The sequence below is a fragment of the Pseudomonas sp. P135 genome (assembly GCF_020312125.1).
GTDB classification, from domain to species: Bacteria; Pseudomonadota; Gammaproteobacteria; order Pseudomonadales; family Pseudomonadaceae; genus Aquipseudomonas; species Aquipseudomonas fragariae.
Map to the genome: position 1 here is coordinate 115,343 of NZ_JAGPYR010000013.1, position 47,862 is coordinate 163,204.

Here is a 47,862-nt window from a genome sequence, read left to right on the forward strand (position 1 = left end):
TGATATCGACCATGGCGCTCGCCTTGCGCGGCCTGGGCGTCGATCGCGACGAGGCCTTCGCCCAGGCGCAGGTATTCTGGGATCGCCGCAACATCAATCTGTGACCCTTCGGCCTTTCGACAATGAAAGGCCGTAATCCAGTCGAACCGATGCACCCGCGCTGACCTCCAAGCTCTATCACCTGGAAATGGGAGTCAGACATGGGCCTTCTGGTCGAAGGACACTGGCAAGACCAGTGGTACGAAAGCAGCAAAGATGGCGCATTTCAGCGCGAAAATGCTCAGCGACGCAGTTGGGTCACGCCCGATGGACAGCCGGGACCGTCCGGTGCAGGCGGTTTTGCTGCGCAGGCGGGCCGCTATCACCTGTACGTGTCTCTGGCGTGCCCGTGGGCACACCGCACGCTTATCTTGCGCAAGCTCAAGGGCCTGGAAAGCCTGATCGATGTTTCGGTAGTCAGTTGGCTGATGCTGGAAAACGGCTGGACCTTCGACCAGCAGAAAGGCTCCAGCGGCGATGCACTGGATGACCTGCAGTTCCTTCACCAACGCTACACCGCCGACGACCCTCGGTACACCGGCCGTGTCACCGTTCCGGTGCTGTGGGACAAGCAGCAGCAATGCATCGTCAGCAACGAATCTGCGGAAATCATTCGCATGTTCAATTCTGCATTCGACGAGTTGACCGGCAATACGCTGGATTTCTACCCGCAAGCGCTACGCGCGAGCATTGACGAGCTTAACGAGCAGATCTACCCGAAGGTCAACAACGGCGTATACCGGGCTGGTTTCGCCACCTCGCAGGGTGCGTATGAGGAGGCGTTCGATGATGTGTTCGCTGAACTGGATGTGCTGGAAACCCTGCTCGGCGAAAAGCGCTACCTGACAGGCAAACACCTCACTGAAGCCGACATACGCCTGTTCACCACCATCGTGCGCTTCGATGCGGTGTATTACAGCCACTTCAAATGCAACCTGCGGCGTATCGCGGACTACCCCAATCTCAGCAACTGGCTACGCGAGCTGTATCAGTGGCCGGGGATCGCAGAGACGGTGAGTTTCGAGCACATCAAAGGGCATTACTACGGGAGCCATCGCACCATCAACCCGACCGGCATCATACCGAAGGGGCCCGCACTCGATCTGCAGGCCGATCACGACCGTGAGCGACTGTCCGGTGAAGGTGTCTGGAACAACTGACGTATGGGAAGAAGGGGTGGATAGCCCGGACGGGCTGCCCACCATTGGCATCAGAGAGTCGCCTGAGCGCCCTCGAACCACGCCAGCTTTTCACGCAATTTGACCACCTCACCAATAATCACCAGCGTCGGCGCATGAACATCATGCTCGGCGACCAGTTGCGGCAGGTTTGCAAGGGTACCCGTGAACACACGCTGATTGACGGTGGTGCCCTGCTCGACCAGTGCAGCAGGCGTGTCGGCAGAGCGACCGTGCCGGATCAACTGCTCACAGATGACTGGCAAACCGATTAGCCCCATGTAAAACACCAGTGTTTGCGCAGGCGCTACCAGGTCTGACCAAGGCAGATCGGTCGTGCCGTTTTTCAAGTGCCCGGTGATAAAACGTACCGATTGCGCGTGATCACGGTGCGTCAGCGGTATACCCGCATACGCCGCGCAACCGCTGGCAGCGGTGATGCCAGGCACCACCTGGAACGGAATGCCATGCGCCGCCAGCTCTTCGATTTCCTCGCCGCCACGGCCGAATATGAACGGATCACCGCCCTTCAGACGCACCACTCGCTTGCCCTGCTTTGCCAGCGCAACCAGTTGCTGGTTGATCTGCTCCTGCGGAACGGCATGTTCCGCACGGCGCTTGCCAACGTAGACCCGCTCGGCATCACGACGGCACAGGTCAAGAATCGTCGGTGCAACCAAGCGGTCGTACAGCACCACATCCGCCTGCTGCATCAGGCGCAAGGCCCGAAAAGTCAGCAAATCCGGATCACCGGGACCCGCACCGACCAGATAGACCTCACCGGTCTCGGGAGGCGGCTCGCCGGCAATCTTGGCGATCAGCATGCGCTCGGCCTCGGCGCCCTGCCCGGCCAGTTGGCGATCGGCGATGGCCCCCTGAAAAACTTCTTCCCAAAACGCCCGACGCTGCTGCACGTTCGGAAACAGGCCTTTGACCTGATTGCGAAAACGAGCGGCCAGCCCGGCGAGCTGACCGTAGGAGGACGGAATCCAGGTTTCCAGCTTGGCGCGAATCAAACGTGCCAGCACCGGCGCATCGCCGCCACTGGACACGGCGATCACCAGCGGCGATCGGTCGACGATGGCCGGAAAGATCACCGTACACAACGCCGGGGCGTCGACGACGTTGACCGGAACGCAACGCAAGCGGGCATCGCGGGACACCTGAGCATTGAGCGGCTCATCGTCCGTCGCAGCAATGATCAGCACGCAACCATCGAGGTCGCACTCGCTGTAGCCGCGCAGGATCATCTCACCGCCGCTCTGGACAACCAGTTCGCTCAGTTGTGCCTCGATTTCCGGCGCAACCACGCGCAGCACTGCCCCGGCGTCGGCAATCAGACGTGATTTGCGCAGGGCGATTTCACCGCCGCCAACCACCAGCACCCAGCTGCCACGCAGGTTATGGAACAGCGGCAGAAATTCCATTTAACCGATGACCTCAAGGCCGCCCATGTAAGGCTTGAGCACCTCAGGCACACGAATCGAACCGTCCGCCTGCTGATAGTTTTCCAGCACCGCCACCAGTGTGCGGCCTACCGCCAGGCCCGACCCGTTGAGGGTGTGGACCAGCTCCGGCTTGCCGGTTTCCGGGTTGCGCCAGCGAGCCTGCATGCGGCGCGCCTGGAAATCACCGCAGTTGGAGCAGGAAGAGATTTCGCGATATTTGTCCTGGCTCGGAATCCAGACTTCCAGGTCGTAGGTCTTCACCGCGCTGAAACCCATGTCGCCGGTGCACAGCGCCAGCGTGCGATAAGGCAGTTCAAGCAGTTGCAGCACGCGTTCGGCGTTGCCGGTCAGCGACTCGAGCGCGGCCATGGAGTCGTCAGGCGCAACGATCTGGACCATCTCGACCTTGTCGAACTGGTGCTGGCGGATCATGCCGCGGGTATCACGCCCGGACGCGCCCGCTTCACTGCGGAAGCAAGGGGTATGGGCGACAAACTTGAGAGGCAGCTGTTTGGCGTCGAGGATTTCACCCGACACGATATTGGTCAGCGACACTTCGGCAGTCGGAATCAGGTACAGGTCGGCTTCACCTTCGCGGGAGATCTTGAACAGGTCTTCCTCGAACTTGGGCAGCTGACCTGTCCCCTGCAACGCTGGAGCCTGCACCAGATAGGGCGTGTAGGTCTCTTCGTAGCCGTGCTCGTTGATGTGCAGATTGATCATGAATTGTGCGAGGGCACGGTGCAGACGTGCGATCGGGCCACGCAGCAGCGCAAAACGCGCGCCGGACAGCTTGGCGGCGGTCTCGAAATCCAGCCAGCCGAACTTCTCGCCCAGCGCAACGTGATCCTTGACCTCGAAATCGAATGACGTCGGCGTACCCCAGCGACGTACTTCGACGTTGCCTTCTTCGTCGGCACCGACCGGCACGGACTCGTGAGGCAGGTTCGGAATGCTCAGCACCAGTGCATCCAGCTCGGCCTGAATGCCGTCCAGCTCGACCTTGCCTTCGCTCAGCTCGTTGCCCATGCGCTCGACATCAGCCATCAACGGCGCAATGTCTTCGCCGCGCTGCTTGGCCTGACCAATGGATTTGGAACGGGCATTGCGCTCGGCCTGCAGCTGTTCGGTGCGGGTCTGCACTACCTTGCGCTGGGCTTCCAGCGATTCAATGCGCGCCACATCCAGCGTGAAACCACGGGAAGCCAAGCGATCCGCTACGTCCTGAAGTTGAGTACGTAACAGTTTGGAATCGAGCATATCGTTCTCTCGTCTATCAAAGTCTGGTCAGGGACAGGCCAGCCCAGGTTGCGAGCAGCCCGCCGAATACACTGATACCGGCATAGCCGAGGGCCAGCGGTACCTGCCCGCTTTCCAGCAGGCGCAAAGTATCCAGTGAAAAGGATGAAAAGGTCGTCAGACCGCCTACAAAGCCGACAAGTAAGCCGGCACGAATTTCGATGGGTACTTCCGGACGCAGCAGGAACAGTCCGTACAGTACACCGATGATCAGGCACCCGACGATGTTGACTGCCAGCGTCGCCGCGTAAAAATAACGTGGCCAGTTGGCGCTGACCCAGGTGCCTGTCGCAAAGCGCAATAATGTACCAGCGATCCCGGCAATCGACACCGCAAGAATAGTCTGAATCATCACTTTCTCCGCTTGCGAGGGCTGGCATCGTCCAATGCGTTCAGATGCCTGAGCTTTTCACCGATCTTGAGCTCCAGACCGCGAGGCACAGGCTGGTAATACTGCCGTGGCTCCAGCTCATCTGGAAAGTAGTCTTCGCCAGCTGCGTAAGCATCAGGCTCATCATGGGCATAGCGATATTCTTCGCCATAACCGAGCTGCTTCATCAGCTTGGTAGGCGCATTGCGCAAGTGCAGCGGAACCTCCAGCGAACCGTGCTCACCCGCTTCACGCATGGCCGCCTTGAACGCCATGTAGACCGCGTTGCTTTTCGGCGCACAGGCGAGATAGACAATGGCCTGTGCGACCGCCAGCTCGCCCTCGGGGCTGCCAAGGCGTTCCTGTACATCCCAGGCGGACATGCACAAGGGCAGCGCACGAGGATCGGCATTGCCGATATCTTCACTGGCCATGCGCACCACGCGGCGCGCCAGATACAGTGGATCACAGCCGCCGTCGATCATCCGCGCAAACCAGTACAGCGCCGCATCGGGATTTGAACCGCGAATCGACTTGTGCAAGGCCGATATCTGGTCATAGAACGCCTCGCCGCCCTTGTCGAAGCGGCGTCGACTGTCACCCAACAGGCTTTGCAGCAGCCCGACGTCGATTTCGCTGCCGTCTTCGGCCAGATCCGAAGCGTTCTCCAGCAGGTTGAGCATGCGCCGACCGTCGCCATCGGCGGCAGACATCAGAATCGCAAACCCCTCATCGCTCAGGGTCAGTTGCCGCTTGCCCAGCCCGCGCTCTTCGGTCAGGGCACGATTGACCAGCTTGCGCAGCGCCGCTTCGTCCAGGCTTTTGAGCACGTAGACACGCGCCCGGGACAACAAGGCGTTGTTGAGTTCGAACGAGGGGTTTTCGGTGGTCGCGCCGATAAAGATCAGCGTACCGTCCTCGACGTAAGGCAGGAAGGCGTCCTGCTGTGACTTGTTGAAGCGGTGCACTTCGTCAACGAACAGGATGGTGCGCTTGCCGTACTGTCCGGCCTGCTGCCTGGCCACTTCCACTGCCTGACGGATTTCCTTGACCCCGGCGAGCACCGCCGAAACCGTCTCGAAGTGCGCGTCCGACACCTTGGCCAGCAGCTTCGCCAGGGTGGTCTTGCCCACGCCGGGCGGCCCCCAGAAAATCATCGAGTGCAGTGCGCCTTGCTCCAGCGCCTCACGCAGAGGCTTGCCGTGGGCAAGTACATGTTCCTGACCGACATATTCATCCAGGTTGGTAGCACGCAAACGTGCAGCCAGAGGCTGGGCTATCGGTTCGCGGCTGAACAAATCCATGGTCAGAAATCGGCCCTTTTACTCTTGAATGACATCAGCGCCCTTGGGAATCTGGAACTGAAACTTGCTGGCTGCGATCGACTCGTTGGCCTTGACCCCGGTGAACAGGATATTGGTGCGCTGCCCGACGCTGTCGATCAACTGCATGTCGTTGATGATGCCGTTGCGAAACGACAGGCGCAGGCTGTCGAACAGCGTGTCCTTGGTTTTGGGCTTGAGCGTGAAATCGATCACGCCACCTGCTTCTTTCGCGGTGATGTCGAAGCTTTCGCTGATCTTCGATACGTCACCGGACAGCAGCAAGGCTGGAGTCTGGGTCAGGCGCTGATCGAGTTTCTTGATCGTGACCTGCTCCAGATCAGGGTCCCACAGCGAAACTTTCTTGCCGTCCGAGACCATCAACTGTTCCTGTGGCGCATCGGTGTGCCAGTTGAACAAGCCGGGGCGCTGCAGGGCCATTTCGCCGGTGGTTTCCTGCAACTGGGTACCGCCACCATCCAGCGTCAGTTGCGAGAAGCGGGCGGTCAGGGTCTGGGATTTCTCCAGCAACTGGGTCAGGCGCGCCACGTCCTTGCTGTCGGCATGGGCGGGGATCATGGAGAAGGTCAGTGCGGTGGCCAACAGCATGCGGATAAGGCGCATTGGATTCCTCTTTGAAGTCGATGATGATGCGACGGCGTGGCGTGCACGCCGTCGCCGCAATACGGGGTGGTAAAAAATCAGTCGCGCACCGGCCCGGGGGCCAGGACTTCACGCGAACCGTTGGTATTCATGGAGGTCACGACCCCTGCCATTTCCATCGCTTCGATCATGCGTGCTGCGCGGTTATAGCCGATCTTCAGCTTGCGCTGTACGGCGGAAATCGATGCACGGCGGCTTTCCAGCACAAACTTGACGGCCTCATCGTAAAGCGCGTCGCTTTCGCTGTCTTCACTGCCCTCGCCACTACCGCCATCAAAGCCGCTGCCGGGCTCTTCGACGCCAGCGAGAATATCGTCGTTGTAGTCCGGGGAACCTCGCAACTTCCAGGCTTCTACCACACGATGCACTTCTTCGTCGGAAACGAACGCGCCATGCACACGAATCGGCAGGCTGGTGCCTGGCGGCATGTACAGCATATCGCCGTGGCCCAACAGCTGTTCGGCGCCACCCTGGTCGATGATGGTCCGCGAGTCGATCTTGCTCGACACCTGGAACGCCATACGCGTCGGAATGTTGGCCTTGATCAGACCGGTGATCACATCCACTGACGGACGCTGGGTCGCGAGAATCAGGTGGATACCCGCAGCACGCGCTTTCTGGGCGATACGTGCGATCAGCTCTTCGACCTTCTTGCCGACGATCATCATCATGTCGGCAAACTCGTCCACCACCACGACGATGGTCGGCAGCTTGCTCAGCAGCGGCGCTTCGTCATGAATGCTTTCGCGCTTGTACAGCGGATCGGCAAGCGGCTCACCGGCGTCCTGGGCTTCCTTGACCTTCTGATTGAAGCCGGACAGGTTACGTACACCCATCTTCGCCATCAGCTTGTAACGACGCTCCATCTCGGCAACGCTCCAGCGCAGGGCGTTGGCGGCGTCCTTCATGTCGGTGACCACCGGACACAACAGGTGCGGAATACCTTCGTAGATGGACAGTTCGAGCATCTTCGGGTCGATCATGATCAGCTTGGCGTCTTCCGGGCCGGACTTGAACAGGATCGACAGGATCATGGCGTTTACACCCACCGACTTACCGGAACCGGTCGTACCGGCTACCAGCAGGTGGGGCATCTTGGCCAGATCGGTAATCACCGGCTTGCCGCCAATGTCGTGGCCCAGCGCCAGGGTGACGGGCGACTTGGCGTTATCGTATTCGGGGGTCGACAACACTTCGGAGAAGCGCACGATCTGGCGGTCTTCGTTGGGGATCTCGATACCGACCGTGGTCTTGCCCGGAATCACCTCGACCACACGCACGCTGGTCACGGCAAGCGAACGCGCAAGGTCCTTGGCGAGGTTGGAAATGCGGCTGACCTTGACGCCGGCGGCTGGCTGGATCTCGTAACGAGTAATCACCGGACCGGGATGGATGGAGTCTACCGACACCTCCACACCGAATTCCTTGAGCTTGATTTCCAGCAGGTGGCCGACAGCCGCCAGAGACTCCGGCGAATAGTTGAGCTGTTTCTTCTCCGCAGGGTCGAGGATGGAAATCGGCGGCAGAGTACCCTCAACTGCGCTGTCCACGAACAACGGGGCCTGCTTTTCCTTCATCACACGCTTGCTGGGCTCTACAGGCTTCGAAGGCGCTGGCGCGATGACTGCGGGCACGTGCTTTTCGCGCTCGGTCATGTGTTTGCTCAACGACGCTTCACGCTCCACCAGACGCTCTCGGGCCTTGGCCTGCTCGCGCCGATCGGGCGCTACAGGCGCGACCACATCGTTGACGCGCATGTCCACTTCACGCAGCTGCGCAACCATCTGCTTGCGCTCGGCGCGGGCAGTCCACCAGCGGTTTGCAGCGCCCTGAAACAGTTCGAACAGGTCGAGGGTGATCTTGCCGGTGACATCCATCACCTTGAACCAGGACAGGTCGGTAAACACGGTCAGACCGAATAGAAACAGGGCGATGAATAGCAAGGTGCTGCCTTGAATATTCAGCGCTTTCTTGGCCAGATCGCCGAGCACTTCGCCCAGTACACCGCCTGCCGAGCCCGGGAAGCCGGCCGAGAAATGGAAGTGGATATGCGCCAGCGCAGCGCCCGCCAGGATCAGGAACACCAGCCCGATCAGACGCCAGGAGAAAAGCCAGCCGCTCCATTGCCAAGGCTCATGGCGATGGCGAAACACCTGCCAGGCCTTGATCGCCAGCAACAGCGGGAAGATGTAGGCGAAATAGCCCAGAATCATGAACAGAATATCGGCACAGAACGCACCTGCACGTCCTGCGGCATTCTGCACCTGTGCCGCATTGCTGCTGGTGTGGCTCCAGCCGGGATCGCTCTGATCGTAGGTCAGCAAGGCCATCATCAGATACAGGCACAGTGCGCCAAAGGCGATCAGGGCCCCTTCCTTGAGCCGGTAGTGCAATTGCTGTCGCCAGAGCGGGACAGCGCTGGGTGCTGGGGTGGATTTCTTCAAAACGCTTTATTTCCTGCGCGGTAGCGCGAACATCTCGTTGATTGACCAGAAACGGCTGTCGGACGGCACTGACTGCTCCCGCATGGACAGGGAGTACAGACAGCGGGAAAGCCTGTCGACAGACGCTTGAATGATAACGCCCAAAACAGGCATTGTACGGTTTTACAGCCACTTGAGTCTGTACGAAAACACACCAGATCCACTTCAGACGGTTCCGCAAGCCGGAACATGCCTTCACCTTAACTGACGATGTTCAATTTGAGCATGCATTACGTTTTGTGACAAAGGCTTATGACGTGTTTCTATCAACAGTCTGCAACTTGAACGGCCACATGACCGCTGCGCGGCTCGCGCCCTACCGCATGCACAAGGTACGCGCCATAATGACAACCGCTTGTGACCACACCTGTCGCACAGAGTTGCACTCACAGACAGGTGCGCCCTCCCCTTCCGTAAAGTTGTGATGCCATGCTGACCTGGTTGAACCGCAACAGCCTCGATTTTCCCCCATTGGAAAAAGCCCTCCGTGAACCCAACGGTTTGCTCGCCGCAGGCGGAGACTTGTCAGCCGATCGCCTGATCAGCGCCTATCGACACGGCTGCTTTCCTTGGTTTCAGGACGGGCAGCCGATTCTCTGGTGGTCTCCCGATCCGCGCACGGTGCTGTTTCCCGAAGAACTTCATATTTCGCGCAGCCTGGCCAAGGTTCTGCGCCAGTCGCGCTATCGGGTGACCTTCGATCAGGATTTCGCCAGCGTGATCAAGGCCTGCGCCGCCCCTCGCAGTTATGCCAACGAAACCTGGATAACCGGCTCGATGCAGGCGGCCTATGTCGAACTGCACCGCCGCGGTCACGCACATAGCGTCGAGGTCTGGGATCAGGATGAGCTGGTCGGCGGGCTGTACGGCCTGGCAATGGGCCAGCTGTTTTTCGGCGAGTCGATGTTCAGCCGGGCAGACAATGCCTCGAAAGTCGGTTTTGCCACCCTGGTGGAACATTTGACTGCCTGGGGATTTGTCTTGATCGACTGCCAGATGCCCACGCAACATTTGCATAGCTTCGGCGCGCGCTCCATTCCCCGGCAGACCTTCGCCGATTACCTGTCCCGCCATCTGGATCAGCCGACCGACGCCGACTGGTCAGCTAGGCGAGTTTGACAGGCTGGCATACACTCATGGGTAAGGATTCACCATTAGGCGACGACCATGACAGAGCTGGCGAGGCTGAAGTTTTATGCCACTCAACCGCACACTTGCAGTTACCTGCCCGAAGAGCAGGCGACGACCCTGTTTCTGGACCCCAGCCAGCCGATGGACGTACAGGTCTACGCTGACTTGTCGGACATGGGGTTTCGCCGCAGCGGTGACCATCTCTATCGCCCGCACTGCCAGAACTGCAGTGCCTGTGTGCCTGCGCGCATTCCGGTGAACCTCTTCGTACCCGACCGTCAGCAAAAACGCATTCTGAAACGCAATGTCGACATTCAGGTGCAAAGCGCCAAGCCCGCGTTCACTCAGGAATACTTCGATCTTTATCAGCGTTATATTGAACAACGTCATGCTGACGGCGACATGTTTCCGCCGAGCCAGGAGCAATTTTCGACATTCCTGGTTCGCGATCTGCCTTTTTCGCGCTTTTACGAATTTCGTGTCGATCAACGTCTGCTGGCAGTTGCCGTCACCGACCTGCTGCCCAACGGACTTTCCGCGGTCTACACGTTCTACGAACCCGATGAAGAACGCCGCAGTCTGGGCCGTTACGCCATTTTGTGGCAGATCGCCGAGGCTGCCAGACTTCAACTGCAGGCGGTGTACCTGGGCTACTGGATCAAGAACTGCAAAAAGATGAATTACAAGACCCAATATCGCCCCATCGAGCTGCTCACCAATCAAAGATGGGTCACTCTGTATTGAACCCCTTGGCTTAAACTGGTTTTTTCGGGCACAATGCACGCCGCTTTTGCCTGGCGCCACTTGCACCGGGCCACTCATTTGTATACCGAGGGCTTTACTGCATGTCGAAAGAAGACAGCTTCGAAATGGAAGGCACTGTCGTCGACACCCTGCCCAACACCATGTTTCGCGTGGAGTTGGAAAACGGGCACGTCGTAACCGCGCATATCTCCGGCAAGATGCGCAAGAACTACATCCGTATTCTGACCGGTGACAAAGTGCGTGTAGAGCTGACGCCCTACGACCTGAGCAAAGGGCGCATCACCTACCGCGCTCGTTAAACAGGCATTAACAAAAACGCCCGGCATAAGCCGGGCGTTTTTGTATGCCTGTTTTTTACGTCCGATGCCCTCGACCTGCCCCGCATCGATCAATGATGCGGGGCGAGGCGTCGGCTATCAGGCCATTTCCGCCGTGGTTTCGAAATCGAAGGTGATCTCGCCATCCTTGATATCGATGTGAACCACGCCGCCATGCTCTGACAGTTCGCCGAACAGGATCTCTTCGGCGAGTGGCCGTTTGATCTTGTCCTGAATCAGGCGAGCCATCGGTCTGGCACCCATTGCTGCATCGTAACCACCCTGCGCCAGCCAGCTTCTCGCCGCCTCGGACACTTCGAGCAGTACGCGCTTGTCTTCCAGCTGGGCCTGAAGCTCGGTGAGGAACTTGTCGACCACACTCTTGATGACTTCGTGGCTGAGGCGACCGAACTGAATGATGGTATCCAGGCGGTTGCGGAACTCTGGCGTGAAGCTCTTCTTGATCACTTCCATCGCGTCGGACGAATGGTCCTGATGCGTGAAACCGATCGAAGCCCGCGCAGCAGACTCGGCCCCGGCGTTGGTGGTCATGATCACGATCACATTGCGGAAGTCCGCCTTGCGCCCGTTGTTGTCGGTCAGCGTACCGTGGTCCATCACCTGCAGAAGCAGGTTGAAGACTTCCGGGTGAGCCTTTTCGATTTCATCGAGCAACAGCACGCAATGTGGCTGACGGGTAATGGCCTCGGTCAGCAGACCGCCCTGGTCGAAACCGACATAGCCCGGAGGCGCGCCGATCAGACGGGAAACGGTGTGCCGTTCCATATACTCGGACATGTCGAAACGGATCAACTCGACGCCCAGTGCCTTGGCCAGCTGACGAGCCGCCTCGGTCTTGCCGACGCCCGTAGGACCGGCGAACAGGAACGAACCGACCGGCTTGTCAGGCGACTTGAGACCTGCGCGAGACAGCTTGATCGCCGTCGACAACGAGTCGATCGCCGCATCCTGTCCGAATACAGTGAGCTTGAGATCGCGCTCCAGGTTACGCAGCAGTTCCTTGTCGGAGCTGTTGACGTGTTTTGGCGGAATACGCGCGATCTTGGCAACGATGTCTTCAACCTCGGGCACATCGATACGTTTGGCACGCTTTTCGACCGGCTGCAGACGCTGGTACGCACCCGCTTCATCAATCACGTCAATGGCCTTGTCAGGCATATGACGGTCGTTGATGTAGCGCGATGCAAGCTCGGCGGCAGCGCGCAGGGCTTCGTCGCTGTATTCGATGCTGTGATGCTGCTCGAAACGGCTTTTCAGGCCACGCAGGATACCGATGGTGTCCTCGACCGAAGGCTCGGACACATCGACTTTCTGGAAACGACGCGCCAAGGCACGATCCTTCTCGAAAATCCCGCGAAACTCCTGGAAGGTGGTCGAACCGATGCAACGGATCTCGCCGGAAGACAGCAGCGGCTTGAGCAGGTTGGAAGCATCCATTACCCCGCCAGAAGCTGCGCCGGCACCGATGATCGTGTGGATCTCGTCAATGAACAGGATCGCCTGGGGACGCTTGCGCAGCTCGTTGAGCAACGCCTTGAAGCGCTTCTCGAAATCGCCGCGGTATTTCGTCCCGGCCAGCAACGCGCCCAGGTCGAGCGAGTAGACGACACTGTTGGCAAGCAGATCAGGCACCTGATTGTCGACGATGCGTTTGGCGAGCCCTTCGGCGATGGCCGTTTTACCGACGCCCGCTTCACCGACCAGCAAAGGATTGTTCTTGCGACGACGAGCCAGAATCTGTGCCACCCGCTCGACTTCGCTTTCGCGGCCGACCAGTGGGTCGATGCGTCCCTGACGCGCCAACTCGTTCAGATTGCTGGCATAGGCATCCAGAGGATTGCCTGAGGAAGATGCTTCACCGCCCTCGTCGTCCTGCATATCCTGCTCACCTTCAGAAGAGTGTTCGCCATGCCCTGGCACCTTGGAGATACCGTGGGCGATATAGTTGACGACATCGATCCGGGCCACGCTCTGCTGCTTGAGCAGAAATACGGCCTGGCTTTCCTGCTCACTGAAAATCGCAACCAGTACGTTGGCACCGGTCACTTCGCGCTTGCCGGAGCTCTGCACATGGAAGACTGCCCGTTGCAGCACGCGCTGGAACCCGAGCGTCGGTTGTGTCTCGCGATCCTCGTCATGCACGGGGATCAGCGGGGTGGTGGAGTCGATGAACTCCTGCAGATCATGCTTGAGTTTATCGAGGTTTGCGCCGCAGGCACGCAGGACAGTGGCTGCAGCCTCATTATCCAATAGAGCCAGCAGGAGATGCTCGACCGTCATGAACTCATGACGCTTCGAACGTGCCTCCTTGAAGGCAAGATTGAGGGTGACTTCGAGCTCACGGTTTAACATAGCTTCACCTCATACCCAAGTGGTCGGCGTTTAACCGTCCTTCTCGATCTCACAGAGTAGCGGATGCTGGCTCTCCCTGGCGTATTGATTGACCTGCATTGCCTTGGTCTCGGCGATGTCGCGGGTAAACAATCCGCAGACTGCCCGTCCCTCTGTATGGACGGCCAGCATGACTTTGGTGGCCAGCTCACGATTCAGGTTAAAAAACACCTCGAGCACTTCTACGACGAAATCCATCGGGGTGTAGTCATCGTTGAATAAAACCACCTTGTACATCGGTGGCGCCTGCAGGGTCGGCTTGGCGTCCTGCACCGCAATGCCCGCCGAGTCGTCCTCGTGCGACTGCGGATCATCCTGATTGAATGTTAGTCGAATCTTGCTGAATGCATGCATGGAAAGAAATGTTCGTTTGAGGGCGGATTGAGCAATTTAGTCGCAGTCTGGACGGTTTTTAAATGGGCTGCCACATGACCTTGACTATCAGCTAAACGGTGTTACAAACAATAGAGCCCACATTGGGTAAAAAGGGTCCGCGCAGTCAACCAAAATTTTTTTGGGTGGGGAGCGGATTGAAGTGGATGATACTCCTGACGGAGTCCTTTGCAGAGGGAGATGGTGATGATTGAAGGAAAAGTCAAGTGGTTCAACAATGCAAAAGGGTTTGGGTTCATAAACGCTGAAGGCAAGAGTGACGAGGATCTGTTCGTTCATTTCTCGGCCATCGAAATGGACGGTTACAAAACTCTCAAGGCTGGCCAGAAAGTCAGATTTGAAGTCGCCCACGGCCCAAAAGGGCTTCAAGCGATAAAAATCAACAGCTCGGAAGAAAAAAAGCAGGATCTGGCAAAAGATACCCAGCCGCTGCTTCAGCAGGACCACGCTCACGCGGACGCCTGATGCTCGTGTGGAAAAAATCAGTTGATGTATAACGGCAGCCATCAGAGCCCGCCGAATTGGCAGAAGCATGCAATGAGCTTTGCCGGACACATAAAACAGACAGAGACATTGGTCTGCTTTATACCCGTCGCGCTCCCCGGGGTATCGTATTAGCGGTTATTGCACCGCGGATGCCCAGACTCCAATCCAGAACGTTCACTTCGTTTATCCCGAGCCATCCTGAGCAACGAAACTCTGCCCTTCCCATCTGATCCTCCGCCTCAAGGCGTGCAGGCCCGCATGCAAGCATTCCCGAACCCGGCCTGAAAGACCGCGCGTTCGACCAACGGCGGATATTCATTTTTCGATAGCTCGCATAGCATTAATGCGTGGTGCCAATGGTTTGATATACTCGCGCCGTGACCGCAGAGTCATCAAGGCCGACCCGTCTGGATTCTGACCCTCGGCCTTCCTTATGCGTCGGGCTGCTACCTGACCCGACAGCTTGACGCTCGACTGATGCACCCAACATCACCGCGAATAAACCTCGACCTGGCTCATGGCCGAACCGTGGGCAAGCGCGCCTACAATGCGCGTATCGAGATTTTGTGCATGCTCAGCAAAAGAGAGTTAATACGAATGTCCAACCGCTCGAAGATCATCTACACCTTCACCGACGAAGCTCCGGCCCTCGCCACCTACTCCCTGCTGCCCATTATCGAAGCGTTCACAGCGACCTCCGATATCGACGTGGAAACACGCGACATTTCTCTGGCGGGCCGTGTTCTTTCCAGCTTCCCGGAATTGCTTGCCGACAAAAAAGTGCCGGATCATCTCGCCGAGCTGGGCAAACTGGCTACCACGCCAGAGGCCAATATCATCAAGCTGCCTAACATCAGCGCCTCGGTCCCGCAATTGAAGGCGACCATCAAGGAGCTTCAGAATCAGGGCTACAACATTCCTGACTACCCTGAAAACCCTGCCACTGACGCGGAAAAAGAAACCCGCGCACGCTACGACAAGACCAAGGGCAGCGCCGTGAACCCGGTTCTGCGCGAAGGCAACTCCGATCGCCGCGCCCCGCTGTCGGTCAAGAACTACGCGCGCAAGCACCCGCACAAGATGGGCGCCTGGTCGGCTGACTCCAAGGCTCACGTTGCACACATGAGCAACGGCGACTTCTACGGCAGCGAAAAAGCCGCCGAGATCGCGGCCGACAATACCGTCAAGATCGAACTCGTCGCTCAGGACGGCACCACCACCGTCCTGAAGGAAAAAACCGCCGTCAAGGCTGGCGAAGTCGTCGACTGCTCGGTCATGAGCGCCAAGGCCCTGCGCAGCTTCATTGCTGCCGAAATCGAAGACGCCCGCAAGCAGGGCGTGCTGTTTTCGGTGCACTTGAAAGCCACCATGATGAAGATCTCCGACCCGATCATGTTTGGCCAGATCGTCGACGAGTTCTATAAGGATGCGTTGACCAAGCACGCTGATACGCTCAAGCAGATCGGCTTCAGCCTGAACAACGGCATCGGCGACCTGTACGAGCGCATCACTGCCCTGCCCGCTGACAAGCAGGCAGAGATCAAGGCTGACATCGAAGCGGTCTACGCCGTTCGTCCACAGCTGGCGATGGTCAATTCCGACAAGGGCATCACCAACCTGCACGTGCCGAGCGACGTCATCGTCGACGCCTCGATGCCGGCAATGATCCGTGACTCCGGCAAGATGTGGGGCACAGACGGTCAGTTGCACGATGCCAAGGCCGTCATTCCGGATCGCTGCTACGCCACCATCTATCAAGCGGTCATCGAAGACTGCAAGAAAAATGGCGCATTCGACCCGACCACCATGGGCAGCGTACCGAACGTCGGCCTGATGGCTCAGAAGGCCGAAGAGTATGGCTCCCACGACAAGACGTTCCACATTCAGACCAACGGCGTGGTTCGCGTAACAGACAGCCAGGGCAACCTGCTGATGGAACAGAACGTCGAAGCCGGCGATATCTGGCGCATGTGCCAGGCCAAGGACGCACCGATCCAGGACTGGGTGAAACTGGCCGTCAACCGTGCCCGCGCCAGCAACACCCCGGCTATCTTCTGGCTGGACTCATCCCGCGCCCACGACAGCGTGATGATCGAAAAAGTGCGCAAGTACCTGGGCGATCACGACACCTCGGGCCTGGATATCCAGATCCTGTCACCTGTCGACGCGATGAAGCTGACCCTGGAACGCACTCGCGCAGGCAAGGACACCATTTCGGTGACCGGCAACGTTCTGCGCGACTACCTGACTGACCTGTTCCCGATCATGGAACTGGGCACCAGCGCGAAGATGCTGTCGATCGTTCCGCTGATGAACGGCGGCGGTCTGTTCGAAACAGGCGCCGGTGGTTCGGCTCCGAAGCACGTGCAGCAGTTCGTCGAGGAAAACTTCCTGCGCTGGGATTCGCTGGGCGAATTCCTGGCCCTGGCGGCGTCCCTCGAGCATCTGGGCCATGCCTACAACAATCCGAAAGCGCTGGTTCTGTCCAAGACCCTCGATCAGGCCACTGGCGAGTTCCTGGACCGCAACAAGTCGCCTTCGCGCAAGGTCGGCGGTATTGATAACCGCGGCAGCCACTTCTACCTGACCCTGTTCTGGGCCCAGGCACTGGCTGCTCAGAACGACGACGCAGACCTCAAGGCGCAGTTCGCGCCGCTGGCCAAGACCCTGACCGACAACGAAGAAAAAATCGTTGCCGAGCTGAACGCCGTTCAGGGCAAGCCGGTGGACATTGGCGGCTACTACTTCCCTAACCCGGAAGTCACCAGCAAGGCCATGCGCCCGAGCGCCACGCTCAACGCGGCCATCGCCGCGCTGTAAGAGGCAATCCAAGGCGGCGCATAAAAAATGCACCGTCTCACAAAAAATCCCCGGCTTGTTGCCGGGGATTTTTTTATCCATGGAAAATGTCAGCTACCTGTGTAAGCCCGGGCACCAGGGAGATGCCTGCTCAAGCACACCATCACTCCGCTCAGCCTTTCAGCGTGCGCGAAAGAAAGTCGCGAATGTATTCGGCGACCTCCGGCGCGTGCGTTTCCAATGCAAAGTGCCCTGCATCCAGCAGATGCACTTCAGCAGCCGGGACGTCCTTGCGATAAGCATGCGCGCCCGGAGGTATGAACGCCGGATCGTGCTTGCCCCAGACCGCCAGCAAGGGAGGCTGATATTTGCGCAGGTATTCCTGAAACGAGGGGTAAGCCGCTACGTTACTGCGGTAGTCAAGAATCAGGTCAAGCTGGATTTCCTCTGCGCCTGGCCGCGCCATATACAGGATGTCGAGGTTGTAGCCATCGGGAGAAAGCTTTTCAGGATCGGCTCCCGTACCGTATTGCCAGTCCCGGATGACTTGCGGTGACAACGAGGCGCGACAGGCTTCGCGATTGGCTGCCGAAGGCTCGCGCCAATAGGCTTGCCACGGGCCCCATTGATCGCTGAATCCTTCCAGATAGGCATTGCCGTTCTGACTGATGATTGCAGTAACCTTCTCCGGGTTCGCCGCTGCGAGCCGCAAGCCTGTCGGTGCGCCATAGTCGAATAGGTATAACGCGTATTTCTTCAGGCCCAGTGCCTCGGTAAAGCCCTCGATCACCGTGTAAAGGTTTTCGAATGTGTAATCGAACTGCCCGCGCGGTGGTGCTTTGGTATTGCCGAAACCGGGCAGATCGGGAGCGATCAGGCGGTACTGACTCGCCAACAATGGCATCAGGTCACGAAACATGTGGCTGGAACTCGGAAACCCATGGAGCAGCAGAAGCACCGGGGCGTCCCTGGGTCCGACTTCGCGATAGAACACATTTACGTCTCCTACCTGCTGAGTGTGAAACGTCACGCGGAAAGCATCATCACTGTTCATTGCATTTTCCCTGAGAGGTTTATTGCTTGCAGAAGCGGCGCTCACCAACGACGCCCCGAGAGCAGAAGCAGCGCCTATCGCGGACGCTTGTAAAACCTTGCGCCGACTGACACCGGATGGGGCGTTTTCAGCGTCGACTGAACCGAAATTTTTCATAGGAGAGTCTGACCGGGCTGGATGAATGAGTTGCTATCCTAGTCATTGCATTTAAGCTGCAGAATCACCGTAAAAATCAATTCACCATTTCAATTTCTGAAATACTGATACGATTCCACATCTCTCGTGGCAGGCAGGCGGACCATGGACCGTATTCAGGAAATGACGCTTTTTGCCGGACTTGCCGAGCAAACCAGTTTTGCCGGGGTAGCCCGCCACTTTGGCCTGTCGACCGCCACGGTAACCCGGGCTGTCGCGAGTCTGGAGAATCGCCTGGGCATCCTGCTGGTGGTGCGCACCACTCGCAACATGCGGCTCACCGAGGCGGGCCAGCGCTTCGCCGCAGATTGCCGCCGACTGCTTGCCGACCTTGATGAGGCTGAAAGCGCGGCGGGCGGCTTGCATGCGTTGCCAGGCGGCCTGCTGACGGTCACCGCACCTCAGATGTTCGGCGCGCTGCATGTCGTGCCCGTAATGACGAGCTTTCTCGAGCGGTTTCCGGCTGTGGACATCCGTGCCATTCTGGTCGACCGGGTCGTGTCCATGCTCGATGAGGGCGTCGACGTGGCCGTCAGGATCGGCACCCTGCCCGATTCGTCTCTTACCGCAATCCAGACAGGTAGCGTGCGGCGTATGGTTTGCGCATCCCCTGACTATCTCGAAAAGCACGGAGCTCCGCAGCATCCCGACGATTTGCGACAGCATTCGACAGTTTCGACCAGCACCGCCGAACGCTCGCCTCACTGGCTTTTCCGGATCGACGACAAGCATTACTCAGTAGACGTCGCATCGAGACTCAGCCTGACGTCGTATCAGGCGGCTATCAGCGCAGCATTGCAGGGCTGGGGACTGACCCAAGTGCCATACTATCAGATACGCGAGCACCTGCAGGAAGGCAGGCTCAAGTGTGTTCTGGACACGTTCGAAATAATGCCGGAACCGGTTCACGTTGTTTACCTGGAGGGCCGTCGTCGCTCATCCAAAGTGCGAGCCTTTGTGGACTTCTGCGTCAGCGCGCTGAGGCATGATCTGCAGTTCGAACACCCATAAGCTGCTAAGGCTGACTCAATCCCCTGCAAGGAGCCCCATTATCATGACCTGGCAAGCCCACGTTACCGTCGCCACCATCGTCGAAGATCAAGGCCGCTTTCTTTTTGTCGAAGAAATCAAAGGCGGACGCGCCGTACTCAACCAACCCGCCGGGCACCTCGACCCGAACGAAAGCCTGCAACGCGCCGCCGTGCGTGAAACCCTGGAAGAAACCGGCTGGGACGTCGAATTGAGCAGCGTGGTGGGCATCTATCTGTACACCGCGCCGAGCAATGGCGTGACCTACCAGCGAATCTGCTTTGCCGCCAAGGCCCTGCGCCACCATCCGGAATATCAACTCGATGAAGGCATCGTCGGCGCAGTCTGGCTGACTCGCGATGAACTGGTGGCCCAGCAGGAGCGCTGGCGCAGCGAGTTGGTATTGCGTTGCCTGGACGACTACCTCGACGGCGAACGTTTCAGTCTCGACCTGCTGCGCGACAAGGCGTGAGACTCGACGCCCTCAGCCTGATAGAATCGCGTCCTTTTACAGGTCAGCCGTTGAATCCCCATGCGTGATCCAGCCCCCTCGAACTCAGAAATGAAGCGCGTCATAGTCGGCATGTCCGGCGGCGTGGACTCTTCCGTTTCCGCCGTACTGCTCATGGAGCAGGGTTATCAGGTGGAAGGCTTGTTCATGAAGAACTGGGAAGAAGACGACGGAACGGAATACTGCACCGCCCGCGAAGACCTGGCAGATGCCCAGGCCGTGTGCGACAAGATCGGCATCAAGCTGCACACGGCCAACTTCGCGGCCGAGTACTGGGACAACGTCTTCGAGCACTTCCTTGAAGAGTACAAGGCCGGGCGCACGCCGAACCCGGACATCCTGTGTAACCGCGAAATCAAGTTCAAGGCGTTTCTCGACTACGCACTGATGCTCGGCGCCGACCTTATTGCTACCGGTCATTACGTACGTCGCCGCGATATCGATGGACGTACCGAGCTGCTCAAGGGCCTGGACCCGAACAAGGACCAGAGCTACTTCCTGCACGCCGTTGGCGGCGAGCAGATTGCCCGCACGTTGTTCCCGGTTGGCGAGCTGGAAAAACCGGAAGTGCGTGCCATTGCCGAAAAGCACGGCCTGGCCACTGCCAAGAAGAAGGATTCCACCGGCATCTGCTTCATTGGCGAGCGCCGCTTCACCGACTTTCTGCGTCAGTACCTGCCTGCCCAGCCCGGTGAGATCAAGACCACCGAAGGCGAAGTCATCGGTCGTCACAGCGGCCTGATGTACCACACCATCGGCCAGCGTCAGGGCCTGGGCATTGGCGGTCTCAAGGACGCCAGCGACGATCCGTGGTACGTGCTGGTCAAGGACCTGGAAAACAATGAACTGATCGTCGGCCAGGGCAACGATCATCCCTGGCTGTTTTCCCGTGCGCTGGTCTCTTCGGAAATCTATTGGGTCAATCCGATCGATCTGAGCAGCCCGCGCAGGCTCACCGCGAAGGTCCGTTACCGTCAGGGCGACCAGCCATGCACGCTGGAAAAGACCGCTGACGGGTACCGCGCCACATTCGATGACCCACAGCGCGCCGTCACCCCCGGCCAGTCCGTGGTGTTCTACGACGGCGAAATCTGTCTGGGCGGCGGCGTGATCGAAATTGCCGAACCCTGGACCACCAAGGACAAGCGTTGATGAGCCCGACTCAGGAACAACTGATCGCTCTGGGCGGTGTATTCCAGGCCGCCGTGCTGGTCGACCGGATCGCCAAGACCGGTCAGATCAGCGAAGCGGCCCTGAGCTGCATGCTCGGCAGCCTGCTGGTGGTCGACCCCAAGGATACGCTTGACGTTTACGGCGGCGACGACCTCAACCTGCACGAAGGCTATCGCGCCATGGCCAGCGCCCTGGAGCGTGACCCGGCAACCTTGCAACGCGAACCGTTGCGCTACGCCCTGTCGATGCTCGGCCTTGAACGCCAGTTGGCCAAGCGCGATGACCTGCTTGAAGTGATCGGCAAACGCATTCCGGTCATTCAGTCCCAGGTCGAGCATTTCGGCATCGCCCACGAGAACGTGATTGCCGCGACCGGCGCACTGTATCAGGACACCCTGAGCACCTTGCGCCAGCGCATTCAGGTACAAGGCGACATGCGCAACCTGCAGCAGCCGAACAATGCCTCGAAGATTCGCGGCATTCTGCTGGCCGGTATTCGCTCTGCCCGGCTGTGGCGGCAAGTTGGCGGTCATCGGTGGCAACTGGTGTTCAGCCGCCGCAAGTTGTTGAAAGAACTCTATCCATTGCTGCACGGCTGACCCGCCGCGCGCCAATGACCTTCACCACCCCAGGCACGACGCTGTCTACGCTGGTCAGCGGGCTCCGGTCCGACTGACTTTTCATGTATGATATGCGCCCTTTTCGTCGCCCGACTGTCCGAGAGCATCCCATGCAGCTTTCTTCGCTCACTGCGGTTTCCCCTGTTGATGGCCGCTACGCCGGCAAAACCCAGGCCTTGCGCCCTATTTTCAGCGAATACGGCCTGATCCGTTTCCGCGTGATGGTTGAAGTTCGCTGGCTCCAGCGTCTTGCGGCTCACCCGCAGATCACCGAAGTCCCGGCCTTCTCCGCGCAAGCCAACGCCATCCTGGATGCCCTGGCTGAAGACTTCTCCGTGGAGCATGCCGAGCGCGTCAAGGAAATCGAGCGCACCACCAATCATGACGTGAAGGCTGTGGAGTATCTGCTCAAGGAGCAGGCTGCCAAATTGCCAGAGCTGGAAAAGGTCAGTGAGTTCATCCACTTCGCCTGCACCAGCGAAGACATCAACAACCTGTCTCACGCATTGATGCTGCGCGAGGGCCGCGACACTGTCGTGCTGCCGCTGATGCGCCAGATCGCCGACGCCATCCGCGAGCTGGCGATTCGCTTCGCAGACGTGCCGATGCTGTCCCGCACCCACGGCCAGCCCGCCTCCCCGACCACACTGGGCAAGGAACTGGCCAACGTCGTCTACCGCCTCGAGCGCCAGATCAGCCAGATCGCGGCGGTCCCGTTGCTCGGCAAGATCAACGGCGCAGTCGGCAACTACAATGCCCACCTCTCTGCCTACGCAGACATCGACTGGGAAGCCAACGCGCGCGCCTTCATCGAAGACGAACTGGGCCTGGGCTTCAACCCCTACACCACGCAGATCGAACCGCACGACTACATTGCCGAGCTGTTCGATGCCATTGCGCGCTTCAACACCATCCTGATCGACTTCGACCGCGACATCTGGGGCTACATCTCGCTGGGCTATTTCAAACAGCGCACCATCGCTGGCGAAATCGGCTCCTCGACCATGCCGCACAAGGTCAACCCGATCGACTTCGAAAACTCCGAAGGCAACCTGGGCATCGCCAACGCACTGTTCCAGCATCTGGCGAGCAAGCTGCCTGTCTCTCGCTGGCAGCGTGACCTGACCGACTCCACCGTGCTGCGCAACCTGGGCGTCGGCTTTGCCCACAGCGTCATTGCCTACGAAGCCAGTCTCAAGGGCATCAGCAAGCTGGAACTGAACGAACAGCGCATTGCCGCCGATCTGGACGCATGCTGGGAAGTTCTGGCAGAGCCGATTCAGACTGTCATGCGTCGGTACAACATCGAAAACCCGTACGAAAAACTGAAAGAACTGACCCGCGGCAAGGGCATCGGTCCTGAAGCGTTGCAGACTTTCATCGACGGTCTGGATATGCCCGCCGAAGCCAAGGCCGAGCTCAAGAAGCTCACGCCAGCCAATTACATCGGTAACGCAGCCGCTCAGGCCAAGCGCATCTGACACGCAAAAAAATTGCACACGCCCGGCTGTGCCGGGCGTTTTCATTTCAAGGGCTTACACATGAATCCTGATATTCCTCTACAACTTCTGGGCGGCATCAGTGCTCGCGTTTTCCTGCGTGACTACTGGCAGAAAAAACCGCTGCTGATCCGCCAGGCTCTGCCGGACTTTCAAAGCCCGATCGACGCGGACGAGCTTGCCGGCCTCGCCCTGGAAGAAGAAGTGGAGTCGCGCCTGGTCATCGAAAACGGCGAGCGTCCGTGGGAGCTGCGCCGTGGCCCGTTCGCTGAAGACGAGTTCAGCAAACTGCCCGAGCGCGACTGGACGCTGCTGGTCCAGGCCGTGGACCAATTCGTTCCGGAGGTCAGCGAGCTGCTGGAAAACTTCCGTTTTCTGCCCAGTTGGCGGATTGACGATGTGATGATCAGCTACGCTGCGCCTGGCGGCAGCGTCGGCCCGCATTTCGACAACTATGATGTGTTCCTGCTGCAGGGACACGGCAAGCGTCATTGGCAGATCGGCCAGATGTGCGATGCAGAAAGCCCGCTGCTGCAGCATGCCGACCTGCGCATCCTTGCCGAATTCGAGAAGACCGAAGAGTGGACGCTGGAACCGGGCGACATGCTTTATCTGCCGCCGCGCCTGGCGCACTGCGGCGTCGCCGTCGACGACTGCCTGACCTACTCGGTCGGTTTCCGGGCGCCAAGCGCTGCCGAAGTCCTGACTCACTTCACCGACTTCCTCAGCCAGTTCATCCCGGACGAAGAGCGCTATACCGATGCTGATGCCCAGCCGGTCAGCGACCCCCATCAGATCCAGCATGACGCGCTCGATCGCCTGAAAACGCTGCTGGCCGAGCACATGAGTGACGAACGCCTGCTGCTGACCTGGTTCGGCCAGTTCATGACCGAGCCGCGCTACCCGGAACTGGTAACCGGCCCCGAGCTGGACGAACAGGACCTGCTCGACAGCCTCGAGCAGGGCGCGGTGCTGATTCGCAACCCGAGCGCACGGCTGGCCTGGTCTGAAGTCGATGACGATCTGCTACTGTTTGCCAGTGGCCAGAGCCGCCTGCTGCCGGGCAGCCTGCGTGACCTGCTCAAACTGATCTGTGCCGCCGATGCGTTGCACAGCGAAAACCTCGGCCAATGGTTGGCCGATGACGAGGGGCGCAATTTGCTTTGCGAACTCGTAAAACAAGGAAGCCTGGGATTTGCCGATGAATAAAGTCACTGTAGCTGTCGCCCAATGGCAGAAGAACAACGCCGATATCCGGCGCATACGCGATTCGGTATTCATTGCCGAACAATCGGTGCCGCCGGAACTGGAGTGGGATGCCGAAGACGCAGGTGCCGTGCACTTTCTTGCGTACGAGGGTGAATATGCGGTGGGCACTGCCCGACTGCTGCCCGATGGCGAGATCGGTCGCCTGTCAGTCCTGAGAGACTGGCGCGGCCTGAAGGTCGGTGAGGCTCTGTTGGATGCCGTGATCCATGAAGCCGAACAGCGTGGCCTCAAGCCGCTCAAGCTGAGCGCTCAGGTGCAGGCCGTCGAGTTTTATCAGCGCTTCGGCTTTTCGGTTATCAGCGACGAGTTTCTCGAAGCCGGCCTGCCACACGTCGATATGCTCCGCGAAGCGTGATCAACGCCGTTATGTAGGCGCTCACCGCGGCACTACATAATGATCGCCCTGCCCTTTTTCGCTAGACCCTCTCAAGGTCGAACCGAAAAGCGGCAGGGCTTTTTTATGCCTGACCATTCAGCTTGATTGCCTGCAGCCGACACAGTGGCACAATCATGCTTTACGCGCTTACCGCGGAGAATGAACATGTCAGTACGCAACTTGCTCAATGCAGCGCTCACCTCGATGCTGATCGCCTTCAGCGCTCACGTCTTTGCGGCGACTGAAGTCGTCCCGCTCAACTACCGCACCAGTGCCGATCTGTTGCCGGTCGCCAAATCCTTTCTGGGCGACGAAGGCACCGTCAGCGCCTATGGCAATCAACTGATCGTGAACGCAGAGTCCCGCAAGATCGAAGAACTTCGCACCTTGATCTCGCAACTCGATACCGCGCCGAAACGCTTGCTGATCAGCGTCGACACCAGCGACAGCGCGACGCGCAGCCGCAGCGGCTCGCGAGTGATCGAGTACGGTACCGCCAGCCGTGAAGGCGGCGTGCAACAAGTGCAAACCAGCGAAGGCACTCCTGCACTCATCCAGGTTGGCCAGAGCGTACCGCTGACCTCCTCCTCCACGGACACGTACGGATACTCCCGAAGCGACACCGAGTACCGCAACGTAACCCAAGGGTTCTACGTCACGGCCAGCGTGACCGGCGACACGGTTCACCTGAGCATCAGCACCAATCATGATCGCATGAGCCAAGAGCGCCCTGACGCTATCAAGGTGCAAAGTACCGACAGCCAGGTCAGCGGTAGGCTCGGCGAATGGATCACGCTGGCGAGCAACAGCAACGAATCCGTCGCTGATCAGAGTGGCCTGGCGCAGCGCTATTCCACCCAGGGTCGCGACGACATGATTTTGCGCGTAAAGGTTGAAACCCTCGAATAGCCTGCCCGGGCTGAAAACCCAATACTTACGGGCCTTTTGATGACTGGCCGGTCGACTTCTCACAAATATGTAGTGATTTAAAAAAAGCACTACAAAACGTTTGACGCCCCCAGAAGTGCGAGGCATGATTGCCTCGCTCCCGCTAATCAGAGGCTTTGCAAAAAGCCTTCGAGTCGCCGCTCTCAATCACCCCGCAGAGCCGATTCGTGTCCGCACCGCCCACAAGGCAGTTTGACGAGGTTGCGACTGGAACGAAGTTGTCCCGAGGGACGGAAGCGTAAACGGTAACCCGGCAAGGCCAACGGTGATGCACAACGCCACTGCAGGTCCGACTGTCCACCTGACAGCCTCATGTCCGGACGCCCGCTCTCCCCTCGAGCACATCGTTCACCCGTCGCGACCCACGTAACGTGCGGCTTCAAGCAAAACCCCGGATCAGCGAGCAGCCATCTACCGTGCCTTCGATAAACGAGGCGTTTTGGCGGAGCAGGACTTTCCAGCGAGACCTACTTCTAGAGGTTTATCACCATGGCACTGACACGCGAACAACAAATAGCGGCTCTCGAGAAAGACTGGGCTGAAAATCCGCGCTGGACAAACGTGACCCGTACTTACTCCGCTGCAGATGTGGTCCGCCTGCGCGGCTCAGTTCAACCCGAACACACCTTTGCACGACTGGGTGCAGACAAGCTGTGGAATCTGGTGACCCAGGGTGCCAAACCGTCCTTCCGGCCGGACAAGGATTTCGTCAATTGCATGGGCGCCCTCACCGGTGGCCAGGCCGTGCAGCAGGTCAAGGCCGGCATTCAGGCCATCTACCTGTCCGGCTGGCAGGTCGCTGCCGACAACAACTCTGCCGAGTCCATGTACCCGGATCAGTCGCTGTACCCGGTCGACTCGGTGCCGACCGTGGTCAAGCGCATCAACAACTCGTTCCGCCGTGCCGACCAGATTCAGTGGAAAGCCGGCAAGACGCCGGGTGACGAAGGCTACATCGACTACTTCGCTCCGATCGTCGCAGATGCGGAAGCCGGGTTCGGCGGCGTACTCAATGCCTATGAGCTGATGAAAAGCATGATCGAGGCCGGTGCCGCCGGGGTGCACTTTGAAGATCAACTGGCGTCGGTGAAGAAATGCGGCCACATGGGCGGCAAGGTGCTGGTCCCGACTCAGGAAGCCATACAGAAACTGGTCGCTGCACGCCTGGCCGCCGACGTGGCCGGTGTACCGACCATCATTCTGGCCCGGACTGACGCCAACGCTGCCGACTTGCTGACATCCGATTGCGATCCGTACGACAAGCCATTCGTGACCGGCGAACGGACCCATGAGGGGTTCTACAAGGTTCGCGCCGGCCTCGATCAGGCCATCGCGCGCGGCCTGGCGTACGCGCCTTACGCTGATCTGATCTGGTGCGAAACAGCCAGGCCGGACCTCGACGAGGCACGCCGCTTCGCCGAAGCGATCAAAAAGCAATACCCCAATCAGTTGCTGTCCTACAACTGCTCGCCGTCCTTCAACTGGAAGAAAAACCTCGACGACGCAACCATCGCCAGGTTTCAGCGCGAGCTCTCGGCCATGGGCTACAAGCACCAGTTCATCACCCTGGCGGGCATTCACAACATGTGGCACAGCATGTTCAACCTGGCGCACGACTACGCCCGCAATGACATGACCGCCTATGTGAAGCTGCAGGAACAGGAGTTTGCCGACGCTGCCAAGGGCTACACCTTCGTGGCTCACCAGCAGGAAGTGGGCACGGGCTATTTCGATGACATGACGACCGTGATCCAGGGTGGCGTATCGTCGGTAACCGCACTGACCGGCTCGACCGAAGAAGAGCAATTCCACTGACACACCGCGCAACGCGTTGAAAATACAGGCCGTCCGTAAGGGCGGTCTGTCTGTTGTGTCAGAGGGTTCCGGTATTGACTTCGGACAATATGCAGTTGCCGAGTGGATGCTATAAAAGGCGCACTTTATAAGCAGTACCGTCACCCACTATGCGCCGACTACCGTACTTTGAACTATCAAGGCCTCTTCAAATGATATTAATTATCATTCAAATTGCCTTTTATTCCTTTTCGTCATCAAGAAACATAATTAACGAAAACCCTGCTGACGCCCGCCTCACAGGCCCTGCAGCCTTCCCGACAGGTCTCGGGCGATTGATTCCGTAAATAAATTTGATGTAGAAAATTTACTTGCCAACTGTTTGCACATAAAATCAATCCGTTGACCGCACTGCGACATTTCGTCACTGCCTCGACTCTTTATCAAGCACAGAGACCTTTGCTCTCTAACAAGGACTGACAGCATGCCCGAATCGACAGGTCTGATTGCCCACAACTGGGGCTTCGCCATTTTCCTTTTGGGTGTTGTCGGCCTTTGTGCCTTCATGCTCGGTCTGTCCAGCCTGCTCGGAAGCAAGGCCTGGGGCCGCAGCAAGAACGAACCTTTCGAATCCGGCATGCTGCCCACCGGCAGTGCGCGTCTGCGTCTCTCCGCAAAATTCTATCTGGTCGCGATGCTTTTCGTGATCTTTGACATTGAAGCCCTCTTTCTCTTTGCCTGGTCTGTGTCCGTCCGCGAAAGCGGCTGGACCGGATTCGTCGAAGCTCTCGTTTTCATAGCAATTCTGTTGGCAGGTCTTGTCTACCTATGGCGGGTTGGCGCTCTTGACTGGGCTCCTGAAGGTCGCCGTAATCGGCAAGCGAAGCTGAAACAATGAGGCTTTGGCGATGCAATATAATCTCACCAGGATCGACCCGGACGCTCCTAACGAGCAGTACCCCATCGGCAAACGGGAAACCGTTTCCGATCCGTTAGAAGATCAAGTCCACAAAAACATCTACATGGGCAAGCTGGAAGACGTGCTGAGCGGTGCGGTCAACTGGGGGCGTAAAAACTCCCTGTGGCCCTACAACTTCGGCCTGTCGTGCTGCTATGTGGAAATGACCACCGCTTTCACGGCCCCCCACGACATCGCGCGCTTTGGCGCTGAAGTCATCCGGGCGTCGCCACGGCAGGCGGATTTCATGGTTATTGCCGGTACCTGCTTCATCAAGATGGCGCCGATCATCCAGCGTCTCTACGAGCAAATGCTCGAACCCAAGTGGGTCATTTCCATGGGTTCGTGTGCCAACTCCGGTGGCATGTACGACATCTACTCAGTGGTCCAGGGGGTGGACAAATTCCTTCCCGTGGATGTCTACGTGCCCGGCTGCCCGCCCCGCCCCGAAGCGTTTCTGCAAGGCTTGATGCTGTTGCAGGAATCCATCGGCAAGGAGCGTCGCCCTCTTTCCTGGGTCGTTGGCGATCAAGGCGTATACCGCGCCGAGATGCCATCGCAAAAGGAACAGCGCCGCGAACAGCGTATTCAGGTGACCAACCTGCGCAGCCCCGACGAAGTCTGATCCAGCCCGTTCTTCTTATAAAAAAGACAAGAACCGGGGTTGATTCTGTACGTTGACCGAAGTGATTGAGACCTATGACTGCAGACAACGCTCTGTACATCCCGCCTTACAAGGCTGACGACCAAGATGTCGTCGTTGAACTGAATAACCGTTTTGGTGCCGAGGCTTTCACTGCCCAGCCGACTCGCACCGGTATGCCCGTGCTGTGGGTCGAGCGCGCCCGACTGTTTGAAATTCTGACGTTCCTGCGCAACGTGCCCAAGCCCTACTCCATGCTCTATGACCTGCATGGCGTGGACGAACGGCTGCGCACAAACCGTCGTGGTCTGCCCGGCGCAGACTTCACCGTGTTCTATCACCTGCTGTCGATCGAGCGAAACAGCGACGTGATGATCAAGGTAGCGCTTTCCGAAAGCGACCTGAGTGTACCGACCATCACCAGCATCTGGCCGAACGCCAACTGGTACGAGCGTGAAGTCTGGGACATGTTCGGTATCGATTTCCCGGGCCACCCGCACCTGAGCCGCATCATGATGCCGCCGACCTGGGAAGGCCATCCGCTGCGCAAGGACTTCCCTGCCCGTGCGACGGAATTCGACCCGTACAGCCTGACCCTTGCCAAACAGCAACTGGAAGAGGAAGCCGCACGCTTCCGTCCGGAAGACTGGGGCATGAAACGCTCTGGCGCCAACGAGGACTACATGTTCCTCAACCTGGGGCCGAACCACCCTTCCGCTCACGGTGCGTTCCGTATCATTCTGCAACTGGACGGTGAAGAAATCGTCGATTGCGTTCCGGACATCGGCTACCACCACCGTGGTGCCGAGAAGATGGCCGAACGTCAGTCCTGGCACAGCTTCATTCCCTACACCGACCGTATCGATTACCTGGGCGGGGTGATGAACAACCTGCCTTATGTGCTCTCGGTCGAGAAGCTGGCAGGCATCAAGGTGCCGGAAAAGGTCGACGTCATCCGCATCATGATGGCCGAGTTCTTCCGTATCACCAGTCACCTGCTGTTCCTGGGAACCTACATTCAGGACGTGGGCGCCATGACACCGGTGTTCTTCACGTTCACCGACCGCCAGAAAGCCTACACCGTGATCGAAGCCATTACCGGCTTCCGTCTGCACCCTGCCTGGTACCGCATCGGCGGGGTCGCTCACGACCTGCCGCGTGGCTGGGAAAAACTGGTCAAGGACTTCGTCGACTGGCTGCCCAAGCGTCTCGACGAATACACCAAGGCGGCCCTGCAAAACAGTATTCTCAAGGGTCGTACCATTGGCGTCGCCGCCTACAACACCAAGGAAGCCCTCGAGTGGGGCGTCACCGGTGCAGGCCTGCGCTCCACCGGTTGCGACTTCGACCTGCGCAAGGCTCGCCCTTACTCGGGCTACGAGAACTTCGAATTCGAAGTGCCACTGGCCGCCAACGGCGATGCCTATGACCGCTGCATGGTCCGCGTCGAAGAGATGCGCCAGAGCATCAAGATCATCGACCAGTGCATGCGCAACATGCCGGAAGGCCCGTACAAGGCGGATCACCCGCTGACCACGCCGCCGCCGAAAGAGCGCACCCTGCAGCACATCGAAACCCTGATCACGCACTTCCTGCAGGTTTCGTGGGGCCCGGTCATGCCGGCCAACGAATCCTTCCAGATGATCGAAGCGACCAAGGGTATCAACAGCTATTACCTGACGAGCGACGGCGGCACCATGAGCTACCGTACCCGGATCCGCACCCCGAGTTACCCGCACCTGCAGCAGATCCCTTCGGTGATCAAAGGCAGCATGGTCGCGGACTTGATCGCGTACCTGGGTAGTATCGATTTCGTTATGGCCGACGTGGACCGCTAAGCATGAATAGCCCGCTAATCCAGACTGACCGTTTCGCCCTGAGCGAAACCGAGCGCTCGGCCATCGAGCATGAGATGCATCATTACGAGGACCCGCGCGCGGCGTCCATCGAAGCCCTGAAAATTGTTCAGAAGGAACGTGGCTGGGTGCCTGACGGTGCCATTTACGCGATCGGCGACCTGCTGGGCATCCCCGCCAGCGACGTCGAAGGCGTTGCCACCTTCTACAGCCAGATCTTTCGCCAGCCGGTCGGGCGTCACATCATTCGTGTCTGCAACAGCATGGTGTGTTTCATCGGCGGCCACGAAAACGTGGTCGACGAGATCAAGAACTCACTGGGCATCGGCCTGGGTCAGACCACCGCCGACGGTCGTTTCACACTGCTGCCGGTCTGCTGCCTCGGCAACTGTGACAAGGCGCCGGCCGTGATGGTCGACGACGACACTTTCGGCGATGTACAGCCTGCTGGCGTTGCCAAGATGCTGGAGGGTTACCTATGACCATCACTTCCTTCGGCCCTGCCAACCGCATTGCGCGCACGGCAGAAACCCATCCGCTGACCTGGCGTCTGCGCGACGACGGCGAACCGGTCTGGCTCGACGAGTACCAGACCAAGGACGGCTACGCTGCAGCGCGCAAGGCGCTGACGCAGCAGGCGCCTGACGATATCGTCCAGTCGGTCAAGGATTCCGGCCTCAAGGGCCGCGGTGGCGCAGGCTTCCCCACGGGGGTGAAGTGGGGCCTGATGCCCAAAGACGAGTCCATGAACATCCGCTACCTGCTGTGCAACGCGGACGAGATGGAGCCCAATACCTGGAAAGACCGCATGCTGATGGAGCAACTGCCCCATTTGCTGGTCGAGGGCATGCTGATCAGTGCCCGCGCGCTGAAAGCCTATCGCGGCTATATCTTCCTGCGCGGCGAATACGTCACCGCAGCCAAGCACCTCAATCGCGCAGTGGCTGAAGCCAAGGCCGCCGGTTTGCTGGGCAAGAACATTCTCGGCACCGGGTTCGACTTCGAACTGTTCGTGCACACGGGTGCCGGTCGCTACATCTGCGGTGAAGAAACCGCACTGATCAACTCGCTGGAAGGCCGCCGCGCCAACCCGCGTTCCAAGCCGCCCTTCCCTGCTGCGGTGGGCGTGTGGGGCAAGCCGACTTGTGTGAACAACGTCGAGACTTTGTGCAACGTGCCTGCCATCGTCAACAACGGCAACGACTGGTACAAGTCGCTGGCTCGCGAAGGCAGTGAAGACCACGGCACCAAGCTGATGGGTTTCTCCGGCAAGGTCAAAAACCCCGGTTTGTGGGAACTGCCCTTCGGCGTACAGGCTCGCGAACTGTTCGAGGACTACGCCGGCGGCATGCGCGATGGTTTCAAGCTCAAGTGCTGGCAACCCGGAGGCGCCGGTACGGGTTTCCTGCTGCCGGAGCATCTGGACGCGCAGATGTACGCAGGCGGTATCGCCAAGGTCGGCACCCGGATGGGTACGGGGCTGGCGATGGCGGTCGACGATTCGGTCAACATGGTCTCGCTGCTGCGCAACATGGAAGAGTTTTTCGCTCAGGAGTCCTGTGGCTTCTGCACGCCATGCCGCGACGGCTTGCCATGGAGCGTGAAGATGCTTCGCGCCATCGAGAACGGTCAGGGTCAGCCGGGGGATATCGAAACCCTGCTGGGTCTGGTCAATTTCCTCGGCCCTGGCAAGACCTTCTGTGCCCATGCACCGGGCGCTGTTGAACCCTTGGGCAGTGCGATCAAGTATTTCCGTTCCGAGTTCGAAGCCGGTATCGCGCCAGCCAGCGCAGCCACGCTCGTTCCGGGCAAAAGTCCGACAGTGGTCGGCGCATAACAAGACACAACGGTCGGCGGCTGTTCGGGCTGCCGTCCTCGTACCTGCTGACGCCCTCCGGGCTGAACGATACGGGTACTACCGAGATTCCATTAGCCACGCCCGCTGACAACGGGCCAACGAAGACCTTTGAACCATGGCTACTATTCACGTAGACGGCAAAGCGCTCGAAGTCGATGGTGCAGACAACCTGTTACAGGCATGTCTGTCGCTGGGCCTCGATATCCCTTATTTCTGCTGGCACCCCGCCCTTGGCAGCGTTGGCGCCTGTCGCCAGTGCGCGGTCAAGCAGTACACGGACGAGAACGACACACGCGGTCGTATCGTCATGTCCTGCATGACGCCAGCCACCGACAACACCTGGATCTCCATCGAAGATGATGAATCCAAGGCCTTCCGGGCCAGTGTCGTCGAATGGCTGATGACCAACCACCCGCATGACTGCCCGGTCTGCGAAGAAGGCGGTCACTGCCACCTGCAAGACATGACCGTGATGACCGGCCACAACGAGCGCCGTTATCGCTTCACCAAGCGTACCCACCAGAATCAGGAGTTGGGGCCGTTCATCGCGCACGAGATGAACCGCTGCATCGCCTGTTATCGCTGTGTACGCTTTTATAAAGACTACGCGGGCGGCACCGACCTGGGCGTCTACGGTGCCCATGACAACGTGTACTTCGGTCGCGTTGAAGACGGCACGCTGGAAAGCGAGTTCTCCGGCAACCTCACCGAGGTCTGCCCGACCGGTGTGTTCACGGACAAGACCCACTCCGAGCGCTACAACCGCAAGTGGGACATGCAGTTCTCTCCAAGCATCTGCCATGGCTGTTCCAGCGGCTGCAACATCAGCCCGGGTGAACGCTACGGTGAATTGCGCCGCATCGAAAACCGTTACAACGGCTCGGTGAACCAGTACTTCCTCTGCGACCGCGGACGTTTCGGCTACGGCTACGTCAACCGCAAGGACCGCCCGCGTCAGCCATTGCTCGTCGACGGCCAGGTCAAACTGAGCCTGGACGAGGCGCTGGACAAGGCGGCGGACCTGCTGCGCGGCCGTAACATCGTCGGCATCGGTTCTCCTCGCGCAAGCCTCGAAAGCAACTACGCACTGCGTGAACTGGTGGGCGCCGAGCATTTCTACAGCGGTATCGAAGCCGGTGAGCTGGAGCGTATCAGGCTGATCCTCAAGGTCCTGAACGACAGTCCGCTGCCGATCCCGACCCTGCGTGACATCGAAGATCACGATGCCATCTTCGTCCTCGGCGAAGACCTGACCCAGACAGCAGCGCGTATGGCCCTGGGCTTGCGCCAGGCCGTCAAAGGCAAGGCTGAAGACATGGCAGCGGCGATGAAAGTCCAGCCGTGGCTCGACGCGGCCGTGAAGAACATCGGTCAGCACGAGCTCAATCCGCTGTTCATCGCCAGCCTCGCCGAAACCCGTCTCGACGACGTCGCAGAAGAATGCGTACATGCAGCGCCCGATGACCTGGCGCGTATCGGTTTTGCCGTGGCCCACGCCCTGGACGCCAGCGCACCGGCCGTCGAAGGCCTGGACAGCGAGGCGCTGGAACTGGCGCAACGCATTGCTGACGCACTGCTGGCTGCCAAACGACCGCTGATCATTTCCGGCAGTTCGCTGGGTTCGACAGCGCTGATCGAAGCCGCTGGCAACATCGCCAAGGCCTTGAAGCTGCGCGACAAGCAGGGTTCCATCAGCCTGATCGTGCCTGAAGCCAACAGCATGGGCCTGGCGATGTTCGGCGGCGAGTCCGCAGATGCCGCGCTGCAAGCCGTGATCTCCGGCAAGGCCGACGCTATCGTAGTGCTGGAAAACGATTTGTATCGTCGTGTGGACGCCAAGATCGTCGACGCCGCGCTGAGCGCTGCGAAAGTCGTGATCGTCGCTGACCATCAGAAAACCCCGACCAGCGACCGTGCCCATCTGATTCTGCCAGCAGCCAGCTTCGCTGAAGGCGACGGCACACTGGTCAGCCAGGAAGGCCGCGCCCAGCGCTTCTTCCAGGTCTTCGATCCGACCTATCTGGATGCCAGCATTCTGGTCCACGAAGGCTGGCGCTGGTTGCATGCCCTGCGTGCCACCTTGCTGAACAAGCCGGTCGACTGGACGCAACTCGACCACGTCACCGAAGCCTGCGCCGGCAGCACGCCGCAACTGGCGGGTATCGTCAACGCCGCGCCGTCTGCATCGTTCCGCATCAAGGGCCTGAAACTGGCTCGCGAACCGCTGCGTTATAGCGGCCGTACAGCGATGCGAGCCAACATCAGCGTGCATGAGCCGCGCACCTCGCAAGACATCGACACCGCGTTCTCTTTCTCCATGGAAGGCTACTCGGGCTCGGCCGAGCCTCGTCAGCAGGTGCCATTCGCCTGGTCGCCGGGCTGGAACTCGCCGCAGGCCTGGAACAAGTTTCAGGACGAAGTCGGCGGTCATTTGCGTGCCGGCGATCCGGGCACTCGCCTGATCGAAAGCCAGGGCGATGGTCTGTCATGGTTCTCCAGCGTGCCACGCGCGTTCTCTCCAGAACGCGGCACCTGGCAGGTCGTGCCGTTCTTCCACCTGTTCGGCAGCGACGAAACCTCGTCTCTGGCCGCGCCGGTTCAGGAACGCATCCCGCAGGCCTATGTCGCCCTGGCCAAATCCGAAGCCGATCGTCTCGGCGTCAACGACGGTGCCCTGCTCTCCTTGAGCATCGGCGGCGAAACGCTGACCTTGCCGCTGCGCATCAGCGAAGAACTGGGCGCGGGTCTTGTGGCATTGCCGGCAGGACTGCCCGGCATTCCGCCAGCACTCTTCGGCAAATCCGTTGACGGTCTGCAGGAGGCAGCGCAATGACCTGGTTTACCCCTGATGTGATCGACGCAATCATCGCGGTGGTCAAGGCCATCGTGGTGTTGCTGGCCGTCGTGATTTGCGGTGCCCTGCTGAGTTTCATCGAGCGTCGTCTGCTGGGTTGGTGGCAGGATCGTTATGGCCCGAACCGCGTGGGTCCGTTCGGCATGTTCCAGATCGCAGCCGACATGTTGAAAATGTTCTTCAAGGAAGACTGGACCCCACCGTTCGCCGACAAGGTGATCTTCACCCTGGCGCCAGTGGTTGCCATGAGCGCCTTGCTGATCGCCTTTGCGGTCATCCCGATCACCCCGACCTGGGGCGTCGCGGATCTGAACATCGGTCTGTTGTTCTTCTTCGCCATGGCCGGTCTGTCCGTGTATGCGGTGCTGTTCGCCGGCTGGTCGAGCAACAACAAGTTCGCCCTGCTGGGCAGCCTGCGTGCTTCGGCACAAACCGTGTCCTACGAAGTGTTCATGGGTCTTGCGCTGATGGGCATCGTGGTTCAGGTCGGCTCTTTCAACATGCGCGACATCGTTGAATATCAGGCGCAGAACCTGTGGTTCATCATTCCGCAGTTCTTCGGCTTCTGTACGTTCTTCATCGCAGGCGTCGCGGTGACTCACCGCCACCCGTTCGACCAACCGGAAGCCGAGCAGGAACTGGCTGACGGCTACCACATTGAATATGCCGGCATGAAATGGGGCATGTTCTTCGTGGGCGAATACATCGGGATCATCTTGATCTCGGCGCTGCTGGTGACGCTGTTCTTCGGTGGCTGGCACGGCCCGTTCGACATTCTGCCATCGCTGGCTTTCTTCTGGTTCGCCTTGAAAACCGCGTTTTTCATCATGCTGTTCATTCTGCTGCGCGCCTCCATCCCGCGCCCGCGTTATGACCAGGTCATGGATTTCAGCTGGAAGTTCTGTCTGCCGCTGACCCTGATCAATTTGCTGGTGACTGCTGCGATTGTGTTGTTGAACACACCGGCAGGCTCGGTTCAGTGAGGATTTGACCCATGTTCAAATATATTGGTGACATCGTTAAGGGTACGGGTACCCAGTTGCGCAGTATGGTCATGGTCTTCGGCCACGGCTTTCGCAAGCGCGACACCCTGCAATATCCCGAAGAGCAGGTTTATCTCCCTCCTCGCTATCGCGGTCGCATCGTACTGACCCGCGACCCCGATGGCGAAGAGCGCTGCGTAGCGTGCAACCTGTGTGCAGTAGCCTGCCCGGTTGGCTGTATTTCGTTGCAGAAAGCCGAGACAGAGGACGGACGCTGGTATCCCGACTTCTTCCGCATCAACTTCTCGCGTTGCATCTTCTGCGGCCTGTGCGAAGAAGCCTGCCCGACTACCGCGATCCAGCTTACGCCGGACTTCGAGATGGCCGAGTTCAAGCGTCAGGATCTGGTGTACGAGAAGGAAGATCTGCTGATCTCCGGTCCCGGCAAGAACCCTGACTACAACTTCTATCGCGTTGCCGGTATGGCCATTGGCGGCAAGCCCAAGGGCTCCGCACAGAACGAAGCCGAGCCGATCAACGTCAAGAGCTTGCTGCCTTAAGGAAGTAAAGATGGAATTCGCTTTCTACTTCGCATCCGGTATCGCTGTTGTGTCCACCCTGCGGGTGATCACCAACACGAACCCGGTGCACGCCCTGCTCTACCTGATCATCTCGCTGATCGCCGTAGCAATGACGTTCTTCAGCCTCGGCGCGCCGTTCGCCGGTGTGCTGGAAGTCATTGCCTACGCGGGCGCGATCATGGTCCTGTTCGTGTTTGTGGTGATGATGCTCAACCTCGGCCCGGCCTCGGTTCAGCAGGAACGTGCCTGGCTCAAACCCGGCATCTGGATAGGCCCGGTCATTCTCGGCGCGCTGTTGCTGGCCGAGTTGCTGTATGTGCTGTTCGCCAACCCGACCGGCGCTGGTGTCGGTCACACCACGGTCGACGCCAAGGCAGTCGGCATCAGCCTGTTCGGGCCCTATCTGCTGGTGGTGGAACTCGCCTCGATGCTGCTGCTTGCAGCAGCCATCACGGCCTTCCATCTGGGCCGCAACGAGGCCAAGGAGCCAAGCCAATGAATGCTATCCCTCTTGAGCACGGTCTGGCGGTCGCCGGGGTCCTGTTCTGTCTGGGTCTGGTCGGCCTGATGGTGCGCCGTAATATTCTCTTCGTGTTGATGAGCCTGGAAATCATGATGAACGCCGCTGCACTGGCATTCGTCGTTGCCGGCAGTCGCTGGGGACAACCGGACGGGCAGGTGATGTTCATCCTGGTGATCAGCCTTGCGGCAGCCGAGGCCAGTATCGGCCTGGCGATCCTGATGCAACTGTATCGCCGCTTCCACACTCTCGATATCGATGCTGCCAGCGAGATGCGCGGATGAATCTTCTCTTTCTGACTTTCGTATTCCCCCTCATCGGCTTTCTGCTGCTGTCGTTCTCCCGTGGACGCATCTCGGAAAACCTCGCTGCGCTGATCGGCGTCGGCTCCATCGGCCTGTCAGCCATTGTCACTGCCTGGGTCATCTGGCAGTTCAACGTGGCACCCCCCGAAGGCGGTCACTACACCCAGGTGCTGTGGCGCTGGATGGACGTCGATGGCTTCCAGCCCAACTTCGCGCTGTATCTGGACGGACTGTCCGTCACGATGCTGGGCGTCGTGGTTGGCGTCGGCTTCCTGATCCACCTGTTCGCGTCCTGGTACATGCGCGGTGAAGCGGGCTATTCGCGCTTCTTCTCCTACACCAACCTGTTCATTGCCAGCATGCTGTTCCTGATCCTGGGCGACAACCTGCTGTTCATCTACTTCGGTTGGGAAGGCGTGGGCCTGTGCAGCTATCTGTTGATCGGTTTCTATTACAGCAACCGCAACAACGGCAACGCAGCGCTCAAAGCGTTCATCGTCACCCGTATCGGTGACGTATTCATGGCTATCGGTCTGTTCATCCTGTTCCAGCAACTGGGCACGCTCAATGTGCAGGAACTGCTGGTCAGGGCGCCGGAACACTTCAAGGTCGGCGATTTCTGGATCGTGCTGGCGACGTTGATGCTGCTGGGCGGTGCGGTCGGTAAATCCGCCCAGCTGCCACTGCAAACCTGGCTGGCTGACGCGATGGCCGGTCCTACTCCGGTTTCGGCGCTGATCCACGCAGCGACCATGGTCACGGCGGGCGTTTACCTGATCGCGCGTACTCACGGCCTGTTTGCACTGGCACCCGACATTCTGCATCTGGTCGGGATTGTCGGCGGCATCACGCTGGTTCTGGCGGGTTTCGCCGCATTGGTGCAGACCGACATCAAGCGTATCCTCGCCTACTCGACCATGAGCCAGATCGGCTACATGTTCCTGGCACTGGGCGTCGGCGCCTGGGAAGGCGCGATCTTCCACCTGATGACCCACGCCTTCTTCAAGGCGCTGCTGTTCCTTGCTTCCGGTGCGGTGATCGTTGCCTGCCACCACGAGCAGAACATCTTCAAGATGGGCGGTCTGTGGAAGAAACTGCCATTGGCCTACGCCAGCTTCATCGTCGGTGGCGCTGCTCTTTCCGCTCTGCCGCTGCTGACGGCGGGCTTCTACTCCAAGGACGAAATTCTTTGGGAAGCATTTGCCAGCGGTAACAACGGTTTGCTGTATGCCGGTCTGGTGGGCGCGTTCATGACGTCGCTGTACACCTTCCGCCTGATCTTCATCGCGTTCCACGGAGAAGCCAAGACCGAAGCACACGCAGGTCACGGCATCGCGCACTGGCTGCCACTGTCGGTGCTGATCGTGCTGTCGACGTTCATCGGCGCGCTGATCACTCCGCCGCTGGCCGGTGTGCTGCCGCAGAGCGTCGGCCATGCCGGTGGCGAAGCCAAGCACAGTCTGGAGATCGCCTCCGGCGCCATCGCGCTGGCCGGTATCCTGCTGGCAGCGTTGCTGTTCCTCGGCAAGCGCCGCCTGGCAACGGCTATCGCCAACAGCGCTCCGGGCCGTTTCCTCTCGGCCTGGTGGTTCGCGGCATGGGGCTTCGACTGGATCTACGACAAGCTGTTCGTCAAGCCGTATCTGGCAATCAGCCATGTACTGCGTAGTGATCCGTTCGACCGCACCATCGGCTTGATCCCACGTCTGGTCAAAGGCGGTCATGACACCATGAGCCGCACCGAGACCGGCCAGTTGCGTTGGTATGCTGCCTCGATCGCCGTGGGTGCCGTTCTGGTACTCGGTGCCGTCGTTCTGGTTGCGATCTGATATGAACCTTGCGAATTTGCGAAAGGAATTGAGCCCGTCATGATTCTGCCCTGGCTAATCCTGATCCCCTTCATCGGCGGCCTGCTGTGCTGGCTGGGTGAGCGCTTCGGCTCTACCCTGCCGCGCTGGATTGCGTTGCTGACAATGACCCTGGAACTGGTTCTCGGCCTCTGGCTGTGGGCTACCGGCAACTTCGGCTACGCGCCGGTGCCGGGTGCCGATCCGACCTGGACCCTGGAATTCCACCACCCGTGGATCACCCGCTTCGGCATCGATGTGCATCTGGCACTCGATGGCCTGTCGCTGCTGATGATCCTGCTGACCGGCCTGCTGGGCGTGCTGTCGGTGCTCTGCTCGTGGAAGGAAATCCAGCGCAAGGTCGGTTTCTTCCACCTTAACCTGATGTGGATTCTGGGCGGTGTCGTCGGCGTGTTCCTGGCCATCGACCTGTTCATGTTCTTCTTCTTCTGGGAAATGATGCTGGTGCCGATGTATTTCCTCATCGCGCTCTGGGGTCACAGCTCTTCGGATGGCAAGAAAACCCGTATCTACGCGGCCACCAAGTTCTTCATCTTCACTCAGGCCAGTGGCCTGATCATGCTGGTGGCGATCCTGGGTCTGGTGCTGGTGCACTTCAATCAGACCGGCGTGATCACCTTTGCCTACGCCGACCTGCTGAAGACCAAACTGGCACCAGGCACCGAGTACATCCTGATGCTGGGCTTCTTCATAGCCTTCGCCGTCAAGCTGCCGGTGGTGCCATTGCACTCCTGGCTGCCGGATGCGCATGCCCAGGCACCGACTGCAGGCTCCGTCGACCTGGCGGGTATCCTGCTGAAGACTGCGGCTTACGGCCTGCTGCGTTTTGCCCTGCCGCTGTTCCCCAACGCATCGGCCGAGTTCGCACCGATTGCAATGACGCTGGGCCTGGTCGGTATCTTCTACGGCGCATTCCTGGCGTTTGCCCAGACCGACATCAAGCGTCTGATCGCATTCTCCAGCGTTTCGCACATGGGCTTCGTACTGATCGGTATCTACTCGGGCAGCCAGCAAGCGCTGCAAGGCGTACTGATCCAGATGATCGCCCACGGTCTATCGGCTGCGGCACTGTTCATTCTCAGTGGCCAGTTGTACGAGCGCCTGCACACCCGCGACATGCGTGAGATGGGCGGTCTGTGGTCACGCATCGCCTACATCCCGGCCATCAGCCTGTTCTTTGCCGCCGCCTCTCTGGGTCTGCCGGGCACCGGCAACTTCGTCGGCGAGTTCCTGATTCTGCTGGGCAGCTTTGCCAGCTCACCCTGGATCACGGCGATTGCCACTTCCGGTCTGGTATTTGGTTCTGTCTACTCGCTGATCATGATCCACCGCGCCTACTTCGGCCCGTCGAAGTCCGACGAGGTTCTGAAGGGCATGGACGGACGGGAAATGATCATGGTGCTGGGCCTTGCCGTGCTGCTGGTCGTGCTCGGGGTATTCCCGCAGCCGTTCCTCGACACATCGGCGGCGACCATGCACGGCGTGCAGCAATGGCTAGGCACTGCCTTCACTCAACTCGCTTCGGCCCGGTAAGAGCGCTATGGACCTGACGATTCAACACTTTATTGCGCTTGCGCCACTGCTGATCACCAGCCTCACCATTGTCGTGGTGATGCTTGCGATCGCATGGCGCCGCAATCACTCGCAAACGTTCCTGCTTTCGGTAGCAGGCCTCAACCTGGCCCTGCTGTCGATTTATCCGGCATTGAAAGTCGCCCCTCTGGTCGTGACGCCACTGCTGCATATCGACAACTTTGCCTGCCTGTACATGGCGATCATCCTCGCCTCTACCCTCGCTTGCGTGACCATGGCGCACGCCTATCTAGGTGACGGCAAGGCCGGGTATCCGGGCAATCGCGAAGAGCTTTACCTGCTGATCCTGCTGGCAGCTGCCGGTGGACTGGTTCTGGTCAGCGCTCAGCATCTGGCGGGGCTGTTCATCGGCCTGGAACTGCTGTCGGTGCCGGTCTACGGGTTGGTGGCTTATGCCTTCTTCAACAAGCGTTCGCTGGAAGGCGGCATCAAGTACATGGTCCTGTCGGCTGCAGGCTCGGCGTTCCTGCTGTTCGGTATGGCGCTGCTGTACGCAGAGGCAGGCTCGCTGAGCTTCGACGGTATCGGCAAGGCCATCGCGGCAACCGGCATGCCGAGCCCGATTGCCAGCCTGGGTCTGGGCATGATGGTCGTCGGCCTGGCCTTCAAGCTGTCACTGGTGCCGTTCCACTTGTGGACCCCGGACGTTTACGAAGGCGCCCCTGCGCCGGTCGCTGCCTTCCTGGCAACTGCCAGCAAGGTGGCAGTGTTCGCGGTACTGGTGCGTCTGTTCCAGATTTCTCCGGCAGCCAGCAGCGGTGTCTTGCATGATGTACTGGCAGTCATCGCCGTCGCGTCGATCCTCGTCGGCAACCTGCTGGCGCTGACTCAGACCAACCTCAAGCGTCTGTTGGGCTACTCCTCCATCGCCCACTTCGGTTACCTGATGATTGCGCTGGTGGCCAGCAAGGGCATGGCGGTCGAGGCGATCGGCGTCTACCTGGCGACTTACGTCCTGACCTCGCTGGGCAGCTTCGGTGTGATCACCATGATGTCTTCGCCTTACAGTGGACGTGATGCCGACGCGATGTTCGAATACCGTGGTCTGTTCTGGCGTCGCCCTTACCTGACGGCAGTCATGACCCTGATGATGCTGTCGCTGGCAGGTATCCCGCTCACCGCAGGTTTCATCGGCAAGTTCTATATCATCGCCACTGGTGTCGAATCGCAGCTGTGGTGGCTGGTCGGGGCTCTGGTAATTGGTAGCGCCATCGGCGTGTTCTATTACCTGCGCGTGATGGTCACCATGTATCTGGTCGACAACAAGCTTCCTCGCCACGACGCAGCCATCAATTGGGCGCAGCGCACGGGCGGCGTGATGCTGCTGGCCGTTGCGATCCTGACCTTCGTGCTGGGTGTGTATCCGCAACCGCTGCTCGATCTGGTGCTCAATGCCGGTCTGCACGTAGCAGGCTGATCCAGTGCAAACAAAAAGCCCTGCTCTGGAGCAGGGCTTTTTTTTGTCTTCGAAAACGGCTAATGCCTGACGTCATGGGCAAACGTGGCAATGCGTCCTTGCAATGTCAGCCCGGCAGTTTCACGGGCTTCTTGGCGCCGCTGAACAATCCCCAGCTGGACATGAACAGCGCCGCCACCAGAGGCCCGATCACAAAGCCGTTCAGACCAAAGACCGACATGCCGCCCAGCGTGGAAATAAGGATCAGGTAGTCCGGCATTTTGGTGTCCTTGCCCACCAGGATCGGACGCAGGACATTATCCACCAGGCCGATCACCAGGACGCCAAACAAGCCCAGTACCACACCTTGCCAGATCATGCCGCTAAGCAGGAAGTAGATCGCCACTGGCGCCCAGACAATCCCGGCTCCCACCGCAGGCAACAGCGACAGGAACGCCATGATCACCGCCCAGAGCAACGCACTCGGGATGTCCAGCACCCAGAAGATGAAGCCACCCAGCGCACCTTGCGTCACCGCGACCACCACGTTGCCTTTGACAGTGGCACGTACCACTCGGGTGAACTTGAGCTGCAGACGACGCTTCTGCTGTTCGCCCAACGGGAAGGCCGTGCGGATCTTGCGTACCAGCTCCTGTCCGTCGCGCAGGAAGAAGTACAGCAGGTAAAGCATGATGAAGACGCTGACGACAAAGTCGAAGGTGCCCTGCCCGAAGCTGAATGCCTGCGTCGCCAGGTACTGACTGCCCTGCATCGCGCCCTTGGCAATCTTGTCGCGTAACCCCTCCAGGTCGCCCATGCCCAGACGATCGAGCAGCGCCTGCATGGAGTGCGGCAACAGGTCCTTGAACTCGGCCAGATAACCGGCGATATCCAGTTGCCCGGTCTCGACGTTCTTGTACAGCGTGGTGCCCTCCTGAACCAGCAAGGCGCTGATCACGATCACCGGCAGAATCGCGATGACCAGACAGATCGTCAGGGTGCACAGGGAAGTGAGATTGCGTGACCAGTTGAACTTGATCTGCAACTTGCGCTGCACAGGCGCGAAGATGATTCCAAGGATGACCGCCCAGAATACTGCGCCATAGAACGGCAGCAGAATCCATATGAAGGCAATGGTCACCAGTACCAGTAGCAGAATGAGGGTTTTGTATTGCAGCGTGGTTTCGTTCATGTCCTGTCCATGTCATTAGACCGCGCATCGCGCCCGGTCTAGAGCTTAGTCAGCACGCGAGCGCACGAGTGCCATCTTCCATGAAGGCAATATGACGGCGATGCCAGTCGCGAGTGATGGCAGGGGTTCAAGCCCCTGCCAGACAGGCATCAGACCCGGACCTGATCGACCAGACTGTCCAGGCGCGCGCTCGGTTCTGCCGGGCTGCGGGAGGTCTCTGCGCTTTGCCGGGCTTCATCGGCGACGCTCTCGACAGCAGCCGCGAGCTAATGAACGCTGCGATTGATTTCTCTGAAAGATGCGGGCTGACGTACTACGGGGCAGTCCGCTCTGGCAGGTCTATGCGTACCCGCAATCCCCCTGCCGGGCTCTCCTGCAATTGCAATTGACCGCCCCACGCTTCGACGATGTCGCGCACGATACCCAGGCCCAGCCCGTGGCCGGTAATCTGCTCGTCAAGACGAGCGCCACGACTGAACACTTCTGCGCGTTGCGCCTCGGGAATACCAGGGCCATCGTCATCCACCAACAGGCAGAAGCCCTGAGCCTGACTCAAAATGTTCAGACGTACCTCGCTGTCGGCCCATTTGCAGGCGTTGTCCAGCAGGTTGCCGAGCAGTTCGAGAATGTCTTCCCGATCCCACGGCAGATACATGCCCGCCTCGACATCGTTGACCAACTGGAGGTGAGCACCATGGATCATGCCCAGCGTGGAGAAAAGCCCGGGCAGTTCGGCATCACAATCGAAGCGGGCTCCTGGTAGAGCGTCACCGGAGAGGCGCGCGCGATTGAGCTCACGCTCCAGACGCAGACGGATATTTTCCAGCTGTTCCTGCAGGGTCCTGCGCAAGGCCGGGTTGGCGTCCAACTGTCCGCTGAGGGCCAGGCTCAGCAACACCGCAAGTGGTGTCTTCAAGGCATGTCCCAGATTACCCAGCGCATTGCGCGAGCGCTTCAGGCTGTCTTCAGTATGCGCGAGCAAGTGGTTGATCTGCGCCACCAGCGGCTCGAGTTCGAGGGGAACCTGATTGTCCAGCTGTGAACGCTGGCCCTGCTGAAGCTGAAAAATCTGCTCGCGAACGGTTTCAAGCGGACGAAGCGCTCTTCGCACGGTGATGCGTTGCAACACCAGTACCAGGATCAGCGCGGCAAGCCCGAGCCCCAGCCCGATCTGCTGCATGAGGCGAAAACTCGCCCTGACCGGCGTGTAATCCTGGGCGACGGTGATTGAAACCTGCTTGCCGAACTTGCGGTATTCGCTGGTCAGCATCAATAGCGATTGCCCGGTCTTGCCGAGCTCAAGATTGGCATGCAAACCCACCCCGGGCTGGGGCAGCTCGAAATCCCACAGGGAGCGGGAGCGCCAGTGTCCCTGCGGCAAGTCCATACGGAAATAATGGCCAGACAACGGACGCTGGTAGGCACCCGAAAGGCGATGGTCATCCAGTTGTAGCCCGGCAGGACCTCGCACTAGCGCTACCAGCAGGTTTTCACTCTCGTTGCGCAGACCTGACTCCAGGTAGCGTTGCAAGCCCACTTCGAACAGCCACAGACTGGTCTGTGCCATCACCAGACCGACAACGACCATGACGGCGATCAGCCCCAGACTCAGACGTCGCTGTATGGACTTCAACCGCCGGCTCCGCCATACAGATAGCCCTGGCCACGGCGTGTCTCGACGACTGCACGGCCCAACTTGCGCCTCAGGTGATTGACATGGACTTCAATAACATTGGAATCACGCTCGTTTTCGCCATCGTACAAATGCTCCGACAGATGGCTTTTCGAGAGAATCTGTCCCGGGTGGAGCATGAAATAACGCAGCAGACGAAACTCAGCCGAGGTGAGCTGGATATCCACGCCATCCCGGCTGACGCATTGCCGGCCTTCATCCAGATTAAGACCGGCCGATTCCAGCGTGGGCTGGTTGGCCAGCCCGTGCGAACGTCGCAACAGCGCCTGAATACGCAGCTGCAGCTCTTCAGGATGAAAAGGCTTGGTCAGGTAATCATCAGCGCCTGCCTTCAAACCTTCTATACGCTCTGACCAGGAACCCCGCGCGGTCAGAATCAACACAGGGGTCGCCAGACCTTTGCTGCGCCACTGCTGAAGAACCTCGAGCCCTGGCATGCCGGGTAAGCCCAGATCCAGAACAATCAAGTCATACGGCTCGCTTGCTCCTTGATAAACCGCATCGCGCCCGTCAGCCAGCCAGTCGACCGCATAGCCTTGACGCCCCAGCGCAGCGAGCAGCTCATCGGCCAGGGGAACGTGGTCTTCAACCAGTAGCAGGCGCATCAGTCATCATCCTCGTCTTTCAACAATCGGCTATCACGCGCATCGAACTTGAGCTCGCGAACAACGCCCTCAGGGGTCAGCAATTCAAATTCATACACGTACACATTATTCTTTTCCTCAAGCTCGGCCTCCAGCAAACGAGAGCCCGGATGAAGGCCCATCGCGCGCTCAATGAACTGTTCAAGAGGCAATATGACTCCGCGCTGCCGCAAACTGAGCGCTTCATCCTGATTCAGATCTCTGGCGTACACAAAGGAGCAGGTCAGGCTCAAACCAAGGATGACACAGAGACGCTTGTCGACATTCATTAGTTGTCCTGATGATTCCTGTAGACCTGGCCCGTGGCGGCGTCCATTTCGAGAACCCACTCGATACCCTGGTTGTCACGCAGCTCGACATTGTAAACGTACCTGCCGTATATGTTCTTGAACTGCGTGCCAATGATACGGGCATCGGGGTGTTTGCTCAGCGCTTTGGCATCGAGCTTTTCAGCCGAATGAAGCGTACCTGCATCACTGAGGCGCAGCACTTCCTGTGGGTCGACCTCACGCGCCTGAATGAAACAGGACGTCAAACCAAATGTAAGGGCCGCCAGCAGGGTCGTCAGCGTTTTCATAGGGGTATCCATAGCGATCGGTGCTTCTATGGCATCCACCTTAACCGGTACAACTTAACTCAAACTGAATAGATCTGGCCGAGTGCCACCAAGCGCTCCTGGCATGGAGTTTCAGGCCATTGCTGTTAAACTCCCCGATTGCATTTATCGCGTCAGCGATCGCCATTTTTCCGGGACCAATACACAGTGGAAATTTTCAAAGAGTTTACCTTCGAGTCAGCACACCGCCTCCCCCACGTTCCGGAGGGGCACAAGTGTGGACGTCTGCACGGCCATTCGTTTCGTGTCGGCATTCATCTGGCCGGAAAGGTTGATCCCCATACCGGCTGGATCCGGGACTTCTCGGAAATCAAGGTGATCTTTAAGCCGCTGTATGAACGCCTCGATCATAACTACCTGAATGACATCCCGGGCCTTGATAATCCAACCAGCGAAAACCTGGCGAAATGGATCTGGAATGAATTAAAGCCTCTGCTCCCGGAGCTGTCGGCAGTCCGTATTCACGAGACCTGCACCAGCGGATGTGAATACCGCGGCGACTGATTGCCCTGACAATAAAAAACCACCTCAGCGGTGGTTTTTTTGTGCCTGTAGACCGGCAGCACGTATTGAATGAGGCACTTCACATGCCGGATTTCTGTTAGCCGAAAAAACAAAAACCCTCAACGCGTAAGCGATGAGGGTTTCTGGAATTCAATCTTGACGATGACCTACTCTCACATGGGGAAACCCCACACTACCATCGGCGATACATCGTTTCACTACTGA

44 protein-coding genes (1 of these 44 running past the window's edge) are annotated in these 47,862 nt (G+C 59.1%); 30 read left to right on the forward strand and 14 right to left on the reverse strand.

The window, feature by feature from the left end:
• Together KBY08_RS18780 and KBY08_RS18785 are read left to right on the forward strand one after the other, a co-directional pair.
• Nucleotides 1–104, forward strand: the end of a protein-coding gene (locus tag KBY08_RS18780) for a glycosyl transferase family protein (RefSeq protein ID WP_103360055.1). Its footprint begins 901 nt before the window's first position; the window shows 104 of its 1,005 coding nt (coding positions 902–1,005); its start codon lies off the left edge, out of view; the stop codon is at nt 102–104.
• 96 nt (nt 105–200) lie between these two features.
• Complete coding sequence (locus KBY08_RS18785; RefSeq protein ID WP_111522665.1) at nt 201–1,199, forward strand: glutathione S-transferase family protein; 999 nt, start codon at nt 201–203, stop codon at nt 1,197–1,199.
• A 50-nt stretch (nt 1,200–1,249) separates the two neighbouring features.
• Here the strand turns inward: KBY08_RS18785 and cysG are convergent, their stop codons facing one another.
• From cysG to ftsK, 6 genes are all read right to left on the reverse strand, one after another.
• Nucleotides 1,250–2,644 (reverse strand): siroheme synthase CysG, encoded by a 1,395-nt coding sequence (gene cysG / locus KBY08_RS18790; protein ID WP_024652457.1) that lies wholly within the window; start codon nt 2,642–2,644, stop codon nt 1,250–1,252.
• A complete protein-coding gene (serS, locus tag KBY08_RS18795; RefSeq protein ID WP_003317946.1) occupies nt 2,645–3,925 on the reverse strand; it encodes a serine--tRNA ligase in 1,281 nt (426 codons plus the stop codon).
• Nucleotides 3,926–3,941: 16 nt separating this feature from the next.
• Nucleotides 3,942–4,316: a fluoride efflux transporter CrcB gene (crcB, locus tag KBY08_RS18800; RefSeq protein WP_003317947.1), complete on the reverse strand. Its 375-nt coding sequence runs from the start codon at nt 4,314–4,316 to the stop codon at nt 3,942–3,944.
• Nucleotides 4,316–5,638: a replication-associated recombination protein A gene (locus KBY08_RS18805; RefSeq protein ID WP_003405078.1), complete on the reverse strand. Its 1,323-nt coding sequence runs from the start codon at nt 5,636–5,638 to the stop codon at nt 4,316–4,318. The genes crcB and KBY08_RS18805 overlap by 1 nt, the downstream gene beginning before the upstream one ends.
• A gap of 18 nt (nt 5,639–5,656) precedes the next feature.
• Nucleotides 5,657–6,280 carry an outer membrane lipoprotein chaperone LolA gene (lolA, locus tag KBY08_RS18810; protein WP_003405079.1) on the reverse strand — a complete coding sequence of 208 codons (624 nt, stop codon included), beginning with the start codon at nt 6,278–6,280 and terminating at the stop codon, nt 5,657–5,659.
• Nucleotides 6,281–6,357: 77 nt separating this feature from the next.
• Nucleotides 6,358–8,763, reverse strand: coding sequence for a DNA translocase FtsK (gene ftsK / locus KBY08_RS18815; RefSeq protein WP_003405080.1), 2,406 nt, complete (start codon nt 8,761–8,763; stop codon nt 6,358–6,360).
• 468 nt (nt 8,764–9,231) lie between these two features.
• Here ftsK and aat point away from each other — a divergent pair, with 468 nt between their 5' ends.
• The 3 genes from aat to infA all read left to right on the forward strand — a co-directional run bounded on the left by aat (nt 9,232) and on the right by infA (nt 10,997).
• Entirely contained in the window at nt 9,232–9,921 is a 690-nt protein-coding gene (gene aat / locus KBY08_RS18820; RefSeq protein ID WP_003405081.1) for a leucyl/phenylalanyl-tRNA--protein transferase, read from the forward strand.
• Between the two features lie 48 nt (nt 9,922–9,969).
• Nucleotides 9,970–10,677 carry an arginyltransferase gene (locus KBY08_RS18825; protein ID WP_003405082.1) on the forward strand — a complete coding sequence of 236 codons (708 nt, stop codon included), beginning with the start codon at nt 9,970–9,972 and terminating at the stop codon, nt 10,675–10,677.
• Between the two features lie 101 nt (nt 10,678–10,778).
• Entirely contained in the window at nt 10,779–10,997 is a 219-nt protein-coding gene (gene infA / locus KBY08_RS18830) for a translation initiation factor IF-1 (protein ID WP_002553999.1), read from the forward strand.
• A 117-nt stretch (nt 10,998–11,114) separates the two neighbouring features.
• Here infA and clpA read toward each other — a convergent pair whose 3' ends face one another.
• Nucleotides 11,115–13,388, reverse strand: coding sequence for an ATP-dependent Clp protease ATP-binding subunit ClpA (gene clpA / locus KBY08_RS18835; RefSeq protein WP_003317954.1), 2,274 nt, complete (start codon nt 13,386–13,388; stop codon nt 11,115–11,117).
• Nucleotides 13,389–13,418: 30 nt separating this feature from the next.
• Entirely contained in the window at nt 13,419–13,781 is a 363-nt protein-coding gene (gene clpS, locus KBY08_RS18840; RefSeq protein WP_003405085.1) for an ATP-dependent Clp protease adapter ClpS, read from the reverse strand.
• Nucleotides 13,782–14,006: 225 nt separating this feature from the next.
• Between clpS and cspD the strand changes: the two genes are divergently transcribed.
• The gene (gene cspD / locus KBY08_RS18845; protein WP_080267645.1) at nt 14,007–14,285 is read left to right on the forward strand and encodes a cold shock domain-containing protein CspD; all 279 of its coding nucleotides are present in this window, start codon (nt 14,007–14,009) and stop codon (nt 14,283–14,285) included.
• Nucleotides 14,286–14,903: 618 nt separating this feature from the next.
• A complete protein-coding gene (locus KBY08_RS18850; RefSeq protein ID WP_003405089.1) occupies nt 14,904–17,126 on the forward strand; it encodes an NADP-dependent isocitrate dehydrogenase in 2,223 nt (740 codons plus the stop codon).
• Nucleotides 17,127–17,277: 151 nt separating this feature from the next.
• Here the strand turns inward: KBY08_RS18850 and KBY08_RS18855 are convergent, their stop codons facing one another.
• Nucleotides 17,278–18,159 carry an alpha/beta fold hydrolase gene (locus tag KBY08_RS18855; RefSeq protein WP_003405090.1) on the reverse strand — a complete coding sequence of 294 codons (882 nt, stop codon included), beginning with the start codon at nt 18,157–18,159 and terminating at the stop codon, nt 17,278–17,280.
• 300 nt (nt 18,160–18,459) lie between these two features.
• Between KBY08_RS18855 and KBY08_RS18860 the strand changes: the two genes are divergently transcribed.
• The 22 genes from KBY08_RS18860 to nuoN all read left to right on the forward strand — a co-directional run bounded on the left by KBY08_RS18860 (nt 18,460) and on the right by nuoN (nt 43,009).
• Nucleotides 18,460–19,365 (forward strand): LysR family transcriptional regulator, encoded by a 906-nt coding sequence (locus KBY08_RS18860; protein ID WP_024660444.1) that lies wholly within the window; start codon nt 18,460–18,462, stop codon nt 19,363–19,365.
• 43 nt (nt 19,366–19,408) lie between these two features.
• Complete coding sequence (locus tag KBY08_RS18865; protein WP_011268272.1) at nt 19,409–19,855, forward strand: NUDIX hydrolase; 447 nt, start codon at nt 19,409–19,411, stop codon at nt 19,853–19,855.
• 60 nt (nt 19,856–19,915) lie between these two features.
• Nucleotides 19,916–21,046 (forward strand): tRNA 2-thiouridine(34) synthase MnmA, encoded by a 1,131-nt coding sequence (mnmA, locus tag KBY08_RS18870; RefSeq protein ID WP_011268273.1) that lies wholly within the window; start codon nt 19,916–19,918, stop codon nt 21,044–21,046.
• Entirely contained in the window at nt 21,046–21,666 is a 621-nt protein-coding gene (gene hflD / locus KBY08_RS18875) for a high frequency lysogenization protein HflD (RefSeq protein WP_003405097.1), read from the forward strand. Before mnmA ends, hflD begins: the two co-directional genes overlap by 1 nt.
• A 131-nt stretch (nt 21,667–21,797) precedes the next feature.
• Entirely contained in the window at nt 21,798–23,168 is a 1,371-nt protein-coding gene (gene purB, locus KBY08_RS18880; RefSeq protein WP_003371741.1) for an adenylosuccinate lyase, read from the forward strand.
• A gap of 60 nt (nt 23,169–23,228) precedes the next feature.
• Complete coding sequence (locus KBY08_RS18885) at nt 23,229–24,395, forward strand: cupin domain-containing protein (RefSeq protein WP_003405098.1); 1,167 nt, start codon at nt 23,229–23,231, stop codon at nt 24,393–24,395.
• Nucleotides 24,388–24,810: a GNAT family N-acetyltransferase gene (locus KBY08_RS18890; RefSeq protein WP_003405100.1), complete on the forward strand. Its 423-nt coding sequence runs from the start codon at nt 24,388–24,390 to the stop codon at nt 24,808–24,810. The genes KBY08_RS18885 and KBY08_RS18890 overlap by 8 nt, the downstream gene beginning before the upstream one ends.
• Nucleotides 24,811–24,996: 186 nt before the next feature.
• The gene (locus KBY08_RS18895; protein ID WP_111522664.1) at nt 24,997–25,740 is read left to right on the forward strand and encodes a secretin N-terminal domain-containing protein; all 744 of its coding nucleotides are present in this window, start codon (nt 24,997–24,999) and stop codon (nt 25,738–25,740) included.
• Nucleotides 25,741–26,268: 528 nt separating this feature from the next.
• Nucleotides 26,269–27,594: an isocitrate lyase gene (gene aceA, locus KBY08_RS18900; protein WP_024642920.1), complete on the forward strand. Its 1,326-nt coding sequence runs from the start codon at nt 26,269–26,271 to the stop codon at nt 27,592–27,594.
• A gap of 463 nt (nt 27,595–28,057) precedes the next feature.
• Complete coding sequence (locus KBY08_RS18905; RefSeq protein ID WP_002554011.1) at nt 28,058–28,471, forward strand: NADH-quinone oxidoreductase subunit A; 414 nt, start codon at nt 28,058–28,060, stop codon at nt 28,469–28,471.
• A gap of 10 nt (nt 28,472–28,481) precedes the next feature.
• Nucleotides 28,482–29,156: a NuoB/complex I 20 kDa subunit family protein gene (locus tag KBY08_RS18910; RefSeq protein ID WP_003405105.1), complete on the forward strand. Its 675-nt coding sequence runs from the start codon at nt 28,482–28,484 to the stop codon at nt 29,154–29,156.
• Nucleotides 29,157–29,230: 74 nt separating this feature from the next.
• On the forward strand, nt 29,231–31,012 hold the full coding sequence (nuoC, locus tag KBY08_RS18915; protein WP_011268276.1) for an NADH-quinone oxidoreductase subunit C/D: 1,782 nt from the start codon (nt 29,231–29,233) through the stop codon (nt 31,010–31,012).
• 2 nt (nt 31,013–31,014) lie between these two features.
• Nucleotides 31,015–31,512 carry an NADH-quinone oxidoreductase subunit NuoE gene (gene nuoE, locus KBY08_RS18920; RefSeq protein ID WP_003371730.1) on the forward strand — a complete coding sequence of 166 codons (498 nt, stop codon included), beginning with the start codon at nt 31,015–31,017 and terminating at the stop codon, nt 31,510–31,512.
• Complete coding sequence (nuoF, locus tag KBY08_RS18925; protein WP_003405108.1) at nt 31,509–32,867, forward strand: NADH-quinone oxidoreductase subunit NuoF; 1,359 nt, start codon at nt 31,509–31,511, stop codon at nt 32,865–32,867. The genes nuoE and nuoF overlap by 4 nt, the downstream gene beginning before the upstream one ends.
• A gap of 136 nt (nt 32,868–33,003) precedes the next feature.
• Nucleotides 33,004–35,721: an NADH-quinone oxidoreductase subunit NuoG gene (gene nuoG / locus KBY08_RS18930; RefSeq protein ID WP_024642921.1), complete on the forward strand. Its 2,718-nt coding sequence runs from the start codon at nt 33,004–33,006 to the stop codon at nt 35,719–35,721.
• Nucleotides 35,718–36,725, forward strand: a complete 1,008-nt coding sequence (nuoH, locus tag KBY08_RS18935; protein WP_003405110.1) for an NADH-quinone oxidoreductase subunit NuoH — start codon at nt 35,718–35,720, stop codon at nt 36,723–36,725. Before nuoG ends, nuoH begins: the two co-directional genes overlap by 4 nt.
• A gap of 11 nt (nt 36,726–36,736) precedes the next feature.
• On the forward strand, nt 36,737–37,285 hold the full coding sequence (nuoI, locus tag KBY08_RS18940; RefSeq protein WP_003405112.1) for an NADH-quinone oxidoreductase subunit NuoI: 549 nt from the start codon (nt 36,737–36,739) through the stop codon (nt 37,283–37,285).
• Between the two features lie 10 nt (nt 37,286–37,295).
• Nucleotides 37,296–37,805, forward strand: a complete 510-nt coding sequence (gene nuoJ / locus KBY08_RS18945; RefSeq protein ID WP_003317979.1) for an NADH-quinone oxidoreductase subunit J — start codon at nt 37,296–37,298, stop codon at nt 37,803–37,805.
• Complete coding sequence (gene nuoK / locus KBY08_RS18950; protein WP_003317980.1) at nt 37,802–38,110, forward strand: NADH-quinone oxidoreductase subunit NuoK; 309 nt, start codon at nt 37,802–37,804, stop codon at nt 38,108–38,110. Before nuoJ ends, nuoK begins: the two co-directional genes overlap by 4 nt.
• On the forward strand, nt 38,107–39,960 hold the full coding sequence (gene nuoL, locus KBY08_RS18955; RefSeq protein ID WP_024642922.1) for an NADH-quinone oxidoreductase subunit L: 1,854 nt from the start codon (nt 38,107–38,109) through the stop codon (nt 39,958–39,960). The genes nuoK and nuoL overlap by 4 nt, the downstream gene beginning before the upstream one ends.
• A 39-nt stretch (nt 39,961–39,999) precedes the next feature.
• Complete coding sequence (gene nuoM, locus KBY08_RS18960) at nt 40,000–41,532, forward strand: NADH-quinone oxidoreductase subunit M (protein WP_002554022.1); 1,533 nt, start codon at nt 40,000–40,002, stop codon at nt 41,530–41,532.
• A 7-nt stretch (nt 41,533–41,539) separates the two neighbouring features.
• On the forward strand, nt 41,540–43,009 hold the full coding sequence (gene nuoN / locus KBY08_RS18965; protein ID WP_024639675.1) for an NADH-quinone oxidoreductase subunit NuoN: 1,470 nt from the start codon (nt 41,540–41,542) through the stop codon (nt 43,007–43,009).
• A gap of 106 nt (nt 43,010–43,115) precedes the next feature.
• Here nuoN and KBY08_RS18970 read toward each other — a convergent pair whose 3' ends face one another.
• From KBY08_RS18970 to KBY08_RS18995, 5 genes are all read right to left on the reverse strand, one after another.
• Nucleotides 43,116–44,180 (reverse strand): AI-2E family transporter, encoded by a 1,065-nt coding sequence (locus KBY08_RS18970; protein WP_003405122.1) that lies wholly within the window; start codon nt 44,178–44,180, stop codon nt 43,116–43,118.
• A 313-nt stretch (nt 44,181–44,493) separates the two neighbouring features.
• Entirely contained in the window at nt 44,494–45,813 is a 1,320-nt protein-coding gene (locus tag KBY08_RS18980) for a sensor histidine kinase (protein WP_011268280.1), read from the reverse strand.
• Nucleotides 45,810–46,478, reverse strand: a complete 669-nt coding sequence (locus tag KBY08_RS18985; RefSeq protein ID WP_003405126.1) for a response regulator transcription factor — start codon at nt 46,476–46,478, stop codon at nt 45,810–45,812. The genes KBY08_RS18980 and KBY08_RS18985 overlap by 4 nt, the downstream gene beginning before the upstream one ends.
• Nucleotides 46,478–46,786, reverse strand: a complete 309-nt coding sequence (locus tag KBY08_RS18990; protein ID WP_003317989.1) for a PepSY domain-containing protein — start codon at nt 46,784–46,786, stop codon at nt 46,478–46,480. The genes KBY08_RS18985 and KBY08_RS18990 overlap by 1 nt, the downstream gene beginning before the upstream one ends.
• On the reverse strand, nt 46,786–47,094 hold the full coding sequence (locus KBY08_RS18995; RefSeq protein ID WP_054092141.1) for a PepSY domain-containing protein: 309 nt from the start codon (nt 47,092–47,094) through the stop codon (nt 46,786–46,788). The genes KBY08_RS18990 and KBY08_RS18995 overlap by 1 nt, the downstream gene beginning before the upstream one ends.
• Before the next feature lie 186 nt (nt 47,095–47,280).
• On the opposite strand from KBY08_RS18995, the gene queD reads away from it, so the two are divergent.
• The gene (gene queD / locus KBY08_RS19000; protein WP_004408030.1) at nt 47,281–47,637 is read left to right on the forward strand and encodes a 6-carboxytetrahydropterin synthase QueD; all 357 of its coding nucleotides are present in this window, start codon (nt 47,281–47,283) and stop codon (nt 47,635–47,637) included.
• The last annotated feature ends 225 nt before the right edge of the window (nt 47,638–47,862 follow it).

Excerpts from the sequence above, each read along its gene's own strand:
- KBY08_RS18785 (WP_111522665.1), top strand. The coding sequence starts at position 201 with ATGGGCCTTCTGGTCGAAGGACACTGGCAAGACCAGTGGTACGAAAGC.
- cysG (WP_024652457.1), bottom strand. The coding sequence starts at position 2,644 with ATGGAATTTCTGCCGCTGTTCCATAACCTGCGTGGCAGCTGGGTGCTG.
- serS (WP_003317946.1), bottom strand. The coding sequence starts at position 3,925 with ATGCTCGATTCCAAACTGTTACGTACTCAACTTCAGGACGTAGCGGAT.
- crcB (WP_003317947.1), bottom strand. The coding sequence starts at position 4,316 with ATGATTCAGACTATTCTTGCGGTGTCGATTGCCGGGATCGCTGGTACA.
- KBY08_RS18805 (WP_003405078.1), bottom strand. The coding sequence starts at position 5,638 with ATGGATTTGTTCAGCCGCGAACCGATAGCCCAGCCTCTGGCTGCACGT.
- lolA (WP_003405079.1), bottom strand. The coding sequence starts at position 6,280 with ATGCGCCTTATCCGCATGCTGTTGGCCACCGCACTGACCTTCTCCATG.
- aat (WP_003405081.1), top strand. The coding sequence starts at position 9,232 with ATGCTGACCTGGTTGAACCGCAACAGCCTCGATTTTCCCCCATTGGAA.
- KBY08_RS18825 (WP_003405082.1), top strand. The coding sequence starts at position 9,970 with ATGACAGAGCTGGCGAGGCTGAAGTTTTATGCCACTCAACCGCACACT.
- infA (WP_002553999.1), top strand. The coding sequence starts at position 10,779 with ATGTCGAAAGAAGACAGCTTCGAAATGGAAGGCACTGTCGTCGACACC.
- clpA (WP_003317954.1), bottom strand. The coding sequence starts at position 13,388 with ATGTTAAACCGTGAGCTCGAAGTCACCCTCAATCTTGCCTTCAAGGAG.
- clpS (WP_003405085.1), bottom strand. The coding sequence starts at position 13,781 with ATGCATGCATTCAGCAAGATTCGACTAACATTCAATCAGGATGATCCG.
- cspD (WP_080267645.1), top strand. The coding sequence starts at position 14,007 with ATGATTGAAGGAAAAGTCAAGTGGTTCAACAATGCAAAAGGGTTTGGG.
- KBY08_RS18850 (WP_003405089.1), top strand. The coding sequence starts at position 14,904 with ATGTCCAACCGCTCGAAGATCATCTACACCTTCACCGACGAAGCTCCG.
- KBY08_RS18855 (WP_003405090.1), bottom strand. The coding sequence starts at position 18,159 with ATGAACAGTGATGATGCTTTCCGCGTGACGTTTCACACTCAGCAGGTA.
- KBY08_RS18860 (WP_024660444.1), top strand. The coding sequence starts at position 18,460 with ATGGACCGTATTCAGGAAATGACGCTTTTTGCCGGACTTGCCGAGCAA.
- KBY08_RS18865 (WP_011268272.1), top strand. The coding sequence starts at position 19,409 with ATGACCTGGCAAGCCCACGTTACCGTCGCCACCATCGTCGAAGATCAA.
- mnmA (WP_011268273.1), top strand. The coding sequence starts at position 19,916 with ATGCGTGATCCAGCCCCCTCGAACTCAGAAATGAAGCGCGTCATAGTC.
- hflD (WP_003405097.1), top strand. The coding sequence starts at position 21,046 with ATGAGCCCGACTCAGGAACAACTGATCGCTCTGGGCGGTGTATTCCAG.
- purB (WP_003371741.1), top strand. The coding sequence starts at position 21,798 with ATGCAGCTTTCTTCGCTCACTGCGGTTTCCCCTGTTGATGGCCGCTAC.
- KBY08_RS18885 (WP_003405098.1), top strand. The coding sequence starts at position 23,229 with ATGAATCCTGATATTCCTCTACAACTTCTGGGCGGCATCAGTGCTCGC.
- KBY08_RS18890 (WP_003405100.1), top strand. The coding sequence starts at position 24,388 with ATGAATAAAGTCACTGTAGCTGTCGCCCAATGGCAGAAGAACAACGCC.
- KBY08_RS18895 (WP_111522664.1), top strand. The coding sequence starts at position 24,997 with ATGTCAGTACGCAACTTGCTCAATGCAGCGCTCACCTCGATGCTGATC.
- aceA (WP_024642920.1), top strand. The coding sequence starts at position 26,269 with ATGGCACTGACACGCGAACAACAAATAGCGGCTCTCGAGAAAGACTGG.
- KBY08_RS18905 (WP_002554011.1), top strand. The coding sequence starts at position 28,058 with ATGCCCGAATCGACAGGTCTGATTGCCCACAACTGGGGCTTCGCCATT.
- KBY08_RS18910 (WP_003405105.1), top strand. The coding sequence starts at position 28,482 with ATGCAATATAATCTCACCAGGATCGACCCGGACGCTCCTAACGAGCAG.
- nuoC (WP_011268276.1), top strand. The coding sequence starts at position 29,231 with ATGACTGCAGACAACGCTCTGTACATCCCGCCTTACAAGGCTGACGAC.
- nuoE (WP_003371730.1), top strand. The coding sequence starts at position 31,015 with ATGAATAGCCCGCTAATCCAGACTGACCGTTTCGCCCTGAGCGAAACC.
- nuoF (WP_003405108.1), top strand. The coding sequence starts at position 31,509 with ATGACCATCACTTCCTTCGGCCCTGCCAACCGCATTGCGCGCACGGCA.
- nuoG (WP_024642921.1), top strand. The coding sequence starts at position 33,004 with ATGGCTACTATTCACGTAGACGGCAAAGCGCTCGAAGTCGATGGTGCA.
- nuoH (WP_003405110.1), top strand. The coding sequence starts at position 35,718 with ATGACCTGGTTTACCCCTGATGTGATCGACGCAATCATCGCGGTGGTC.
- nuoI (WP_003405112.1), top strand. The coding sequence starts at position 36,737 with ATGTTCAAATATATTGGTGACATCGTTAAGGGTACGGGTACCCAGTTG.
- nuoJ (WP_003317979.1), top strand. The coding sequence starts at position 37,296 with ATGGAATTCGCTTTCTACTTCGCATCCGGTATCGCTGTTGTGTCCACC.
- nuoK (WP_003317980.1), top strand. The coding sequence starts at position 37,802 with ATGAATGCTATCCCTCTTGAGCACGGTCTGGCGGTCGCCGGGGTCCTG.
- nuoL (WP_024642922.1), top strand. The coding sequence starts at position 38,107 with ATGAATCTTCTCTTTCTGACTTTCGTATTCCCCCTCATCGGCTTTCTG.
- nuoM (WP_002554022.1), top strand. The coding sequence starts at position 40,000 with ATGATTCTGCCCTGGCTAATCCTGATCCCCTTCATCGGCGGCCTGCTG.
- nuoN (WP_024639675.1), top strand. The coding sequence starts at position 41,540 with ATGGACCTGACGATTCAACACTTTATTGCGCTTGCGCCACTGCTGATC.
- KBY08_RS18970 (WP_003405122.1), bottom strand. The coding sequence starts at position 44,180 with ATGAACGAAACCACGCTGCAATACAAAACCCTCATTCTGCTACTGGTA.
- KBY08_RS18985 (WP_003405126.1), bottom strand. The coding sequence starts at position 46,478 with ATGCGCCTGCTACTGGTTGAAGACCACGTTCCCCTGGCCGATGAGCTG.
- KBY08_RS18990 (WP_003317989.1), bottom strand. The coding sequence starts at position 46,786 with ATGAATGTCGACAAGCGTCTCTGTGTCATCCTTGGTTTGAGCCTGACC.
- KBY08_RS18995 (WP_054092141.1), bottom strand. The coding sequence starts at position 47,094 with ATGAAAACGCTGACGACCCTGCTGGCGGCCCTTACATTTGGTTTGACG.